Origin of the sequence: Microbacterium sp. ZW T5_56 (genome assembly GCF_044987425.1) — a bacterium.
Classification (GTDB): domain Bacteria; phylum Actinomycetota; class Actinomycetes; order Actinomycetales; family Microbacteriaceae; genus Microbacterium.
In genome coordinates, this window is record NZ_JBJDRI010000013.1 from 54,460 (window position 1) to 96,938 (window position 42,479).

At 67.0% G+C, this 42,479-nt stretch carries 39 protein-coding genes (1 of these 39 running past the window's edge); 12 read left to right on the top strand and 27 right to left on the bottom strand.

Annotated features, from left to right (window positions below; translation table 11 throughout):
- The 4 genes in view from ACI3KU_RS08240 to pgl are tightly spaced (at most 19 nt apart) and all read left to right on the top strand, a layout consistent with a single transcriptional unit that may run on beyond the window.
- A protein-coding gene (locus tag ACI3KU_RS08240; protein WP_404921827.1) for a glucose-6-phosphate isomerase crosses the window boundary here: on the top strand, positions 1–1,058 show its 3' portion. Its footprint begins 571 nt before the window's first position; the window shows 1,058 of its 1,629 coding nt (coding positions 572–1,629); its start codon lies off the left edge, out of view; it ends in the stop codon at positions 1,056–1,058.
- 19 nt (positions 1,059–1,077) lie between these two features.
- Positions 1,078–2,625, top strand: a complete 1,548-nt coding sequence (zwf, locus tag ACI3KU_RS08245) for a glucose-6-phosphate dehydrogenase (protein ID WP_404921828.1) — start codon at positions 1,078–1,080, stop codon at positions 2,623–2,625.
- Positions 2,622–3,563: a glucose-6-phosphate dehydrogenase assembly protein OpcA gene (locus ACI3KU_RS08250; RefSeq protein ID WP_404921829.1), complete on the top strand. Its 942-nt coding sequence runs from the start codon at positions 2,622–2,624 to the stop codon at positions 3,561–3,563. The genes zwf and ACI3KU_RS08250 overlap by 4 nt, the downstream gene beginning before the upstream one ends.
- A 4-nt stretch (positions 3,564–3,567) precedes the next feature.
- Positions 3,568–4,335 carry a 6-phosphogluconolactonase gene (pgl, locus tag ACI3KU_RS08255; RefSeq protein WP_404921830.1) on the top strand — a complete coding sequence of 256 codons (768 nt, stop codon included), beginning with the start codon at positions 3,568–3,570 and terminating at the stop codon, positions 4,333–4,335.
- 128 nt (positions 4,336–4,463) lie between these two features.
- Here the strand turns inward: pgl and ACI3KU_RS08260 are convergent, their stop codons facing one another.
- From ACI3KU_RS08260 to ACI3KU_RS08335, 16 genes are all read right to left on the bottom strand, one after another.
- Positions 4,464–4,817: an RNA polymerase-binding protein RbpA gene (locus tag ACI3KU_RS08260; RefSeq protein ID WP_404921831.1), complete on the bottom strand. Its 354-nt coding sequence runs from the start codon at positions 4,815–4,817 to the stop codon at positions 4,464–4,466.
- Positions 4,817–5,062: a preprotein translocase subunit SecG gene (gene secG / locus ACI3KU_RS08265; RefSeq protein ID WP_404921832.1), complete on the bottom strand. Its 246-nt coding sequence runs from the start codon at positions 5,060–5,062 to the stop codon at positions 4,817–4,819. The genes ACI3KU_RS08260 and secG overlap by 1 nt, the downstream gene beginning before the upstream one ends.
- Before the next feature lie 89 nt (positions 5,063–5,151).
- A complete protein-coding gene (gene tpiA, locus ACI3KU_RS08270) occupies positions 5,152–5,943 on the bottom strand; it encodes a triose-phosphate isomerase (protein WP_404921833.1) in 792 nt (263 codons plus the stop codon).
- On the bottom strand, positions 5,934–7,148 hold the full coding sequence (locus ACI3KU_RS08275; protein ID WP_404921834.1) for a phosphoglycerate kinase: 1,215 nt from the start codon (positions 7,146–7,148) through the stop codon (positions 5,934–5,936). The genes tpiA and ACI3KU_RS08275 overlap by 10 nt, the downstream gene beginning before the upstream one ends.
- A gap of 3 nt (positions 7,149–7,151) precedes the next feature.
- The gene (gene gap, locus ACI3KU_RS08280; protein WP_404921835.1) at positions 7,152–8,159 is read right to left on the bottom strand and encodes a type I glyceraldehyde-3-phosphate dehydrogenase; all 1,008 of its coding nucleotides are present in this window, start codon (positions 8,157–8,159) and stop codon (positions 7,152–7,154) included.
- A gap of 102 nt (positions 8,160–8,261) precedes the next feature.
- Positions 8,262–8,888, bottom strand: coding sequence for a superoxide dismutase (locus ACI3KU_RS08285; RefSeq protein ID WP_404921836.1), 627 nt, complete (start codon positions 8,886–8,888; stop codon positions 8,262–8,264).
- Positions 8,889–9,080: 192 nt separating this feature from the next.
- Positions 9,081–10,058: a DNA-binding protein WhiA gene (gene whiA, locus ACI3KU_RS08290; RefSeq protein ID WP_404921837.1), complete on the bottom strand. Its 978-nt coding sequence runs from the start codon at positions 10,056–10,058 to the stop codon at positions 9,081–9,083.
- A gap of 77 nt (positions 10,059–10,135) precedes the next feature.
- Positions 10,136–11,068: an RNase adapter RapZ gene (gene rapZ / locus ACI3KU_RS08295; RefSeq protein ID WP_404921838.1), complete on the bottom strand. Its 933-nt coding sequence runs from the start codon at positions 11,066–11,068 to the stop codon at positions 10,136–10,138.
- 25 nt (positions 11,069–11,093) lie between these two features.
- A complete protein-coding gene (uvrC, locus tag ACI3KU_RS08300) occupies positions 11,094–13,094 on the bottom strand; it encodes an excinuclease ABC subunit UvrC (protein ID WP_404921839.1) in 2,001 nt (666 codons plus the stop codon).
- Positions 13,094–15,979: an excinuclease ABC subunit UvrA gene (gene uvrA, locus ACI3KU_RS08305; RefSeq protein ID WP_404921840.1), complete on the bottom strand. Its 2,886-nt coding sequence runs from the start codon at positions 15,977–15,979 to the stop codon at positions 13,094–13,096. The genes uvrC and uvrA overlap by 1 nt, the downstream gene beginning before the upstream one ends.
- A gap of 9 nt (positions 15,980–15,988) precedes the next feature.
- The gene (locus ACI3KU_RS08310) at positions 15,989–16,513 is read right to left on the bottom strand and encodes a hypothetical protein (RefSeq protein ID WP_404921841.1); all 525 of its coding nucleotides are present in this window, start codon (positions 16,511–16,513) and stop codon (positions 15,989–15,991) included.
- Positions 16,514–16,521: 8 nt separating this feature from the next.
- On the bottom strand, positions 16,522–17,799 hold the full coding sequence (locus ACI3KU_RS08315; protein ID WP_404921842.1) for a DUF58 domain-containing protein: 1,278 nt from the start codon (positions 17,797–17,799) through the stop codon (positions 16,522–16,524).
- Positions 17,796–18,770: an AAA family ATPase gene (locus ACI3KU_RS08320; RefSeq protein WP_404921843.1), complete on the bottom strand. Its 975-nt coding sequence runs from the start codon at positions 18,768–18,770 to the stop codon at positions 17,796–17,798. The genes ACI3KU_RS08315 and ACI3KU_RS08320 overlap by 4 nt, the downstream gene beginning before the upstream one ends.
- A complete protein-coding gene (locus ACI3KU_RS08325) occupies positions 18,767–19,246 on the bottom strand; it encodes a hypothetical protein (RefSeq protein ID WP_404921844.1) in 480 nt (159 codons plus the stop codon). The genes ACI3KU_RS08320 and ACI3KU_RS08325 overlap by 4 nt, the downstream gene beginning before the upstream one ends.
- The gene (locus ACI3KU_RS08330; protein WP_404921845.1) at positions 19,243–19,965 is read right to left on the bottom strand and encodes a DUF4129 domain-containing protein; all 723 of its coding nucleotides are present in this window, start codon (positions 19,963–19,965) and stop codon (positions 19,243–19,245) included. Before ACI3KU_RS08330 ends, ACI3KU_RS08325 begins: the two co-directional genes overlap by 4 nt.
- A gap of 43 nt (positions 19,966–20,008) precedes the next feature.
- Positions 20,009–20,452 (bottom strand): MarR family winged helix-turn-helix transcriptional regulator, encoded by a 444-nt coding sequence (locus tag ACI3KU_RS08335; RefSeq protein WP_404921846.1) that lies wholly within the window; start codon positions 20,450–20,452, stop codon positions 20,009–20,011.
- A gap of 41 nt (positions 20,453–20,493) precedes the next feature.
- On the opposite strand from ACI3KU_RS08335, the gene ACI3KU_RS08340 reads away from it, so the two are divergent.
- Positions 20,494–20,718, top strand: coding sequence for a hypothetical protein (locus tag ACI3KU_RS08340; protein WP_404921847.1), 225 nt, complete (start codon positions 20,494–20,496; stop codon positions 20,716–20,718).
- A gap of 218 nt (positions 20,719–20,936) precedes the next feature.
- Here ACI3KU_RS08340 and uvrB read toward each other — a convergent pair whose 3' ends face one another.
- From uvrB to ACI3KU_RS08355, 3 genes are all read right to left on the bottom strand, one after another.
- Positions 20,937–22,994, bottom strand: coding sequence for an excinuclease ABC subunit UvrB (gene uvrB / locus ACI3KU_RS08345; RefSeq protein WP_404921848.1), 2,058 nt, complete (start codon positions 22,992–22,994; stop codon positions 20,937–20,939).
- Between the two features lie 65 nt (positions 22,995–23,059).
- Positions 23,060–24,430, bottom strand: coding sequence for a DUF1501 domain-containing protein (locus ACI3KU_RS08350; RefSeq protein WP_404921849.1), 1,371 nt, complete (start codon positions 24,428–24,430; stop codon positions 23,060–23,062).
- Positions 24,431–24,437: 7 nt separating this feature from the next.
- On the bottom strand, positions 24,438–26,492 hold the full coding sequence (locus ACI3KU_RS08355; protein WP_404921850.1) for a DUF1800 family protein: 2,055 nt from the start codon (positions 26,490–26,492) through the stop codon (positions 24,438–24,440).
- Positions 26,493–26,644: 152 nt separating this feature from the next.
- Here ACI3KU_RS08355 and ACI3KU_RS08360 point away from each other — a divergent pair, with 152 nt between their 5' ends.
- Positions 26,645–27,247, top strand: coding sequence for a DUF4126 domain-containing protein (locus tag ACI3KU_RS08360; protein WP_404921851.1), 603 nt, complete (start codon positions 26,645–26,647; stop codon positions 27,245–27,247).
- Here the strand turns inward: ACI3KU_RS08360 and coaE are convergent.
- The 3 genes from coaE to ACI3KU_RS08375 form a co-directional block, all read right to left on the bottom strand.
- Complete coding sequence (gene coaE / locus ACI3KU_RS08365; protein WP_404921852.1) at positions 27,235–27,834, bottom strand: dephospho-CoA kinase; 600 nt, start codon at positions 27,832–27,834, stop codon at positions 27,235–27,237. The genes ACI3KU_RS08360 and coaE overlap by 13 nt on opposite strands.
- Before the next feature lie 85 nt (positions 27,835–27,919).
- Complete coding sequence (gene rpsA, locus ACI3KU_RS08370; protein ID WP_404921853.1) at positions 27,920–29,368, bottom strand: 30S ribosomal protein S1; 1,449 nt, start codon at positions 29,366–29,368, stop codon at positions 27,920–27,922.
- Between the two features lie 180 nt (positions 29,369–29,548).
- A complete protein-coding gene (locus ACI3KU_RS08375; protein ID WP_404921854.1) occupies positions 29,549–29,914 on the bottom strand; it encodes a TraR/DksA family transcriptional regulator in 366 nt (121 codons plus the stop codon).
- 82 nt (positions 29,915–29,996) lie between these two features.
- Between ACI3KU_RS08375 and ACI3KU_RS08380 the strand changes: the two genes are divergently transcribed.
- Positions 29,997–30,902, top strand: a complete 906-nt coding sequence (locus ACI3KU_RS08380; RefSeq protein ID WP_404921867.1) for a 5'-3' exonuclease H3TH domain-containing protein — start codon at positions 29,997–29,999, stop codon at positions 30,900–30,902.
- On the opposite strand, the gene ACI3KU_RS08385 is transcribed toward ACI3KU_RS08380, so the two are convergent.
- Genes ACI3KU_RS08385 through trpD form a run of 3 tightly spaced genes read right to left on the bottom strand, consistent with a single transcriptional unit; the run spans position 30,903 to position 34,236 of the window.
- A complete protein-coding gene (locus ACI3KU_RS08385; RefSeq protein WP_404921855.1) occupies positions 30,903–32,135 on the bottom strand; it encodes a CynX/NimT family MFS transporter in 1,233 nt (410 codons plus the stop codon). It lies immediately after the preceding gene.
- 30 nt (positions 32,136–32,165) lie between these two features.
- Complete coding sequence (locus tag ACI3KU_RS08390) at positions 32,166–33,152, bottom strand: PHP domain-containing protein (protein WP_404921856.1); 987 nt, start codon at positions 33,150–33,152, stop codon at positions 32,166–32,168.
- A 19-nt stretch (positions 33,153–33,171) separates the two neighbouring features.
- On the bottom strand, positions 33,172–34,236 hold the full coding sequence (trpD, locus tag ACI3KU_RS08395) for an anthranilate phosphoribosyltransferase (RefSeq protein ID WP_404921857.1): 1,065 nt from the start codon (positions 34,234–34,236) through the stop codon (positions 33,172–33,174).
- A gap of 187 nt (positions 34,237–34,423) precedes the next feature.
- Between trpD and ACI3KU_RS08400 the strand changes: the two genes are divergently transcribed.
- From ACI3KU_RS08400 to ACI3KU_RS08415, 4 genes are read left to right on the top strand one after another with little or no spacing between them, the layout of a single operon-like run.
- Positions 34,424–35,062: a heme-copper oxidase subunit III gene (locus ACI3KU_RS08400; protein WP_404921858.1), complete on the top strand. Its 639-nt coding sequence runs from the start codon at positions 34,424–34,426 to the stop codon at positions 35,060–35,062.
- A gap of 20 nt (positions 35,063–35,082) precedes the next feature.
- Complete coding sequence (locus tag ACI3KU_RS08405; RefSeq protein WP_404921859.1) at positions 35,083–35,883, top strand: c-type cytochrome; 801 nt, start codon at positions 35,083–35,085, stop codon at positions 35,881–35,883.
- A gap of 36 nt (positions 35,884–35,919) precedes the next feature.
- The gene (locus ACI3KU_RS08410; RefSeq protein WP_404921860.1) at positions 35,920–36,990 is read left to right on the top strand and encodes a Rieske 2Fe-2S domain-containing protein; all 1,071 of its coding nucleotides are present in this window, start codon (positions 35,920–35,922) and stop codon (positions 36,988–36,990) included.
- Positions 36,987–38,678 (top strand): cytochrome bc complex cytochrome b subunit, encoded by a 1,692-nt coding sequence (locus tag ACI3KU_RS08415; RefSeq protein WP_404921861.1) that lies wholly within the window; start codon positions 36,987–36,989, stop codon positions 38,676–38,678. The genes ACI3KU_RS08410 and ACI3KU_RS08415 overlap by 4 nt, the downstream gene beginning before the upstream one ends.
- A gap of 322 nt (positions 38,679–39,000) precedes the next feature.
- On the opposite strand, the gene ACI3KU_RS08420 is transcribed toward ACI3KU_RS08415, so the two are convergent.
- Positions 39,001–40,080 (bottom strand): hypothetical protein, encoded by a 1,080-nt coding sequence (locus ACI3KU_RS08420; protein ID WP_404921862.1) that lies wholly within the window; start codon positions 40,078–40,080, stop codon positions 39,001–39,003.
- 54 nt (positions 40,081–40,134) lie between these two features.
- Between ACI3KU_RS08420 and ACI3KU_RS08425 the strand changes: the two genes are divergently transcribed.
- Positions 40,135–41,058, top strand: coding sequence for a 3-methyladenine DNA glycosylase (locus ACI3KU_RS08425; RefSeq protein WP_404921863.1), 924 nt, complete (start codon positions 40,135–40,137; stop codon positions 41,056–41,058).
- A 3-nt stretch (positions 41,059–41,061) separates the two neighbouring features.
- Here the strand turns inward: ACI3KU_RS08425 and ACI3KU_RS08430 are convergent.
- Positions 41,062–42,479 (bottom strand): alginate lyase family protein (locus ACI3KU_RS08430; RefSeq protein ID WP_404921864.1); only part of this gene is annotated, 1,418 nt, incomplete at its 5' end.

The following is a 42,479-nucleotide window of genomic DNA, read 5'->3' on the forward strand; positions in this document are numbered from 1 at the left end:
CGCAGCCCACCGTTGGCGGACGTTTCTCCGCGCTCACCGCGTTCGGGCTCGTCCCGTCCGCCCTCGCCGGCGCGGACATCGAAGCCGTGCTCGCCGAGGCCGACGCCGTGCTCGCAGACGTTGCGATCGACAGCCCCGACAATCCCGCCCTGATCCTCGGGGCGGCGATCGCCGGAGCCACCGCCGATGCTGTTCGCAAGGACAAGCTGGGCCTGATCGTCGAACCGGATGCGGGTCTCGACGGCATCGCCGACTGGATCGAGCAGCTGGTCGCGGAGTCCACCGGCAAGGACGGCACGGGAATCCTCCCGGTCGTGCTCACCGAGGTCTCGCTCGAGGCGGAAGAGCCGCAGGACGACCTGCAGCGTGTCCGGTTCGTGCAGGATGTCGATGACGTCGGCATCTTCGAAGACCACTACGACGAGATCCTGATCAGCGCGAGCCTCGGCTCCGCCTTCCTGGTGTGGGAGTACGCCGTGGCGATCGCCGGTCGGATCCTGGGCATCAATCCCTTCGATCAGCCCGACGTCGAGGCGGCGAAGGCCGCCGCACGCGACCTTCTCACCGAGCAGCCTCAGCTCGATGCGCCCGCTTTCATCGAGGGCGGCATCGAGGTGCGCTCCACGGATGCCGCGCTCGTCGCCTCGGGTTCTGTCCGCGGTGCGCTCAACGCGCTGTTCTCCGGAGCGGCGGATGACGGATACGTCGCCATCCACGCGTATGTGAATCGCGACGCGCTCCCCCAGCTGGCCGGGCTCCGCGAGCTCGCTGCCGCCGCATCTGGGCGGCCGGTCACCTTCGGGTGGGGACCGCGCTTTCTGCACTCGACGGGTCAGTACCACAAGGGCGGACCCGCGAACGGCGTGTTCCTTCAGATTCTGGAGAGCACCGATGTCGACCTGGAGATCCCCGGTCGCCCCTACACCTTCGGGCAGTTGATCAACGCTCAGGCTGCGGGCGATGCCCGCGTCCTCGCCGCGCTCGGCCGTCCCGTCGTCACCCTCACCCTCACCGATCCCCAGAACGATGTCGTCGACCTGTTCGACGATGCCGACTGACACAGGAGTTCTTCCCCCGATGACCGCATCGATCTCGCGCGGGCACAATCCGCTGCGCGACCCCGATGACCGGCGCCTCAACCGAATCGCGGGGCCCAGTGCCCTCGTGATCTTCGGCGTGACCGGCGACCTGTCCCGCAAGAAGCTCATGCCCGCCGTCTACGACCTCGCCAACCGCGGTCTGCTGCCACCCGGATTCGCGCTGGTCGGCTTCGCCCGCCGCGAGTGGGAGGACCAGGACTTCGCACAGGTGGTGCGAGACGCGGTGAAGGCCGGCGCCCGCACCGAGTTCCGTGAGGACACCTGGAATCAGCTGTCGCAGGGTATCCGCTTCGTGCAGGGCACGTTCGATGACCCCGATGCCTTCGCTCGCCTGAAGGCGACCGTCGACGCGCTGGACGTCGAGCGCGGCACGATGGGCAACCACGCGTTCTACCTGTCGATCCCGCCCAAGGACTTCCCCGTCGTCACCACGCAGCTGCGTGAGTCCGGGCTGGTCGACGGCACGCAGGACCCCGACCACTGGCGTCGTGTGGTGATCGAGAAGCCGTTCGGAGACGACCTCTCCTCCGCTCGCGCGCTGAACGAGGCCCTGGAGTCCGCCTTCCCGGCCGACTCGATCTTCCGCATCGACCACTACCTCGGCAAGGAGACGGTGCAGAACATCCTCGCGCTGCGCTTCGCGAACGAGCTGTACGAGCCGATCTGGAACCGCAATTACGTCGACCACGTGCAGATCACGATGGCCGAGGACATCGGCGTCGGCGGCCGCGCCGGCTACTACGACGGAATCGGCGCCGCGCGCGACGTCATCCAGAACCACCTGCTGCAGCTGCTCGCGCTCACCGCGATGGAGGAGCCGATCAGCCTGGAGGCCGAGCACCTGCGCGCCGAGAAGGAGAAGGTGCTCGCCGCGGTCGTGCTGCCCGAGGACCTCGGACAGGCCACCGCGCGCGGTCAGTACGCCGGCGGTTGGCAGGGCGGCGAGGAGGTGCGCGGCTTCCTCGACGAAGACGGCATGGATCCGCAGTCCACGACCGAGACCTTCGCCGCCATCAAGCTGGAGATCAACACCCGCCGCTGGGCTGGTGTTCCGTTCTACCTGCGCACTGGGAAGCGCCTCGGCCGCCGCGTGACCGAGATCGCCGTCGTGTTCAAGCGCACCCCCGAGCACCTGTTCTCTCGCGCGCAGAGCGCCGAGCTGGGTCAGAACGCTCTGGTCTTCCGCATCCAGCCCGATGAGGGTGTCACCATCCGCTTCGGCTCGAAGATTCCGGGTGCGGGCACCAATGTACGCGATGTGACCATGGACTTCGGCTACGGTCATGCCTTCACCGAGGCGAGCCCTGAGGCGTATGAGCGTCTCATTCTGGATGTTCTCCTCGGCGATCCGCCGCTGTTCCCGCGGCACGAGGAGGTCGAGCTCTCCTGGAAGATCCTCGACCCGATCGAGGAGTTCTGGGCTGCCGCGAGTGGCCCGCTCGAACAGTACGACCCCGGATCTTGGGGTCCCGCATCGGCCGACGCTCTGTTGGCTCGTGACGGACGTGTCTGGAGGCGCCCGTGATCGTCGATCTGCCCGAAACCACTGTCTCTGCGGTGGCCAAGACCCTCGTGAAGGTGCGCGAAGAAGGCGGTGCCGTCGCTCTCGGTCGCGTGCTGACGCTCATCATCGCGACTCGCGCCGAAGTCATGGAGGAGGCCATCGATGCCGCGAACGACGCTTCGCGCGAGCACCCCATGCGTGTGATCGTGGTCACCACCGCTCCGGATGCCGACCCGCGCCTGGACGCGCAGATCCGTGTCGGAGGTGACGCCGGAGCCAGCGAGGTCATCGTGCTCGCCGCCTCGGGTGCCGCTGCCTCCAACGAGGAGAGCCTCGTCACCGGTCTGCTGCTGCCGGACGCTCCGGTCGTCGTCTGGTGGCCCGACAACCCGCCGACGGCTCCCGCCGAGTCGCCGCTGGGCCGCATCGCTCAGCGCCGCATCACCGACGCATCCACCCTCCCCCAGGACGTGGACCGTGTCGCGCTGTTGGGTCCGTCGTACTCCCCCGGAGACACGGACCTCGCCTGGACTCGCCTCACGCACTGGCGCGAGCAGCTCGCCGCGGTGCTGGATCAGCCGCCGTACGAGTCGATCACCGCCGTCGAGGTGCAGGGCGCGGATGACTCGCCGTCCACCGGGCTGCTGGCGGCCTGGCTGAAGCTGAAGCTCGACTGCGACGTGACCTGGCACTACCAGCCGCGCGACAGCTGGGGCGAGGGCATCAAGTCCGTCCGTCTGACTCGCGCGTCCGGCGACATCGTCCTGGAGCGACCGGAGCCGGGAATCGCCGTGCTGACTCAACCGGGTCAGCCCGACCACGAGCTGCTGCTTCCTCGCCGCACGGTGCGCGAGTGCCTCGCCGAGGAGCTGCGTCGGCTGGATGCGGACGTCTTGTATGGTCGAGTGATCAGCGACGGTTGGGCCCAGCTGGGTCCCGCCGCCACCGCGCAGAGGTAGGCATATGTCCGAGAAGAGAGTCGTCGTCGCTCCCGATCCGTCGACACTCGCGACCAGCGTCGCGAGCCGGTTCCTCGGCAAGATCGTTCTCGGTCTCGCCGAGGACCGCGAGGTCCACGTATCGCTCACCGGCGGAACCATGGGGATCGCGGTGCTGGCGGCCGCCGCGGAGCAGCCCGCCATCGCCATGATCGACTGGGATCGCGTTCACCTGTGGTGGAGCGACGAGCGGTTCGTGGCCCGCACCAATGGCGACCGCAACGCCGTCCAGGCGCGCGCGGCCCTCATCGACGCGTTGCCCATTCCCGCGGCGAACGTGCATGAGATGCCGTCCACCGATGACGGTCTGGACCTGGACGCTGCGGCCGAGTGGTACGCGCAGGAGCTCGCGCGCTTCGGCACCGACGAGCACCCCTGGCCGACATTTGACGTGACTCTTCTCGGCGTGGGCCCGGACGGGCATATCGCCTCTCTTTTCCCGGACCGCGATGAGGTTCGTGTGACCGATCGCACGGTGCTTGCCGTCCGCGATTCGCCCAAGCCGCCGCCGGAGCGCATCACGCTCACGCGACCGGTGATCAACTCCTCCACCCGAGTGTGGATGGTGATCTCCGGGGCCGAGAAGGCCGGCGCGCTCGGACTGATCCTCGCCGGAGCAAGTTACGCCAGCGTGCCTGCCGCGGGAGCGAAGGGCACCCACCGGACGATCATCATCACCGATGAGTCCGCCGCCGGCGAGGTTCCGCCGGAGCTCATCGATCCAGAGTTCTGAGCCGCAGCTACGAGGCCCCGCCGATGTTTCGACTCGGCGGGGCCTCGGCGTTTCTGGACGGACGACGAAGGGCGGACAACGACGAAGGGGCGGTCACCATTCGGTGACCGCCCCTTCGGATGAAGCTGTTACTGTCCGCGACGCTCGCGCAGTGCGGCGAGGGCGTCGTCGAGAAGGGAGACCGCTTCCTCTTCGGTACGGCGCTCCTTCACGTAGGCCAGGTGCGTCTTGTACGGCTCCGGCTTCGCGATCATCGGAGGGTTCTCCTTGTCGCGACCAGCGGGCAGCCCGGAATGCGGGCTGTCGATCGTCTCCGGGATCTCCTCGTCGGGCACGCCCGCCGCGAAGTAGCGGACCGTCTCGTTGCCCAGAGCGTCCCAGTACGAGACAGCGACACGATCGGCGTGGAACCCGTGGTCCTGCTCCCCCATGGGGCCTGCGCCGACACGGCTGCCCCGAATGGCGTTGCCTCCGGTAGCCATCAGAGACCGAACTTCGTCAGCAGGCCGAGCGCGACGATCACACCGAACCAGATCAGCGCGAGGATGATCGTGAGACGGTTCAGGTTACGCTCCGCGTACCCGGACGAGCCCATCGCAGACGTTGTGCCGCCGCCGAACATGTCGGACAGACCGCCACCGCGACCCTTATGCAGCAGGATCAGAAGGGTGAGCGCGAGACTGGTGATGCCGAGCACCACCTGCAGCACGAACTGGAGAATTTCCACTTTGGTTGCAGCCTTTCGAGCGCGGCACGAATCACCGCATGAACGTTCAGTATACGGGGCCGAGCGGAGCGGGCGCGAAGCCCGCGCCGTCAGACGCCGACGTGCTTCTGGTAGCGCGCGATCGCGGCGAACTCGTCCACCACGAGGCTCGCGCCGCCCACCAGTGCGCCGTCGACGTCGGGCTCACGCATGAAGGAGGCGATGTTAGCCGCCTTCACCGAACCGCCGTAGAGCACGCGAGTCCGCGCCGCAGCATCCGCACCGAGCTTCTCCGCGATGACGCCACGCAGCGCGGCACAGACATCCTGTGCCTGCTGCGGGGTGGCAGCCTGGCCCGAGCCGATGGCCCACACCGGCTCGTAGGCGACGACGATATCGGCCTTCTTGTCGAGGCCCTCGAGCACGGCCGCGAGCTGCGCCACCGGCACAGCGGACGCGCCGTGCTTCTCGAGGTCCTCTGCCGTCTCTCCGACGCAGATGACCGGCACGATGTCGTGCTTCAGGGCCGCGCGCGTCTTGGCCGCAACGACCTCGTCGCTCTCGTTGTGGTACTCACGACGCTCGGAGTGTCCGATGATCACGTAGCCGCACTGCAGCTTCGCGAGGAACGCTCCGGAGACCTCGCCGGTGTAGGCACCCGAGTCTTGGGCCGAAATGTCCTGTGCACCGAGCGCGAAGGGGATCTTGTCGGCGTCGATGAGAGTCTGCACACTGCGGATGTCGGTGAAGGGCGGGAAGACCGCCACCTCGACCGAGCCCTCTTCGAACTTCGCGTCCTTCAGAGTCCAGTGCAGCTTCTGCACGAACGCCACCGCCTGGAGGTGATCCAGGTTCATCTTCCAGTTGCCCGCGATGAGCGGGGTACGAGCGTTCACGCCCATCCGAGGACCTCCAGTCCGGGAAGCTTCTTGCCTTCGAGGAACTCCAGGCTGGCGCCGCCACCCGTGGAGATGTGACCGAACTGGTCGTCGGAGAAACCGAGCTGGCGCACGGCAGCAGCGGAGTCGCCACCACCCACCACGCTCAGACCCTCGACAACGGTCAGTGCTTCGGCGACGGCGCGGGTGCCGTTCGCGAACGCCGGGAACTCGAACACGCCCATCGGGCCGTTCCAGAACACCGTGCGCGAACCGCGGACGGCAGCGGCGAAGGCCACAGCTGTGTCGGGTCCGATGTCGAGGCCGATGCCGGCAGCACCGAAGCTCGTCGACTCAATGGCATCTGCCGCAGCGATCTCATGTGCCGCGTCCGCGGCGAACTTCTCTGCGACCACCACGTCGGTGGGAAGGACGAGCTCGACGCCCAGCTCTTTCGCCTTCGCGATGTAGCCGCGCACCGTGTCCAGCTGGTCCTGCTCCAGAAGACTGGCGCCGACCTCGTGGCCTTCGGCCTTGAGGAAGGTGAACAGCATGCCGCCGCCGATCAGCAGACGGTCGACCCGCGGAAGAAGGTGATCGATGACGCCGAGCTTGTCGCTCACTTTCGAACCGCCGAGCACGACCGTGTACGGACGCTCGGGGTTCTCGGTCAGACGATCGAGAACCTCCAGCTCCTTCTCGATCAGCAGACCGGCCGCCGACGGCAGGAGGTTGGCGAGCTCGTAGACGCTCGCCTGCTTGCGGTGCACGACGCCGAAGCCGTCGGACACCATCACGTCCGCGAGGGACGCGAGGTGGCCCGCGAACTCCTCTCGCTCACTGGCATCCTTGCTGGTCTCCCCCGGGTTGAACCGGAGGTTCTCGATCACCGCGATGTCGCCGTCGGCCAGGCTCGCCACGGCATCGGCGGCGGACTCGCCCACCGTGTCGCGGGCGAACGCCACCGGCTTGCCCAGCAGCTCCGAGAGCCGCTGCGCCACGGGTGCGAGGCTGTAGCGCTCATCGGGCGCGCCCTCAGGGCGTCCCAGGTGGGAGCAGACGACAACGCGCGCTCCCTGGTTGATGAGAGCGTTCAGCGTGGGCAGGGATGCACGCACGCGACCGTCATCGGTGATCACACCGTCCTTCAGCGGGACGTTGAGGTCGCAGCGGATGATGACGCGCTTGCCGGCGAGGTCGCCGAGCGAGGAGAGGGTTCGCAGGCCCATGGATTACATGCTCTCCGCGACGTACTCGGTCAGGTCGACGAGACGGTTGGAGTAGCCCCACTCGTTGTCGTACCAGCTGGACAGCTTCACCTGGTTGCCGATCACGCGGATCAGGCCGGCGTCGAAGATCGACGAGTGCGGGTCGGTGACGATGTCGCTGGAGACGATCTCGTCCTCGGTGTACTTGAGGATGCCCTTGAGCGGACCCTCCTCGGCGGCCTTTTTGTACGCGGCCTTGATCTCTTCGACCGTGACCTCACGCGAGGCCTCGATGGTGAGGTCGGTGATCGAGCCGGTGGGGATCGGAACGCGCAGCGCGAAGCCGTCGAGCTTGCCCTTCAGCTCCGGCATGACCAGGCCGATGGCCTTGGCGGCACCGGTGGAGGTCGGAACGATGTTGACGGCGGCGGCACGCGCGCGACGCAGGTCGCTGTGCGGGCCATCCTGGAGGTTCTGGTCGGCGGTGTAGGCGTGGATCGTGGTCATCAGACCACGCTCGATGCCGAACTCGTCGTTGAACACCTTGGCCAGCGGCGCGAGGCAGTTCGTGGTGCAGGACGCGTTGGAGATGATGACGTCGTTGGCGGCGTCGTAGGTGTGCTCGTTGACGCCCATGACGATGGTGCGGTCCTCGCCCGAAGCGGGAGCGGAGATGAGGACCTTCTTGGCGCCGGCAGCGATGTGCTTGCGAGCGTCTTCCGCCTTGGTGAAGCGGCCGGTCGACTCGATGACGATGTCGACACCCAGCTCGCCCCAGGGGAGATTCGCGGGGTCGCGCTCCTCGAAGACGAGGATCTTGCGGTCACCGACGGTGATCGAGGTCTCGTCGTAGGTCACGTCCTGGTCGAGTCGGCCCGTGATCGAGTCGTACTTGAGGAGGTGAGCGAGGGTCTTGTTGTCGGTGAGGTCGTTCACTGCAACGATCTCGAGGTCAGCGCCCTGCGCGAGAGCCGCGCGGAGGTAGTTGCGCCCGATACGGCCGAAGCCGTTGATACCGATCTTGACAGACACGTAGGTCTCCCTGAGAGATGAATGCGCTCGCGCGCGTTGATGGATTCAGATCGGGGACATCGGCGTCCCGGCGGGGTCGCCCCCGTCGGGACGCCGCGCCGCTTACGACAGTACCAGCAGGCCGTTCGTCTGCGTGCGCGCGACCTCGAAGCGCTGCTGGACGTTCTCCCAGTTGGCGATGTTCCAGAACGCCTTCACGTAGTCGGCCCGGACGTTCTTGTAGTCCAGGTAGTACGCGTGCTCCCAGACGTCCAGCAGCAGCAGCGGCACGGAGCCGGCCGCGAACTGCGACTGCTGGTCGAAGAACTGCTGGATGATCAGGTTCTGACCGATCGAGTCCCAGAACAGACCGGCCCAGCCGGAGCCCTGCACGCCGAGCGCTGCCGCCGTGAAGTGGGCCTGGAAGGCGTCGAACGAGCCGAAGTGGTCCGCGATCGCAGCCTCGAGGTCACCCACCGGCTTGTCGCCGCCGTTCGGGGAGAGGTTGGTCCAGAAGATGGAGTGGTTGGTGTGACCGCCGAGATTGAACGCGAGGTCCTTCTCGAGCTTGTTGATGTTCGCGAAGTCGCCCTTCTCGCGAGCGGCCGCCAGCTGCTCGAGCGCGGTGTTCGCGCCCGTCACGTACGCCTGGTGGTGCTTGGAGTGGTGCAGCTCCATGATCGCCCCGCTGATGCTGGGCTCGAGAGCCGAGTAGTCGTAGGTCAGCTCGGGCAGCGTGTACGTCGCCATTCTTCACTTCTTCCTGTCTGCACCGCGAGGGCGCTTTTTCGCCCCGGGAGACCGGAAGGGCCGGGGCCGGACTCTTTCATCCTAGTGAAGGGTCACCGACACGGGGGCCGCCCGGAGCGCGGATTACGCCGGGAAACGACGAACCCCGCCGGCGCTGCACACAGCATCGGCGGGGTTCGTGAAGAACGGGTCTCAGTCGACGGCGCCCGTCGGCACGGCAGCCTCGGTCCCGGGCACGCCGTCCTGCTCCGCGCGCTTGTCGGCCATGGCGAGGAGACGGCGAATGCGGCCCGCAACCGCGTCCTTGGTGAGCGGGGGGTCGGCACGGTGGCCCAGCTCATCGAGGCTGGCGTCCCGGTGCGCGAGACGCAGCTCACCGGCCTGCTTGAGGTGGTCCGGCACCTCCTCGCCGAGGATCTCCAGTGCCCGCTCGATGCGGGCACAGGCGGCGACGGCCGCCTGTGCGGAGCGGCGCAGGTTCGCGTCGTCGAAGTTGACGAGGCGGTTCACCCCGGCGCGTACCTCGCGGCGCTGACGCATCTCGTCCCACGCGGCGGCAGTACGTTCGGCACCCATGATCGCCAGGATCGCGCGGATGGCCTCGCCGTCGCGGACGACGACGCGGGGAACCCCGCGAACCTCGCGCGCCTTCGTGGCGACGCCCAGTCGTCCGGCGGCACCGACGAGGGCCATCGCGGCCTCGCCCGATGGGCAGCTGATCTCCACCGCGGCAGAGCGACCGGGCTCGGTGAGCGTACCGGCCGCGAGGAACGCACCACGCCAGATGGCGGCGAGATCGGCGCGCGAGCCCGTGGTGAGTCGGTTCGGCAGCCCACGCACCGGCCGGCGGCGCTGGTCGAGCAGACCGGTCTGGCGCGCGAGTGTCTCACCGCCCTCGATGACGCGCACGGCGAAGTGATTGCCCGTGCGGGCACTCGACGACTGGATATGGGCGACGTCCGGACGGACGCCGTAGAGCTCGACCAGGTCGCGGGTCACGCGACGGGCGAGCACTTCGGCATCGACTTCGGCTTCAACGGCTACTCGACCGGCGATCGAGTGCAGTCCGCCTGCGAAGCGCAGAATGGCAGTCAGTTCGGCTGCCCGGACGGTCGGCCGCGGATCGCGAATGGCGACAAGCTCGCCCTTGACGTCGGCGGTCAATGACACGATGTGATCCTCACATTCGACCGTTTCCGGTCAAGAAATCATGGTTCAGGGTTGCGCGGTGGCGCAGAGGATCAAGCTTACTCGCGACCCCGGTCCCGATGCTTGAGGCGCACGGCCAGCCCGGGGTGCGAGGAGAGTCGCCGGGCGAGTTCGATCGCCGTGGCGACCGAACGATGCTTGCCTCCGGTGCACCCGATCGCGATGGTCGAATGCGACTTGTTCTCTCGCTGGTAGCCCTCCAGCGCGATCGACACGGCCTTCTCGTAGGCCTCGATGAACTCCTGTGCTCCGGGCTGGCCCAGGACGTACTCCGACACCGCGGCGTCCTCACCCGTGAGCGGACGCAGCTCATCGATCCAGAATGGGTTGGGCAGGAACCGCATGTCCGCGACGAAGTCCGTGTCTGTGGGCACGCCGTACTTGAACCCGAAACTCATCACGGTGAGCGTGTGCCGCGCACTGCCCTCTTCACTGAACAGGTCGGAGACCTGCGTGGCGAGCTGATGGACGTTGAACGCCGAGGTGTCGATGACGATGTCCGAGGCTTCGCGGACGGGCTGCAGCCGCTCCCGCTCCAGCCGGATTCCGTCCAGGAGGGTGCCATCTCCCTGCAGCGGGTGGGGCCTGCGCACCGACTCGAAGCGGCGCACGAGCACCTCATCGGACGCATCAAGGAACACCAGGCGCACGTCGCTGCGATTGCGAAGCTCGCGCATGACTTCCGGGAGCTGGCGGAACAGATCCCGGCCCCGCACATCCGTGATGGCAGCGACGCGGGGCAGTCCCGAGTTGCCGATCAGCGAAAGATCGAGGAGCGGCTTGAGCATCTGCGGCGGGAGGTTGTCGACCACGTACCAGTCGAGATCTTCCAGCGCGTTTCCCACGGTGGAGCGGCCGGCACCCGACATCCCTGTGACGATCAGCACCTCGCTCTGGACACCCGACTCCTCATCGGAGTCCGCGGCACCGGGGAGGCCAGCGCTCTCGTGTTCGGCCTGGGGATCAGCCACGGGTTCTCCTTCGCTCACCACCATGCTACCGATCCGTGGCCGACTCCTCAGCGGACACGGGTCCAGAAGCTGCGACGTCCGTGGGCGTGGCTTCCGTGGGCGTGGCTTCCGTGGGCGTGGCTTCCGTGGGCTCGTCCGTCGGTGCATCGAGTGCGAGGTGCGAATGGATCGTACGGGCGAGCACGGGACCGATGCCGCTCACCTCGGCGATCTCGTCCGGCGTCGCAGCACGCAGCCGGGACACCGAACCGAAATGCTTGAGCAGCACCTTGATACGCGCCTCCCCCAGCCCCGGGATCTCGCTCAACACCGTGCCGATTCCGCGCTTGCGCTTGCGGCGCTGATGAGTGATGGCGAACCGGTGGGCCTCATCGCGCAGACGCTGAACGAGATACAGCGCCTCGCTCGTTCGAGGCAGAATCACCGGGAAGTCATCGTCGGGCAGCCAGATCTCCTCCAACCGCTTCGCGATGCCGCACAGGGCGATATCGGTGCGGCCGGAATCACGCAGGGCGCGAGCAGCCGCTGCCACCTGGGGCTGGCCGCCGTCCACGATCAGCAGCTGCGGCGGGTAGGAGAAGCGGCGACGCCTGCGCGGCGCCTCCTCACCCTCCTGCGTCGCGGGCTCGGCCTCGACCGGTTCGTCCAGGCGGGCGAGACGACGCGTGAGCGTCTGATACATCGAGTCGGTGTCGTCCGTGGTCTCGGTGATCGAGAACGTGCGGTACTGATCTTTGCGCGGCAGGCCGTCTTCGAACACGACCATCGATGCGACGACGTTGGTTCCCGAGAGGTGCGAGATATCGAAGCACTCGATGCGCAGCGGTGCCTCGGCCATGCCGAGTGCCTCCTGCAGATCGGTGAGCGCCTGGGTCCGCGCGACATAGTCGCTCGTCCGCCGGGTCTTGTGCAGGATGAGCGCCTGCTGAGCGTTCGTCGTGGCTGTGCGCAGCAGGTCCGCCATTCGTCCGCGCTGCGCGAGCTTCAGGGAGACTCGCTTCCCGCGTCGTTCCTCAAGCCACAGCTCAAGCTGCTCGGCGTCATCAGGCAACTCGGGCACGAGCACCTTGCGAGGGATATCGGCGGCCGCCGCATCACCGTAGACGCGCTGCAGGAGCTGATCCACCAGCTCCGCGCCGGAGATGTCGATCTCTTTCTCGATGGTGGTGGCGCGCACACCGCGAACACGACCACCGCGCACAATGAAGTGCTGCACTGCCGCCGACAGCTCGTCTTCCGCGATCCCGAACAGGTCCGCGTCCTCGTTCTCAGCCAGCACCAGAGCGCTGCGGCTGAGCACCGCGTCGACCGACGCAATGCGGTCGCGATACACCGCGGCAGACTCGTAGTCCATGGCAACCGCCGACGCCATCATCTTCGCTTCGAGGTCACGACGCACGCGCTGGTCGCCGCCATTCATGAAGGCGATGAACTCGTCCACAACCGCGCGGTGCTCTTCCACGGTGACCTTCATCGAGCACGGTCCACCGCACTTGCCGATCTGGCCGGGGAAACAGGGACGACCTGTCTGCATGGCCTTGCGATAGCTGGCGTCGCTGCAGGTGCGGATCGGGAAGATCCGGATCATCTGATCGATTGTGTCGTGCACGGCCCACACCTTCGGGTATGGACCGAAGTACCGCGCTCCGGGGATCCGATGATTGCGCGTCACGATGACCCGCGGTGCCTCATCGGCCAGCGTGATCGCGAGGAACGGGTACGATTTGTCGTCCTTGTATCGGACGTTGAACGGCGGGTCGAACTCCTTGATCCACATGTACTCCAGTTGGAGTGCATCGACGTCGGAATCGACCACGGTCCACTCCACGCTGGACGCGGTCGTCACCATGCGGCGGGTGCGCTCGTGCAGGGTGCGCAGCGGCGCGAAGTAGTTCGACAACCGCTGCCGCAGGCTCTTCGCCTTTCCCACGTAGAGAACGCGACCGGAGGAATCCCGGAATCGATAGACCCCGGGGTTCGTGGGGATCTCCCCCGCCTTCGGCCGGTACGGCAGTTCGTCGGCCATCAGCGCCCCGCGCGCTCTCCGTCGCGCTTGAGCACCTCGGCGAGGAACGCGCCGGTGTGGCTGCCTTCCGCCTTGGCGACCTGCTCCGGCGTGCCGGTGGTGATGATCTCGCCACCGCCGGAACCACCCTCGGGGCCCAGGTCGATGATCCAGTCGGCGGACTTGATCACGTCGAGATTGTGCTCGATGACGATGACGGTGTTGCCCTTGTCCACGAGCCCGTTGAGCACCTCGAGGAGCTTGCGGACGTCCTCGAAGTGCAGTCCGGTGGTGGGCTCATCCAGCACGTAGATGCTGCGACCGTTGCTGCGACGCTGGAGTTCGGTGGCCAGCTTCACGCGCTGCGCCTCCCCGCCCGAGAGCGTCGTCGCCGACTGACCGAGGCGGACATAGCCGAGACCGACGTCGACCAGGGTCCGCAGGTAGCGGTGGATGGCCTGGATCGGCTCGAAGAACTCGGCCGCCTCGGCGATCGGCATCTCCAGCACCTCGGCGATGTTCTTGCCCTTGTAGTGCACGGCCAGCGTGTCGCGGTTGTAGCGCTTGCCACCGCACACCTCGCACGCGACGTACACGTCGGGGAGGAAGTTCATCTCGATCTTGATGGTGCCGTCACCGGAGCACGCCTCGCACCGACCGCCCTTAACGTTAAAGGAGAACCGGCCGGGCTGATAACCGCGGACCTTCGCCTCAGTGGTCTCGGCGAACAGGGTGCGGATGCGATCGAAAACGCCCGTGTACGTGGCCGGGTTCGACCGCGGTGTACGACCGATCGGCGCCTGATCGACGTGCACCACCTTGTCCAGGTTGTCCAGCCCTGTCACTCGCGTGTGCTTACCCGGAACGGTGCGCGCACCGTTCAGACGCGAGGCCAGCACGCGGTACAGGATGTCGTTCACCAGTGAGGACTTGCCCGACCCGCTCACGCCGGTGACCGCCGTGAGAACTCCCAGCGGGAACGTCGCCGTGACGTTCTTGAGGTTGTTCTCCCGCGCGCCGACGACGCTGATCTGGCGCTTCTTGTCGAGCTTGCGGCGCTTTTTGGGGGTCTGGATGCTGCGTCGTCCGGAGAGGTAGTCGCCGGTCATCGACGCTTCCTCGGCCAGGAGCTCGGCGTAGGGACCGGAGTGCACCACCGCGCCACCGTTGACCCCGGCACCCGGGCCGATGTCGACGATCCAGTCGGAGGCTTCGATGGTCTCCTCATCGTGCTCCACCACGATGAGGGTGTTGCCCAGGTCGCGCAGCTTCGCGAGGGTGTCGATGAGGCGGCGGTTGTCACGCTGGTGAAGCCCGATGGACGGCTCGTCGAGCACATACAGCACGCCGGTGAGACCAGAGCCGATCTGCGTGGCCAGACGGATGCGCTGCGCCTCGCCGCCGGAGAGAGAGCCCGCCGCACGCGCCAGGTTGAGGTAGTTCAGACCCACCTCGATCAGGAACTCCAGCCGCACCCGGATCTCGCGGAGCACCTGAGCGGCGATCTTCGCCTCGCGCTCGGTGAGCTGAACGGTCTGGAAGTACTCGTAGGCGTCGGCCAGGCTCAGCCAGGTGATGTCGGCGATCGAGCGGCCCGCCACCAGCACGGAGAGCACCTCGGGCTTGAGGCGTGCGCCGTTGCAGACGGGGCACGGCACCTCGCGCAGATACTCCTGCCACCGCTGACGCGCGCTGTCGGAGTCGGCGGTGGCGAACTGGCGCTCGATGTAGGGCACCACGCCCTCAAAGCCGGACGAGTACTTCATCTCGCGGCCGTAGCGATTCTTCCATCGCACGGTCACCTTGTAGTTGTCACCGCGCAGCACCGCCTCCTGGACGTCCTCATCAAGGTCCTTCCAGGGCGTGTCCAGCGAGAAGTCGAGGTCGGCAGAGAGGCCCTCGAGAAGTCGCTCGTAGTACTGGTAGAGACCCTTGCCCTGAGTCGTCCACGGGATGATGACACCCTCGCGGATGGAGAGGTCTTCGTCACCGAGCATGAGATCCGTGTCCACGGACATGCGAGTGCCGAGACCCGAGCAGGACGGGCACGCGCCGAACGGCGCGTTGAAGGAGAATGTGCGCGGCTCAATCTCGGTGAGCTGAACCGCGTGGCCGTTGGGGCACGCCAGCTTCTCCGAGAACGAGGTCCACGCGGCGTCGCCCTCCTCATCGACGAAGTTGATCGCCACGATGCCGTCGGTGAGGCCCAGGGCCGTCTCCACGGAATCCGTCACGCGACCGAGGATGTCCGGACTCGCCACCAGACGGTCGACCACCACGGCGATGTCGTGCTTGTACGACTTCTTCAGCGTCGGCGGCTCGGCGAGTTGGACCATCTCACCGTCGACGATCGCGCGCGAGAAGCCCTTCGCGCCGAGCTCGCGGAAGAGATCGACGAACTCGCCCTTCTTCTGGCTCACCACTGGCGCGACCACCTGGAAGCGCGTGCGCTCGGGCAGCTCCATCAGACGATCCGCGATCTGCTGCACGGTTTGACGCTCGATCACGGCACCGCATTCGGGGCAGTGCGCGATTCCGACGCGCGCCCAGAGCAGGCGCATGTAGTCGTAGATCTCCGTGATGGTGCCCACCGTTGAGCGCGGGTTGCGGTTGGTGGACTTCTGATCGATCGAAACCGCCGGGCTCAGGCCCTCGATGAAGTCGACATCCGGTCGGTCCACCTGACCCAGGAACTGGCGCGCGTAGGCGCTCAGCGATTCGACATAGCGGCGCTGGCCTTCGGCGAAGATCGTATCGAACGCGAGGCTCGACTTGCCGGAGCCGGAGAGGCCGGTGAAGACGACCAGCGAATCGCGGGGGATATCAAGATCGACGTTGCGAAGATTGTGGACACGAGCACCGCGAACGGTGAGTTTTCCCGGGGCGGAGACAGGAACGATAGGCACCGGACAAGTCTAGGCGGGGCCTCGGACATTGGATCCGGACGGCCTCATCAGGCGGTACACCAGTGCCGCGAGTGCGGCGGCGCCAAGCACGGAGACAACGGCCGCGAGGGGCACGGCGCCCGTGGTGCGGATGACCGGTACGAGTCCGATGAACAGGGCGACCGGCTGGGTCACGATCTGGATCAACAGGATGCGTCGCAGGGTGGGGCGGAGGGCACGCACCGTGATCCGCGCACGCCAGGGGGTGACGAGAACCAGTGACCCGAACCCGTGCGTGATGGAGATCACAACGATGAGCACGGCGGTGCGCACGGAATCCGCCGCGACCAGCAGGTTGCTCGCAATCAGAAAGCCGAGGGCGATCCACGTGCCCAATGACCGCGGCAGGACGGCCCCGGCCACCGCCGTCGCCGCCACGAGCCACCCCAGCACCGGCTCTGCCGACATCCACCAGGCTGCGGCGCACAGGATGAGCAGGAGAGCGGCACGCAGCGCCACGACGGGCACTGCGGGACCGACCTGGACTCGATGCAACCGCCGCCTCATGTCATCGCCCGATCGCGTCGAGCCGCTGCGAGGTCGGTCGCGAAGTCGTCGCCGGCCCACGTCAGGACGGTGATCCCCGCACGAGCGAAGTCGGCGAACGTATTCTCGCGGTCGAGGAACAGCGTCCGAGCCGCCAGCTGCTGTGCCCAGGACAACCGGGATAGGTCGGGCTGCGGCAGAATGTCGACGGCGAATACGCGATGGCCGCCGGCACGCCACTGGGCCGCGAGCGTCGGTGCCGATCCGTCGAAGAACGTGGACAGCACGTACACGGTGGCACCGGGTGGAGTGAGTGGTGAGCGTCGATACCGCTCCCCCGCCGGACGTTGTCGGGCTGCGCTGATCGCGGTGAGCACGCGCGCCCGCTGCCGGGCGCCCGAACCGGTTCGCACCAGGCGGCCTGCCGCCGCCAGTTCCTGGTACTGCACCCGATCTCCGCGATCCAGTGCCGACTCGAAGATGGCCCGTGCGGCTTCACGGCCCAGGTCCAGGGAGGTCGGACCGCTCTGCTCCTCGTCGCCGCTCCCCCAGGTGGCCACCACCTGCCCCAGATCGTCGGCGATGTCCAACACGACGAGGATCGTGGCCTCGCTCATGGCCTGCGTACGCCGCACATACAGCTCGCCCGGTCGGCGCGCCAAGCGGGCTGTCGCACGCCAGTCGACACGCCGCAGCTCATCACCCGGCGCGAACGGGTGGATATCGCGGAAGTCGCCTCCGCTGCCGGGACGACGACCCGCATGCGCCCCGTGCAGGCCACCGAGGCGCGACCCCAGGGCGAGCTCGCCGATCTGTCGCCGACGCGGAGCGGCGTTCCATTCGAGTGTGTGCGCTGCCGTGGTGTCGGACACGAGGGCGCCGTCGGCACCGAGCGCCCGTACCCGCGCGTCCAGGAGCCTCGCCGGGCCGGAGTGCAGCAGAGTGCTGCGGGCCCGCACCTCCTGGTCCGGCGTGAGAACAACCTCACTGACGTGGCGACGGCCCTGCAGCACCCAGAGGTCCACCAGCTCCGCGTCAGTGTGCCCGCGGACGCGTGAGTGCGGCTCACCTTCGCGCGTCGCTTCCTCGTCCACCAGTGCCTCGACTCGCGCATCGCTTGATCTCTGGCGCTGGCGCAGCGCCAAGACCAACCACAACGCGAAGGGCAACCCGAGGATCACGATATCCGGACGGGCGAGCACGGCGCCGACCGCAACGAGCACGACGGTGCCGATTGCCGCGATTCCCAGTGCAGCACTCGGGTGCCATGCCGCGTGCCGCGGGAGTCGGCTCATCGCGCCGCGCCCACGGTCGGCGGCACGGGAACCTGTGCCACAACCGACTGCACGATCCGCTCCGGCGAGACCCCCTGCGCCCAGGCCTGTGGTGAGAGCGAAAGACGGTGTGCCAGCACGGGAACCGCGATGCGCTTGACGTCGTCGGGACGAACATACTCTCGCCCTGCGAGGGCTGCCAGCGCTCGCGCCAGCAGCAGCAGTGCCTGCGAACCGCGCGGCGAGGCGCCCACGGCCACGTGCTGTGCGGATCGCGTCGTGCGCGCGATATCGACGCAGTAGCGCGCAACGTCCTCATCGATGTGAATGGCCTCGACCACGCGCTGGAGCGCGCGCAGCTCCTCGGCTGTCGTCACCGACTCGACCGTGGGCGACTCCTGCCCGCGGCGCACGCGACGCAGCAGAATCTCCGTCTCGCCCTCCGGACTCGGGTAGCCCGCGCCGAGGCGCACCATGAATCGATCGAGCTGGGCTTCGGGCAGTGCGTACGTGCCCTCGAACTCGATCGGATTGGAGGTCGCGAACACGTGGAAGGGCTCTGTCAGCGGGTAGCGTGTGCCTTCCACTGTGACCTGGCGCTCCGCCATCGCCTCCAGCATCGCCGACTGGGTCTTGGGTGTGGTGCGGTTGATCTCGTCGGCGAGCAGCAGTCCGGCAAAGATCGGCCCCGGTCGGAATCGGAACTCTCCGGTGTCCGGGGCGTACACGAATGATCCCGTCACGTCGCCGGGCAGCATGTCGGGCGTGCACTGCAGACGTCGGAAGTCGAGACCGAGCGCCGCTGCGAGCGATCGGGCGGCCACGGTCTTGCCGAGGCCGGGAACGTCTTGGAAGAGCACGTGACCGCCCGCGAGCACCGCGCCGAGCGCGATCTCGAGGCTGTCCTGCATCCCGACCACGACTCGATGCACCTGGTCGAGAATCCGCGCACCGGCATCGGCGACATCGGCAACCGTCAACTGTTCCGTCATCTGTTCTCCTGTGTCTCGGGGGAAAGTCGTTCCGCCGCGACGACCGCTGCCTCCAGCGCCTTGGCCGTGGGGTGCGGCGCAAGCAGGCCCGCGCGCACGTGTGCGCCCAGGAGGCCGTCGATTGCTGCCGCGTCATCCGGATCGTCGAGCTCCAGTCCGTGCGCGCGCAGTCGGCGGCGCAGCACATCCGTTACGCGCAGCACCGCGGTGCGTCCGGGATAACCGGAGGTCGGGCTGATCGTCCAGGCCAAGCGCGCGACATCCGAGACTCCGACCCGATCGTCGTCGGGAGGCTGCGGAGGCCACACCGGGAGCTCGTCCGTCTGCAGCACGCGCGCGGCCGCGACCACCACGCTCACAGCCAGACCCCACGCCAGCGCGAACAAGGTCTCGACGCCGAAGATCGTGCACGCGATGAACACCGCCCCGCCGGCGAGCAGAGCGCCGACGATCGACCCGAGGAGTGGGCGCGTCACGACCACACCGTCTCGATACGCCGCAGAGCGGCCCGGGCGAGCCGAAGCTCGGCGTCGTCGACGCTGCGCCCACCGAAGCGCACGTCCTCGTACAGGCGCAGCAGTGTGCCGACATCCGCTGTGGCACGCTGATCCCGGGCGATGATGCGCACGACGAATTCTCCGGCTGTCTCGGTCGGTTCGCGGCGCAGACCAGCGTCGGCCGCCGACTCCTCCAAGCCGACCCACGCCGCGACGATGGCATCGGCGGGCTCGCGATCGGCATCCATCTCGGCAAGCGCAGCAGCGATACCGCGACGGATCACCTGCGCGTCGGGCTCAGGTGCGGCAACGCCCGCGATGCCCTCCGTCAGGCTGACCCCGGCGCGTGCGTGCACGCGGCGCTCGCGCAGCCACCGAATCAGGTGACGTGTCACCCAGATGCCAAGCAAGACGAGTACGGCTGCGAGGAGCAGCGCCAACACCACCTGAATCGCCGAAGATGCGGCGGGATCGACGGGCGGCGGAGTCGGCATTTCGCCGGGAGCTGCCGACGCGGCCGGTGGTGGGGTGATCGGAGGCGGGGAGACTGCTCCGAAGTCCGGCGGATCCACGCGCGGGACACCCTGCACCGTGCTGACCAGTGCGACGAAGACGATGATCGCCGTCACGGTCACAACACCCGGCAGGCCCAGCAGCCGAGAGCGCGCAGGATCCTGTGTCTCCCGGGGACTGCGCATGCGCCCACCCTACCCGTGCGCGCCGACACGGACCGGGGTCCGCTCAGAGAACGCGATCATGGCCACCCGCGAACGGGCGGAGCGCCTCTCGCAGTTCCCTCACCTCGTCGACGTTCATGTGCACGGCGCTCATCACGGCGGGCGGGACGTCCAACGCTCGCTCTCGCAGAGCCTGCCCCTCTGAGGTGACGATGATCTCCAGACGTCGCTCGTCTGTGGCGCTTCGCTGACGCAGGACCAGTCCCTGAGCTTCGAGACGCTTCACCAGTGGTGAGACAGTCGCCGATTCCAGGGCCAGCGAGTCGGCCAGCTCGCCCAGCGTCCGCGGCGACTGCTCCCACAGGGACAGCATGACCAGGTACTGAGGATGGGTCAGGCCGAGCGGCTCCAGAATCGGACGATAGAGAGCGACCACGTTGCGCGCCGCCGTCACGAGCGCGAAGCAGAGCTGCGCATCGAGCTTCAGATACTCGTCCTTTTCAGCCATGTTTCGATCATACGTGGACCAATAGTTAGTACACTAAGTATATGAGCGACAAACAGCGTCTGCGTGACCGTATCCGCGAGGCCGGGGGTCTCTATGCCTGGTTCAACTCTTCGCTGATTCGGATCGCCGGGCCGGCGACGGTCGGGCCGTACGAGAGCGAGCCGCCGGCCCCGCGCCAGAGCGCACCCTGCCCGCTGTGCGGCCACCCGATGTCGGAGCACACCTTCGACCGCTCCGGCCCGAAGCCTCTGATGCACTGCCCCTGATGCACTGCCCCTGATGCACTGCTCCTGATGCACTGCCCCTGATGCACTGCCCGCGAGGTGCGGGGGCCACGCGGCGCTGGTGCTCCGTGTTCTCACCGTGCCTGCGCAGCACCGGCAGCGCCGCCCACCCATGCCCCGCACGACGCTATGCGGCACGTACTTCTGGCGATGCGTGGACTCGTCACGCCGTCCCATCGGACGGCACCCTGCCGGTCTCCCTACGCGTGACCGGCACGCTCGATGGCGCGCAGCTCCTTCTTCAGCTCCTGCACCTCATCACGCAGTCGCGCCGCAAGCTCGAACTTGAGCTCGGACGCGGCCGTGAGCATCTGGTCGCTGAGATCCGCAATAGTCTGCTCCAGCTGCTCGGCACCCTCGGCCCCGATACCCACACGCTTGGACTTCGCCCCGCCTCCGCGCTTTTTCGCGCGCTCCAGGAGTGCCTTGGTGTCGGCACCCTCACGGGCGAGAACCTCGGTGATGTCCGCTATGCGCTTGCGGAGCGGTTGCGGGTCGATGCCATGTTCCAGGTTGTAGGCCCGCTGTTTCTCCCGACGACGGCTGGTCTCATCGATGGCGGTCTTCATGGAGTCGGTCATCACGTCCGCGTACATGTGTACCTCACCGGACACGTTTCGCGCAGCACGACCGATCGTCTGGATGAGAGACGTGCCACTGCGGAGGAATCCCTCCTTGTCGGCGTCGAGGATGGCCACCAGCGACACCTCGGGCAGGTCGAGGCCCTCACGAAGCAGGTTGATGCCGACGAGAACGTCGTAGATACCGGCTCGAAGCTCGGTCAGCAGCTCGACCCGGCGCAACGTGTCGACGTCCGAGTGCAGATAGCGAACCTTCACGCCGTGCTCGCCGAGGAAGTCTGTGAGCTCCTCCGCCATCTTCTTCGTGAGGGTGGTGACGAGAACACGCTCGTCTCGCTCTACCCGCATCCGGATCTGCTCGAGGAGGTCGTCGATCTGTCCCTTGGAAGGCTTGACCACGATCTCCGGGTCGATCAGCCCCGTGGGGCGGATGATCTGCTCCACGATGCCGTCGGCGATGCCCATCTCGTAGCGGCCGGGGGTGGCGGACAAGTAGACCGTCTGTCCGATGCGATTCTTGAACTCGTCCCAGCGCAGAGGGCGGTTGTCCATCGCTGACGGGAGTCGGAATCCGTGCTCCACCAGCGTGCGCTTGCGGGAGGCATCACCCTCGTACATCGCGCCGATCTGCGGGACCGTCGCGTGCGACTCGTCGATGACCAGCAGGAAGTCGTCGGGGAAGAAGTCCAGCAGCGTGTGCGGCGGCTCCCCCGCCTCACGACCGTCCATGTGACGGGAGTAGTTCTCAATGCCCGAACAGAAGCCCAGTTGCTGCAGCATCTCCAGGTCGAACGTGGTGCGCATGCGCAGGCGCTGGGCCTCCAGCAGCTTGCCCTGGCCCTCGAGCTCAGCCAGGCGCTCCGCCAGCTCCTCTTCGATGGATCCGATCGCTCGCTGAACGACATCGGTGGCCGCGACGTAGTGCGAAGCCGGGAAGATCGGCACCGAATCGAGCTTGTCGACCACGTCGCCTGTGAGCGGGTGGAGCCGGTAGAGCGCTTCGATCTCATCGCCGAACATCTCGATGCGAATCGCGAACTCCTCGTACACCGGGATGATCTCGATCGTGTCGCCACGCACACGGAAATTGCCCCGAGAGAAGTCGACGTCGTTGCGGTTGTACTGCATCGCGATGAACTGGCGGATGAGGGCGTCGCGGTCGTACCGCTCCCCCACCTGCAGCGCGACCATCGCCCGCAGGTACTCCTCCGGCGCACCGAGGCCGTAGATGCACGACACCGTGGAGACCACGACGACGTCTCGTCGGCTCAGCAGAGAGTTGGTGGTGGAGTGGCGGAGCCGCTCCACCTCGGCGTTGATGGACGAGTCCTTCTCGATGAAGGTGTCCGTCTGCGGCACGTAAGCCTCGGGCTGGTAGTAGTCGTAGTACGAGACGAAGTACTCGACGGCGTTGTGCGGCATGAGGTCGCGAAACTCGTTGGCGAGCTGCGCAGCCAGCGTCTTGTTGTGGGCGAGTACCAGCGTGGGGCGCTGGACCTGCTCGATGAGCCAGGCCGTGGTGGCTGACTTTCCGGTACCCGTGGCACCCAGAAGCACGACGTCGGTCTCGCCGGCATTGATACGCGCCGCCAGGTCGGCGATGGCCGCGGGCTGGTCGCCCGATGGCATGTACTCGCTGACGACCTCGAACGGACGAACGGCACGCGTTGGTTGCATGAATCCAGCCTAGAACGGGCCACCGACATTGAGCTCGTCGTCCGCTCTCGGCGCATGATCGGGGCTCATACCGGCGCGAGGAAGCCCATCGACGTGGGCCGCCAGCCGTCGAAGACGGCCGACGCCTGCGCGCTGCTCAGCCCGACGGTGCCCTGCACGACCTCGCTCAAGAAGTCACGGAAGTCGTTGGTTCCTGGCAGGTCCCCGGTCTCGAGCATCGTGCTGTCCAGCCCTCGCCAGTCGCCGTACACGCCGCCGCGGACACCGGCGCCGAGGGCGATCGCCAAGCCGCCATGCCCGTGGTCGACGCCGCCGCTCGCGTTCTGGTTCACCCGACGCCCGAACTCACTCATCAGGATGACGGTGGTGGCGTCCGCCTTCTCACCCAGGTCGGTGAAGAAGGCGGCGAGACCGTCGCCGAGCGCCGCCAGCATGTCCCGCATGTCTCCGCTGCCCTCGTCACCGACACCCGTATGCATGTCCCAGCCCCCGAGGTCCACCGTGGCGACCCGAACGCCCATGTCGTCACGGATCAGCGTCGAGAGCATCCGCAGCTGCTGGCCGAACTCGCCGGCCGGATAGATGTCTGGCCGGGCGTCCTGCGACGCGGCGATTGTCGCCGCCTGTGCGTCGACATCCAGCGCGATCCGCGCATGCACGGCGATCGGGTGATCCAGACCGGTGTACAGCGTGGAGAGCGCCTCGCGAGTCGCACCGCCCCACTCACTCGGCGAGCGGAACGTCAGATCGGACGGCTGTTCAGCGACCAGGGAGTGGCTCACGCCGGCCAGGGAGCGCGTGAGGTTGGAGGTCATCGACATCGATCGGAAGGTCGTCCCCTCGCCGCTCGCCTCCAGGACGCGGTCGAGCCAACCGCGGGACGACGCCCCGCCGGATCCACCCCGCTCGAGGCAGTCCTGCGCTTGGAAGTGACTTCGCGTGAGCTGGGGTGTCGCGATGTCAGGTACCGCGGCGACGCGACCGCGATCGATCATCGGCTTGAGAGCGCCGAGCGCCGGATGCAACCCGAACCGCTCGTCCATCCGCATGAGGTTGCCAGGCCGAACCGCGATGTCGGGACGCCACGCGACCAGCTGCGGATCGTCCGCGGGCACCAGGACGGACAGCCCGTCCATCCCGCCGCGGAGGAACACCACCACCAGCGTGCGTCGAGTTCCGCCCGCCTCGGCGTCGTCCGCTGCTTGGGCATAGGACACCCGCGTGGTCACGAGCTGGGCACCGAGTGCGGCGACACCGAGCCCGAGGCCGCCGGCGAGCAACTGACGGCGAGTGAAGCCGCGTCGCCACTGCTCGGGACGCTCGTCGGCATCAGCTCGAACGGCATCGCCCATCAGGCGGATCATCGCCTCATCGTCGTTGGGCCCGAGGTTGCGCCAATCCGGGCAGTCCGGATGCGGAATGAAGTCGTTGCTCATCGGAGTCCTATCGCAGGAGGTAGCGGGGCGAGTCGAAGAAGAGGGCGGCGACGCTCGCCCTCTGATTGGCGTGACGAGGCTCGACGGTGGCGTCGGCAGAGACGCCGAGGAAGGCCGTGACAGCCCCACGGTCGCGGTCATCTGCCGCGGCGCCAAGCACCACCTGGCTGACCTGATCGGCCCAGCCACCGGCGGTCTGCCCCGCCTCGGGCGTGATTCGCGCCAGGAAACCCTCGGACGGTTCGAAGGTGAGTCGGTCGCCGTTGACGAGTTCTCGATGGTGATCCCACCGCCCGGCGATCTGCCCGGCACCCAGCCAAGCCTCCGCGACATCCGGGTAGCCGTTGGGCGGCCCCCAGCGCAGCGGCGCGTCGCCGAGGTTGTCGACGGTCCAGAACATGCGCCGCACCTCGTCGATGTTGGTGCGGTCAATCGTCATCTCGATGCAGCGGATGACCCCACTGAGATCGTCCGTGGGGCGTCGCAGCTTCGTCGACTGAGAGCTCCAGAACTCCTCGCTGCAGATCAGCGCCACCATCACGGCCCGGATGTCCGTGTCCGTCGACAGATACACATCGGCGAGAGCCGCGACCAGATCGGCGGATGGCCGGTCAGACACGAATCGAACCGCAAGCTTGCGCGCGATCGTCTCGGCGGTGCGCGGATGACGCGCCAGATGCGCGATGTATCGATCACCGAGCTCCAGCCCGGCCGCTGCATCTGTGTTGGGGTCGGTGAATCCCAACACACTCACCGGTCCCAGCGCGTGATGTTCGGGCTCCCAGCTGAAGGCCTGTTCCGAGATGCGACGACCAGACATGATCATCGACGAGCTGCGCACCTCGGCCTCTGTGTACGCTCCATAACCGACCGTGTGCAGTTCCAGGAGCTCGCGGCCATAGTTCTCGTTCACGTCCGCAGCGGACGAACGACGATTGTCGAGCACGACCATCATCGCCGGGTGGCGGGCGGCAGCATGCAGCATGTCGGCGTATCTGCCCAGCGCATGCGCGCGGATCACCGTGCGGTGATAGTCGGCGACGCTCCAGGTCATGCTGTCGCCGTACATCGGCGGCACGTTGAGGGTGTTGGCGAACACGTCGGCGACCTGCTCGAAGATCTGGCGTGACCCGAACAGACGCCGTGCCAGCGTGGACTGCTCGGTCTCGCTCGCAGCCGTGGGGTCGACGTCGTCGGCCAGTGCAGCCCGCGCCTCATCGATACTGTAGTAGGACGCCGGGTACCACGAGCGCAGCACCGGTTCGATGGCATCCTTCGCCGTCGGGTCGAGCTGCTGCGCGACCCACGCTCGCAGTCCGGCGCTCTCGATCTCCCTCAGCGCGCTTTCGCCCACGGCGATCCCCACCCGCCGGAGCAGGTGACGGCGAGCCTCGGCGGTATCCGCAACAGGAATCGGGAGGGAGTCGGTCGGGCGCTGCGGGGACGTGGGCTCTGCGGGTTCGGACGGCTCGGATGGCTGCGCCGGTTCGGTCGGATCCGGGCTCACGGGTTCGGAGGGCTTCTCCGGTGCGTCGGGATCCGAGGGCTGGTCTGGAACGACAGGATCGGGCTCGCGGGGCAGCGGCGGATCCACGGGCTGTGGGACTGGCGGCTCCGGCTCTGCCTGCGTGAGCGAGTCATCGCGATCCTTCGGCGCGTCGGGACCGACACTCTCGTCCGGGCCGGGCGTCGGCTGCGGCACGGCCGGGGGTTCTGGTGTGTGGGATGGCTGGGGCTGCGTGGGCGGCACCGGTGCAGACGTGGTGGGTCGAGGTGCGGGGCCGGATCCGCCTCCGAGTGTTGCGGACGCGCTCGGCGACGGTGCGGCCGCGGGGCCACCGGCGCGTGGGGCGATCACGGCGGCGACCGCGGCTAGGGCGGCGGTGCCCGCGGCAGCCACGCCGAGACGCATGACGGTTCGACGCCGAGGCGTCGGCACCTCTTCTTGCGGGACTGCCGAGTCTTGCGAGACTTCGGGCTCCTCGGAGCTCGCGTTCGTCCGGCGAGCGGCACGACGGGTGGCGGGGACGATGTCGCGCGGAACGTCCGCTTCGGGGTGCATTGTGGCGTACCTCTGCAAGCTGAATGGGATTCAACGAGGGGACGCAGGGAGGTATCACGAGGCTAGCGAAGCCCGATGAGGCAGCCGCGACCAATGGGATGAGGCTTCTCTCACACTCATGAGAGCACCCTCACGCTGAGTAGGCTGGCCGAGTGATCGAGACACTCGTGGGTTCCTCGCTTGCCGCCGCGGCCGGATTGAACGCATGGATTCCGCTGCTCATTCTGGGCTTGTTGTCTCGCTTCACCGACCTCGTACCGCTGCCCGGCACGTGGCAATGGCTCTCGTCCGACCTCGCCCTGTGGATCATCGGCGGGCTGCTGATCGTCGAAGTGGTCGCCGACAAGGTCCCCGCGCTGGACACCGTGAACGACATCATCCACACGGCCATCCGTCCGGCCGCTGGAGGAATCGCTTTCGGTGCGGGCGCGAGTGCCGAAGCCCTCACGCTCGATGACGCCGCCTCCTGGAGCACGATCGACTGGGGTCCCGTCATCACCGGCATCGTGATCGCACTGCTCGTGCACGGGATCAAGGCGACGGCACGGCCGGTAGCCAATCTCGCCACTGCAGGGGTCGCGGCGCCCGTGCTGAGCACGATCGAGGACGGCGTGTCCGTGGTCGTGTCGGTGCTCGCGATCCTGCTCCCGGTCCTCGCGATCGTCCTTGTCATCGCGCTCGTGATCGGCGGTGTGATGCTGATTCGGCGCGGTCGGCGGCGACGACGCGAACTGCGTGCAGCTCAGACCGGCTGAGTGAGACGAGCCCAGAGCTCGTCGGTCTGCTCTCGGGTGTGCTCCAGCGTCCCACTGGTGTCGATGACCACATCGGCGAGGGCCCGACGCTCGTCGTCACTGGCCTGAGATCCGATGCGGCGCTCCGCGTCGTCGTGCGACAGGCCACGGAGTGTCACGAGGCGCTCGGCCCTGATCTCTGCAGGAGCGTCAGCGACCACGACGAGGTCCCACTCCCCCGTGCCTCGCGCCTCGGCAAGAAGCGGAACGTCGTAGACGATGACGGCTGACGGATCCGTTTCCCGAGCTTCCGCGAACCGCCGCTGCGACTCTTGCTTCACCGCGGGATGGACGATGGCGTTGAGCTGGGCGAGGCGATCGGGGCGGCCGAACACGGCCTGTCCGAGTCGCGCACGGTCGAGCACACGGTCGACCACCATGTCGGCACCGAAGACAGCGGCGATCTCTTCAAGGAGTGGCTGATGCGGTGCCTGCAGCTCATGCACGATCGCATCGGCGTCGATGACGATCGCTCCATGTGATGCGAGACGCGCCGCGACGGTGGACTTTCCGGAGGCGATACCGCCGGTGAGTGCGATCAGGGGCATGTGCCCATCCTGCCACCGGTCGCGCGCACAAACGGCAACGGGGCCGGGACCCGAAGGTCCCGACCCCGTTGCGTGATGGGCTGGATCAGGCGTTGCCCGAGAGCTTCTCGCGCAGAGCCGCGAGAGCCTCGTCGTCGGCCAGCGTGCCGGACGAGCTGGAGTCGCTCGTGAAGGACGAGGACGCGTCGAACGAGTCGTTCTGCGCCTCGGCCTCGGCGGCCTTGATGACCTGAGCCTTGTGCTGCTCCCAGCGAGCCTGGGCAGCGGCGTACTCCTGCTCCCACTTCTCGCGCTGGGTGTCGAAGCCTTCCTTCCAGGCACCGGTCTCGGCGTCGAAGCCCTCCGGGTACTGGTACTCGCCGTTCTCGTCGTACTCCGCGACCATGCCGTAGAGGGCCGGGTCGAACTCGGTGCCGTACGGGTCGACAGACTCGTTGGCCTGCTTCAGCGACAGCGAGATGCGACGACGGTCCAGGTCGATGTCGATGACCTTGACGAAGACCTCTTCGCCGACCGACACAACCTGCTCCGCGAGCTCCACGTGCTTGCCCGAAAGCTCGGAGATGTGCACGAGGCCCTCGATGCCGTCTGCGACGCGTACGAACGCACCGAACGGAACGAGCTTGGTGACCTTACCCGGGGTGACCTGGCCGATGGCATGGGTCCGGGCGAAGACCTGCCACGGGTCCTCCTGCGTCGCCTTCAGCGACAGGGAGACGCGCTCACGGTCAAGGTCGACCTCGAGGATCTCAACGGTGACCTCCTGGCCAACCTCGACGACCTCAGAAGCGTGCTCGATGTGCTTCCACGAGAGCTCGGAGACGTGGACGAGACCGTCAACGCCACCCAGGTCGACGAACGCACCAAAGTTGACGATCGAGGACACGACACCCTTGCGAACCTGACCCTTGTGCAGGTTGTTGAGGAAGTGCGTGCGGGTCTCGGACTGCGTCTGCTCGAGCAGAGCGCGGCGCGAGAGCACGACGTTGTTGCGGTTCTTGTCCAGCTCGAGGATCTTCGCCTCGATCTCCTGGCCCAGGTACGGGGTCAGGTCGCGGACGCGACGCAGCTCGATGAGAGACGCCGGGAGGAAGCCGCGCAGGCCGATGTCGACGATGAGGCCGCCCTTGACGACCTCGATGACCGAACCGGTAACGACGCCGTCGTTCTCCTTGATCTTCTCCACGTCGCCCCACGCGCGCTCGTACTGCGCACGCTTCTTCGACAGGATGAGGCGGCCTTCCTTGTCCTCCTTCTGGAGAACGAGGGCTTCGACCTGGTCGCCGACGCTGACGACCTCGTTGGGGTCGACGTCGTGCTTGATGGAAAGCTCACGCGAGGGGATGACACCCTCGGTCTTGTAGCCGACGTCGAGCAGGACCTCGTCGCGGTCGATCTTGACGATCGTGCCCTCGATGATGTCGCCGTCGTTGAAGAACTTGAGCGTCTTCTCGACCGCGGCCAGGAAGTCCTCCGCAGATCCGATGTCGTTGATCGCGACCTGCTTGGTGGCCGGGGCGCTTGCGTTAGTCATGTAGTGGGTTGTCCTTGTGTGGATGTTTCTCGGGCCACGCGACATCGACGACGTGCGAGCACGTCTCAGCCGCGAGGCGATTGGATGGTTGTGTTGCTGATCACGGCGCGGCGGAAGCGCCACAAATCCGTGACAGTCAACACTATCAGAATCATGCCGCTGGCGTGCCCCGGTGATCGCTCAGCGCGAACCTCTTTTCTCCGCGCAAGGCACGCATCTCAGGGCGAATGGCAGCGCCTCGAGTCGAGCGAGCGGAATCTGCTCACCGCAGTCGGCGCAGACACCGTACCGACCGTCTGAGACCCGCGCTTCGGCGGCAGCAATCTCACGCAGCTCCTGCTCCGCGGCCGCACGCCGGGCGTCCAATCGCGACCACTCCTCCGAGAGCGGCACCCCCTCCGGGTCGTGCTCGTCGTCGCCTCCCGCGCTGTCGCGCATCGCGCCGACATGCGCCAACTGATCGGCCGCCGCCGTCGCGCGGGCCTGCGCCGCCGCACGACGTGCCGCAAGCACCGTCACAGCGCGACTGAGGTCGCGATTCACCATGCCGGTACCGTACTCCCGTCGCCGGGCGCGCGGTCGTGCGCGCGGGATCGGGACAGGGCAAGATGGGCACGTGACCCGCACGATGCTTCTCGACACCGCCTCGCTCTACTTCCGCGCGTTCTACGGTGTTCCCGACACCGTGCGTGCTCCCGACGGCTCCCCCGCGAACGCCGTGCGCGGGCTGTTGGACATCATCACGAAGCTGGTGAGCACCTACCGTCCGGATGAGATCGTCGCGTGCTGGGATGACGACTGGCGCCCGCAGTGGCGCGTCGACCTGATCCCGACCTACAAGGCGCATCGTGTCGTCGCAGAGCGCGCCGGCGAGCCGGACGTCGAGGAGACACCCGACGAGCTCACGGCGCAGATTCCGGCGATCCGAGCGATGCTGAACTCCCTCGGCATTCCGATCGTCGGGGCGGCGGGGTACGAGGCGGATGACATCATCGGAACCCTGGCGACACGGACCGCGAACCCGGTCGACATCGTCACCGGCGACCGCGACCTCTTCCAGCTCGTGGACGACTCCCGCGGTGCTCGTGTCATCTACACGGCGCGCGGAATGAGCAACCTCGAGGTGGTGACGGATGAGACCATCATCGCCAAGTACGGAATCCGCCCCGACCAGTACGCGGACTTCGCAACGATGCGGGGCGATGCATCCGACGGGCTTCCCGGTGTCGCCGGAGTCGGTGAGAAGACAGCTGCCACGCTCCTCCAGCAGCACGAGACTCTCGCCGGGATCATCACGGCGGCGGAAAGCGGAACCGGCATGAGCGCCGGAGTGCAGAAGAAGCTCCTCGCGGCCGCGGTGTACCTGGAGGTTGCTCCCACGGTGGTCGCCGTGGCTCGCGGCGTGGACATCGAGGTCACTCCGGGCGTCATCGCACCGCTCAGCGCGGATCAGGCGGTCACCGCGCGCACACTCGCCGAGCGCCATGGCTACGCCTCCGCACTGGAGCGCTATCAGGCCGCGGTCGCGGCCTGATCAGCCGCGACGCACGGCCAGTGCCGCACCGATGAGCATGAACGCATACGTCACCGTGACGCCCACGAGCGTCCACAGCGGCAACGTCCACCCACCCGAGAGGTCGTGGAGCAGGCCCGTCACCGGCGCTCCGAATGAACTGATCACGTAACCCACGCCCTGGACCAGCGCGCTCATGCCGGCCGCCTCAGCGTCGGAACGAGAGATCTGCACCATCATCGCGAAGATCGCGACGAACCCGCCCGCTTGAGCGACCGCTCCGACGCACATCCAGAGGAGCATCAACTGGGGCGCGATCGCCAGGCCCAGGGTGGTCGTGACCCAGGTCGCCCCGACGACGATCACCGGAACGAGCGGAGGGGTGTAGCGCGCGAGCACCGGAACCAGGAAGGCGCCGAGGATCGCCACGCCCTGGAACACCGATGACATCGCCCCGGCAGCGTTGGGGTCCAAGCCGAGACGATCGGCGCCGATCGTCGGAAGCCACGTGGTCAGCGCGTAGTACGCGGCCGACTGACAGCCGAACGCCAGCATGAGGAGCACGGTGATCGGTCGGAGGATTCTCTTCTTCGATCCCGCGCCGACCACCGGAGTGGGCCCGGTGATCGTGGCGACGGCATCGCGCTCCGGAAGGGTGTCGATGGCGACAGGCGCTACCGCGCGACGTCGCGCCATGTGGGTGCTCCACAGCAGGATCCCGATCACCGTGAGCCCGCTCCAGGCCATCAGCGCCCACTGCCAGCCGATCGCCGATGCCAGCGGAGCCGTCGCGAGTGAGGTGATCAGGGAGCCGACGTTGAGCATCGCCGTGTACGCGGCGGTCATCGTCGCCACCCGGGTCGGCGGCGCCTCACGACGGATGATGACGGGCGCGACGACATTGCCGATCGTGATCGAGCCGCCGATGATGATCATCCCGACCAGCATCCAGCCGAACCCGGGCAGGCCCCGCACGAAGGTGCCGACAAGCACACCTACGAGGGTGCTCATCAGGGCGAACTCGGCACCGCGGCGCCGGATCACCAGCGCGGCGACCGGCGTCATCAGCGCGAACATCAGCACGGGAGCCGTGGTGAGCAGGCCCGCCGTGCCCGTGTCGATCCCGAGGTCGGCGGTGATGCGCGACATCACGGGCGTCGGCGCCACGATCGGTGACCGCATCGAGAGTGCAGCCACCATGACGCCCGCCAGGGCCAGCCAGGGAAGCGATCGGCGCACGGCTGAAGAAGACATCACTTCAGTCTAGGCGCGGGCTGCTCCCCCTCACGCTCGAGCCAGCCAGGCCTCCAGGCGCGCGATCGGCCACGTCGTCACGATGCGCTGAGCCGGCACGCCACACGCCTCTGCACGCGCCGCACCGTGATCCAGGAGGGAGAGCTGACCCGGTGCGTGCGCATCGGAGTCGATGGCGAAGAGACACCCCTCCTCCAGCGCGACGCCGATGAGATCATCGGGCGGATCGGCGCGCTCCGGGCGGGAGTTGATCTCCACCGCGACCCCCTGCTCCGCACACGCCGCGAACACGGCACGCGCATCCAGCTCGGACGGCGGTCGCGTCCCGCGCTCCCCCGTCACGAGGCGACCGGTGACATGACCCAGCACGTGCATCCGACCGGAGTTGACAGCGCGCACCATCCGCCGCGTCATGTCCTCGCGCGAGCTGCGCAGCTTCGAGTGCACGGACCCCACCACCACATCCAGGCGCGCCAGCATCTCGTCGGTCTGGTCCAGCTCGCCGTTCTCCAGAATGTCGACCTCGATACCGCGCAGAACCCGAATCGGCGCCTGAATCTGGTCGAGCGCATCGAGCTGGCTTGCCAGCCGCTCGGCCGTCAGCCCACGGGCCACACGCAGCCGGGGCGAGTGATCGGTGATCGCCTGATACTCGTGGCCGAGAGCCACGGCTGCATCGATCATCGCCTGGATGCCGGCGGTGCCATCCGACCAATCGGTGTGCGCGTGCAGATCCCCGCGCAGAGCGGGTCGCAGCGTGCTCTCGGTCACGGCGTATCGTGCACGGAGCTCGGCCAAGTAGTCAGGCACCTGTCCGTCGAGCGCCTGAAGGATGACCGCGCGGCTGGTGTCGCCGACACCCGCGATGTGCGCGGAACGCAGTCGGTCCGACAATTCGCCCGTCGTCAGCCCGTCGATCGCCGCCGCGGCCGAGCGAAACGCCTTCGAGCGATACTTCGATGCCCGCTCCCGCTCCAGCAGGGTGGCGATCTCGGTTAGAGCGTCGACGGGCTCCATAGCAGTTTCCCTGCACCGCTCACGCGGTGGCGAGTTCTCTCGTCGCATCGATCCAGGAGGCGAGCTGCGCCTCGGCGGCACCGCTGTCGATCGCCTCACGGGCGACGACGGCAGCTTCGGCAAGCCGCTCCACCATCGGCCGCTGCGCCTGTGTCGCATCCTGTGAGAGACGGTGGGCGACCATACCGGCTGCGGCGTTCAGCACCACGATGTCGCGCACGGGGCCGGTGTCGCCCGCGAGCACGGAGCGAACGACGGCCGCATTGTGCTTCGGGTCGCCACCGCGGAGATCCTCCAACCGGGCGAAAGGGATACCCAGATCGCGCGGATCGATGTCGTGCTCGTGGATGTCTCCGCGGGTCACCTCCCAGACGCGGCTGTGGCCGGTCGTGGTCATCTCGTCCAGACCGTCATCACCGCGGAACACGAGGGCGGTCGCACCGCGCGTACGGAACACCCCGGTGATCAGTGGAACGCGATCCAGCTGGGCCACGCCGACGGCATTCGCTTCGGCGCGCGCCGGGTTGCAGAGCGGACCCAGGATGTTGAACACCGTTGGCACGCCCAGCTGGCTGCGCGTGGCGCCGGCATGACGGAACCCGGGGTGGAACGCTGCAGCCCACGCGAAAGTCAGACCGGTGCGCGCGAGAACCTCCGCGACGCCCTCGGGCGAGAGCGAGAGGTCAACACCCAGCGCTGTCACCACATCGGAGGCCCCGGACGACGAACTCGCCGCCTTGTTGCCGTGCTTGACCACCGGAACACCCGCAGCGGCACACACGATGGACGCCATGGTCGATACATTGACCGTGCTGTGGCGGTCACCGCCCGTGCCTACGATGTCCAGCACGTCGACCGGAACCGGCAGCGGAAGCGCGGCTTCCAAGATCGCATCGCGGAAGCCCACGATCTCGTCAACGGTCTCGCCCTTTGCCCGCAGGGCGACCAGGAAACCAGCCAGCTGAGCATCGCTCACATCGCCCGCCATCACCTGCCGCATGGCCCAGGTCGACTCCCACACGCTGAGGTCACGACGCTCCAGGAGAGCTGTCAGCAGATCGGGCCAGGTGAGCGCTTCGGTCATGTGCCGATCCTACAAGCGAGCGACACGCCGACAGTGCGTCGGCAACTTGGCCGCCTCCGATGAACGTGTACGGCTGGTCCGTCCCTGATGCACTGCTGGTTCCCAGGGTGCGCGCACGCCCGCCTGAGTGTCGACCCGCAGACCGAAAGGCGTCAACTGCGAAAACCCTGACAGAAAATCAGCAATAATGGGACTTGTGACGAGCACAGTGACGCATGCCCCCGTGGCGCGAACCATCAAGCGACCCGACCCCGTCTCCGTTGGCACCATCGTGTGGCTCGGATCTGAGGTCATGTTCTTCGCAGGCCTTTTCGCGATCTACTTCACCCTGAGGAGCACCTCAGGCGACCTCTGGGGTAGCCGCACCGAGATGCTGAACGTGCCTTACGCGTTCGTGAACACCGCCATCCTGGTGCTCTCTTCGGTCACCTGCCAGATGGGCGTGTTCGCTGCCGAGCGCATGCAGCCGTACTCCACCAAGAAGCGCGGCCTGCTCGGCTGGGGCATGGTCGAGTGGTTCTGGCTGACCTTCGCTCTGGGCGCGGTCTTCGTGACCGGCCAGGTGTGGGAGTACGCCACCCTGGTCACGGAGGGCATGCCTATCCAGGCCGACTCGTACGCGTCTGCCTTCTACCTCACCACCGGCTTCCACGCCCTCCACGTCACGGGTGGCCTGATCGCGTTCCTTCTCGTCATCGGACGCGCGTACGCCGTGAAGAACTTCCGCCACAAGGAGGCGACCACCGCCATCGTCGTCTCGTACTACTGGCACTTCGTCGATGTCGTGTGGATCGCACTCTTCATCGTCATCTACTTCCTCAAGTAAGAACCGGAGCTGATACCGACATGGCACGAGAGAAGAAGACTCGCGCGAAGGGTCGTCGTTCCCGCCTCGCCGCGGTGGCGATGATTGGCCTCGGCCTCATCGTCACGGGCGGCGTCTACGCCGGAGCATCCGCGGCTGTCGCCGCGACGACCGACACCAGCGCAGCAAGCACGCTGACCATCGAGGACGGCCAGAAGCTGTTCCAGGCCAACTGCGCCACCTGCCACGGCATGAACCTCGAGGGCAGCGAAACCGGACCCGCGCTCGTCGGCGTCGGCGAGCTGTCGGTTGAGTTCCAGGTGTCCACCGGTCGCATGCCCCTGCAGTTCCAGGGACCGCAGGCTCCGCAGAAGCCGGTTCAGTTCACCGAAGATCAGATCAAGGCGATGGCCTCCTGGGTGCAGTCCGTCGCTCCCGGTGCCACCTACCCGGCCGACCACGTTCTGGACGGCGACGGCGACGTCGCACGCGGTGCGGAGCTCTTCCGCATCAACTGCGCCATGTGCCACAACGTCGCTGCCGCAGGTGGAGCGCTCACGGAGGGCAAGTTCGCCCCGCCGCTGACGTCCACCAGCGCTCTGCACATCTACGCAGCCATGGTCACCGGTCCGCAGAACATGCCGGTGTTCAACAACATGACGCTGACGGACGAGGACAAGCGCGACATCATCTCCTCGCTGCTCTACACGCAGCAGGAGGTCTCCCCGGGAGGCGCGACGCTCGGTTCGCTTGGCCCCGTCTCCGAGGGTCTGTTCATCTGGATCTTCGGTATCGGCGCGCTCGTCGCCATCACCGTGTGGATCACGGCGAAGTCCAACTGACCCGGTCCGCAGAAGAAGTCACGTACGAGGAGCACAATGGCACACGAGGACGACTCGAAGGCGCTGGACCACCAGCCCTCAGCGGGTCTCGCCGTCGAGGTCTCTGACCCAGCCCGCAACCCCGGGCTCCCCCCGCACCGGGCGCGGATGACGGACAAGGACCCGAAGGCCGAGAAGGCCGCGGAGCGCACGGTCTACACCCTGTACTACCTTTCGCTCGCCGGCAGCATCTGGGCGGTCGCCGCCTACATGCTGTTCCCGATCGAGAGCGGGCGCCTCATCGATGTGCGCCACAACAACCTCTACATCGGTCTCGGCATCGCTCTGGCGCTGCTCGCGATCGGCATCGGCGCCATCCACTGGTCGAAGGCGCTCATGTCCGACCGCGAGTTCATCGAGGACCGGCACAGCACCCGCGGCAAGGACAGCACCCGCGAGGCTGCCGTTCAGGTGTTCGCGGCTGCCAACGAGGAGAGCGGCTTCGGCCGTCGCACGATGATCCGCAACTCGCTCATCGCAGCGGTCGCGGCCTCCATCATCCCCGGCATCACGCTCTTCCGCGGGCTTGCTCCGCACTCCAGCGAGGACGACCCGATCAAGGGCGACCCGGTGAAGCTGCTGCAGCACACCATGTGGAAGGAAGGCGAGTACCTCGCCAGCGACCCCGAGGGAATCCGCATCCGTGCGGCAGACCTCACCCTGGGGTCGGCCGTGCACGTCATTCCGGAGTCTCTGGCAACTCTCTCGCACCACGACGGCTACCTCGAGGAGAAGGCGAAGGCCATCGTCCTGCTGGTCCGTCTGCACCCCGAGCAGTTGATCGAGAGCGAAGAGCGCAAGGACTGGTCGTACAAGGGAATCGTGGCCTACTCCAAGGTCTGCACCCACGTCGGCTGCCCAGTGGCGCTGTACGAGCAGCAGACCCACCACCTGCTGTGCCCGTGCCACCAGTCGCAGTTCGACATCACCGAGCACGCCAAGGTCATCTTCGGACCGGCGGCTCGTCCGCTGCCGCAGCTGCCCATCACTGTTGACGACGAGGGATACCTGATCGCGCGCCGCGACTTCACGGAGCCCGTCGGCCCGAGCTTCTGGGAGCGTCATTGAGCACCGCAACCGCGCCTTCTGAGCAGAAGGCCAACGAAAGCAAGCCGCTCGGCGGCAAGTTCGTCGGCGGCGTCGCGAACTACCTGGACGAGCGCACCAGTCTCTCGGGCTTCGTCAAGGAGCTCGGCCGCAAGATCTTCCCGGACCACTGGTCGTTCATGCTGGGTGAGATCGCACTGTGGAGCTTCGTGGTGGTGTTCCTCTCCGGGACCTTCCTGACGTTCTTCTTCCAGGCCTCCATGGTCGAGACGCACTACTCGGGTGCTTACCTCCCGATGAACGGCGTCGAGATGTCGGCGGCCATGGACTCCACGCTGCGTCTGTCGTTCGACATCCGTGGCGGTCTGCTGGTCCGCCAGATCCACCACTGGGCGGCTCTCGTCTTCGTGGCCGGTATCGGTGTGCACATGCTCCGCGTGTTCTTCACCGGCGCGTTCCGCAAGCCGCGTGAGCTCAACTGGGTGATCGGCTTCGTGCTGTTCATCCTGGCCATGGCAGAGGGCTTCACCGGATACTCGCTGCCGGACGACCTGCTCTCCGGCAACGGTCTGCGCATCATCGACGGCATGGTCAAGGGCATCCCGCTGATCGGCACCTGGACCTCGTTCCTCCTCTTCGGCGGCGAGTTCCCGGGTGACCAGATCGTCGGCCGCCTGTACACGCTGCACATCCTTCTGCTGCCGATGCTCGTCATCGCCATGGTGGGTCTGCACCTCGTGCTGATGATCATCAACAAGCACACGCAGTTCGCCGGCCCCGGTCGCACGAACAACAACGTCGTGGGCTTCCCGATGATGCCGGTCTACATGTCGAAGATGGGTGGCTTCTTCTTCATCGTCTTCGGTGTGATCGTGCTGGTCGCGTCGCTCTTCCAGATCAACCCGATCTGGAACTACGGACCGTATGACCCGTCCCCCGTCTCCGCAGGTACCCAGCCCGACTGGTACATCGGCTTCGCAGACGGCATGCTGCGTCTCATCCCGCCGCACCTCGAGACCGTGATCGGCAACTACTCGCTGACCTGGTACATCCTCATCCCGCTCGTGGTGCTCGGTGGCTTCATCGTGCTGGTGGCGCTGTACCCGTTCATCGAGGCCTGGGTCACGGGTGACAAGCGCGAGCACCACATCGCTCAGCGCCCGCGTCACGCTCCGACCCGTACGGCGATCGGCGCCGCCGGTGTCACGTTCTACGCGGTCATGTGGGCGGCGGCTTCGTCCGACCTCATCGCGACGCACTTCCACCTGACGATGGAAGGCGTGATCCACGTCCTCCAGGCCCTGCTCATCCTGGGCCCGGTCCTGGCGTACTTCCTCACGAAGCGCATCGCGATCGCCCTGCAGAAGAAGGATCGCGAGATCGCGCTGCACGGTTACGAGTCCGGTCGCATCGTGCGTCTGCCCGGTGGCGAGTTCATCGAGGTGCACAAGCCCGTCGACGCCTACGAGCGCGTGAAGCTCGTAGACTACGAGACCTATGCTCCTCTGGTGGTGCGTCCCAACGCTCAGGGTCGCATCCCGTGGACGCAGAACCTCCGCGCTTCGCTGTCGCGCTGGTTCTTCGAGGACCGCCTCGCTCCGGTCACGCAGACCGAGATCGAATCCGCTGAGGCTCACGCTGCACATGGCGTCGAAGGATCGCACGGCGACGATCACGCCGCCATCGAGTCCGGCGAAGACCACAAGTAAGCACAACGGTGAAGGGCCCCGACTTCGGTCGGGGCCCTTCACCGTTTCCGCCTTCTCCGTTTCCGCCTTCGGCGCCGTTTCGTGTCGGGACACGGGGCGGCGTCGGAGCGGTGCTGATCAGTTACGTGCCATGCAGCGCACGACGCATACGCCAGCTCCACGGCGCAGCGCACCCGAGCCGGAACACGCGGTCCACGCTCTCACCGGAGCGGATGCGCTGGGCCCCCGGTGGGAGATGAAAAGCACCGCCCGCAGACCTCTGCGGGCGGTGCTTTTCATCTCTCACCGGCGTGGCTGGGTTCGACGACCCGGCCACCCACGGTCAGCTGAGGTCGAAGGACACCAGACCGGGATTGTGAGCCGTGGCCACCTGAAGCGTGCGCACCAGTTCGCCCCACTGCGGCATGGGCTGCGCGTCAGGTTTGCCCACAGCAGCACCGTAGGAGTACTTTTTCCGCACGCCCGTCGGCCCCACCAGCTGCAGACGCCGCTGCTGGTAGGTCTCTGGCGTGAGCCAGATACGGCTGATGCCGGAGTAGGGGTAGACGGTGCCGTCGATGGTGATGCCGGCGGCACCGATCTCCGTCACCGTCGGGTACTTGCGCGACTCGGTGACAGTACCCAGCCAGATCAGCACGCAGACGACGGCCACGAACCAGGCGATGAACGACGCCATCAGCAGCGTGAACTCATCGAGCGACTGCACTCCCAAGTACGTCAGAGCGGCGGCGATCACCGCGACGATCGCAGCGATGATCAGTGCGACACGGCCGCGCTTGCGCATCGGCGCGAGGTTGGCGGTGAATGTACGCGGCAGCCCCGGGGCGGGAGCGAACTGCCGCGTCATGGGTGCACCCGTGGGGTCGACGACGGGCTGGCCCGCCAACGCCCGCGACTGCGCTTCAGCCTGCGCCATCGCGGCACGGCTCTCCGCGGTGAGCAGGGCGTACATCTCGTTGAACGCATTGCGACTCATCGCGTTGAACGAGACCTTCGTCTCGCCCCCGGGATAGTGCGCGATCAGCATGCGCTCGGTGTTCGTGGGAATCCCATTGGTGCTGTGTTTGACGATGTGCGTCGAGAATCCGGTGACCGAGCGGTCCCAGGTGTGCAGCACCTTTCCTGGTCGGCGTACTTCGACTGTCGTCGGAGTGACCACAACCCGTACGTTTGTCCACACCAGCGCCGAGCTCAACATAAGGAACGCCACCGCCGCCACCAGCACACCGGCCACCGTGAACCGCAGCGCATGCGTCATCGTGTTCGGGAGGAACTTCGGGACGAACAAGAACGCGAGAACCGCGAGGATAGCGATCACAAAGATCGCGGAGATGATCTTTCGCGTCTGGGACTGTCGGAACACGCGTTCCGTCGGAGCCCCACCGGTCGGGTATGAATGCATGAGTAGATGCTACTGACACACGCGCGTCGCCCGGAATTGCGCGAGAATTGATCCATGTGGTCTTCCCCTCACCGTGCGGTGCTCTCCCGCGCAGACTGGCAGGAGCTGCAGGAACGCCACGTCGTCCGAGCGGACGAGCTCACCGCGGAGCATCGTGCGCGCGCCACGCGACGCGAGAAGCACCCGGTCTGGGATTTCCTCTTCACGTACTACTCGTACAAGCCTGCAGTGATCCGGCGATGGCATCCGGGGGCCGCTGTGGTCCTGGCGGACGCGGCCGATGCCCCGCAGACGACCTGGCGCTGGTACGAGCTTTTGCCTGGGACCGGCGATGTCCGCGTGGATGTCGACGCGTTCTGGCACGACCGTGGCGACGGCACCGAGCATGTGCTCGCCCTCCTATCGGCGACATCAACCCGTCCGGCGCGATTCGGGTGCTTCGGGATGCACGAGTGGGCGATGGTGTACCGCCAGCCGGACCATCGCCACCCGGTGCCGCTGCGGCTGGGTCAGGCGGGAACCGACGATGTGGTGGAAGCCCACGATCTGCGTTGCACACACTTCGATGCGTTCCGCTTCTTCACGCCGGCGGCTGAACCTCGCAACGAGCAACCCCTGACACGCGCCTCGCAGCCTCTACTGGAGCAGCCGGGCTGCCTGCACGCAGGAATGGACCTCTACAAGTGGGCGCTGAAGCTCGGTCCGCTCGTCCCCGGTTCGGTCCTGCTCGACAGCTTCGAGCTGGCGCGCGACATCCGCGAACTCGACATGCGCGCCTCCCCCTACGACCTGAGCGATTGGGGCTTCTCCCCCATCCCGGTCGAAACGGCCGAGGGAAAGGCCGAGTACGTCCGCCGACAACGAGTCTTCGCCGAGCGCGGGCAGCGACTGCGCGATGATCTGATCGACGCGGTGACACGCGCTCGTCCGGTGACAGAGCGCGTGCCGGTGCCGGAGCCCGTGCCGGTTAGCGGTTAGCGGTTAGCGCGATCTTCGGGTCGCCATGGCACCGTCGTACGACGTCAGCGCCTCCCACGCGCTCACATTGCGGACGGGGCTCGTCGCAGTGCGATGTGCAGCGATGAACGTTCTGAGCGGGTCGGGATCGCTCGACGCCGGATAGCCGGGAATGGCGACCGGAGCCATCGCGACACCGCGGCGAACGACATACGCCTGATAGACGGTCGTTGCGGCGAGCTCCGTGAGCCCGAGGGCACCTGCCGGCTCTGTGGTTCCCGCGCAAAAGCCGGTCGGCCACCCATGACTCGCGTAGCTCTGCGCGACCTGGACGGTGTAGAGCACGCCCGTGATGATGCGCTCCTGCTCCTCTCCGTAGAGATCGGTTCCCTGAATGGACGCCGTCTCCGCCCCGTTGATGATCGCGGCCAGGCCCATCGATGCGTGCCCGAAGTCCCGACAGGACTCCTGATTCTGCCCGTTCTGGACAGACATCTGCGGATCAGACTTCGGACGCGTCTGGCATGCTGCGGGCTTGTCGGCGAGCCACCGGCAGCTGAGCATCGGCAGGGGTTCGAACCGCCCCTCCCCGCCCACGGGAGTGATGGGCAGCGGGCCGTCGGAGGCGAGATGGATGTACGCGCGAGTCGCCTCGCGCCACATGCTCACCGCTTCGTCGTACAGTGCTCGATCGTCGAGGAACACGGCGGCGTTCATCAGCCCGTCTGCTGCGGACAGCTTCCAGTTCCCGTTGTTGCGCCCGTAGTCGAACGTCGTGAGCGTCGGGATCACACTGGTGCGAAGCATCGCCTTGAACCCCTCGACGTCGAAACTCGGCTGTCCCTTCGCCGGGGTGTAGGTGTAGCGGATCAGCTCGGCGCCGCGGATCATCTGCTCGGCCATCCACGCGGTGACCAGCGGGCCGTTAGACCCCTCGCTGCCGCGATAGTGCGCTGCGTACCCGTTGAGGATCGCAATCGCCCGCTGCGCGTACGCGCTCTTGCCCGTGTACGAGTACATCAGCGACTGGCCGTACACAGCACGGGCGTCCGCCTGCTGTTGCGAGCAACCCAGATCGGGGTTGTTGAACGACCCGCAGAAGGACACGCACCCGGCAGGGTTCGCGGTGCTGCACGAGGGCCCGCCCGGGCCAGCAGACCCGGTGGGCGCGAACGGTGTGAAGTCCGGGGCACCGCGGGTGAGATAGGGCGACGACCGGAGGTCATCGAACAGCGCGGTCCAGGGCGCGTCCTTCGCGCGGAGGTGTGACCGGGTGGCGGCGAGATCGGCGAGGGTGACGAAGACGCCCGGGTGAACGAACCCTGCCGCCGACGTGACCGGCTGAAGGCGGTCGAGCGTAGCGGTGTGGCTCGGCGGAACGGCGGGCGACGGCGAGGGGGTGCTCGGGGACACGGCGGGCGACGGCGCGGGAGCGCTGGGTG

Excerpts from the sequence above, each read along its gene's own strand:
- coaE (WP_404921852.1), bottom strand. The coding sequence starts at position 27,834 with ATGCCCCTGATCGCACTCACCGGCGGTATCGCCTCCGGAAAGTCCACC.
- ACI3KU_RS08355 (WP_404921850.1), bottom strand. The coding sequence starts at position 26,492 with ATGCACCCCGAAGCGGACGTTCCGCGCGACATCGTCCCCGCCACCCGT.
- tpiA (WP_404921833.1), bottom strand. The coding sequence starts at position 5,943 with ATGGGCGTGAACGCTCGTACCCCGCTCATCGCGGGCAACTGGAAGATG.
- ACI3KU_RS08425 (WP_404921863.1), top strand. The coding sequence starts at position 40,135 with ATGTGGTCTTCCCCTCACCGTGCGGTGCTCTCCCGCGCAGACTGGCAG.
- ACI3KU_RS08405 (WP_404921859.1), top strand. The coding sequence starts at position 35,083 with ATGGCACGAGAGAAGAAGACTCGCGCGAAGGGTCGTCGTTCCCGCCTC.
- uvrB (WP_404921848.1), bottom strand. The coding sequence starts at position 22,994 with ATGCAACCAACGCGTGCCGTTCGTCCGTTCGAGGTCGTCAGCGAGTAC.
- ACI3KU_RS08375 (WP_404921854.1), bottom strand. The coding sequence starts at position 29,914 with ATGGTGAATCGCGACCTCAGTCGCGCTGTGACGGTGCTTGCGGCACGT.
- ACI3KU_RS08400 (WP_404921858.1), top strand. The coding sequence starts at position 34,424 with ATGGGACTTGTGACGAGCACAGTGACGCATGCCCCCGTGGCGCGAACC.
- zwf (WP_404921828.1), top strand. The coding sequence starts at position 1,078 with ATGACCGCATCGATCTCGCGCGGGCACAATCCGCTGCGCGACCCCGAT.
- pgl (WP_404921830.1), top strand. The coding sequence starts at position 3,568 with ATGTCCGAGAAGAGAGTCGTCGTCGCTCCCGATCCGTCGACACTCGCG.
- ACI3KU_RS08385 (WP_404921855.1), bottom strand. The coding sequence starts at position 32,135 with ATGTCTTCTTCAGCCGTGCGCCGATCGCTTCCCTGGCTGGCCCTGGCG.
- ACI3KU_RS08320 (WP_404921843.1), bottom strand. The coding sequence starts at position 18,770 with ATGACGGAACAGTTGACGGTTGCCGATGTCGCCGATGCCGGTGCGCGG.
- ACI3KU_RS08275 (WP_404921834.1), bottom strand. The coding sequence starts at position 7,148 with ATGGGCCTGCGAACCCTCTCCTCGCTCGGCGACCTCGCCGGCAAGCGC.
- rpsA (WP_404921853.1), bottom strand. The coding sequence starts at position 29,368 with ATGACTAACGCAAGCGCCCCGGCCACCAAGCAGGTCGCGATCAACGAC.
- ACI3KU_RS08390 (WP_404921856.1), bottom strand. The coding sequence starts at position 33,152 with ATGGAGCCCGTCGACGCTCTAACCGAGATCGCCACCCTGCTGGAGCGG.
- ACI3KU_RS08350 (WP_404921849.1), bottom strand. The coding sequence starts at position 24,430 with ATGAGCAACGACTTCATTCCGCATCCGGACTGCCCGGATTGGCGCAAC.
- ACI3KU_RS08410 (WP_404921860.1), top strand. The coding sequence starts at position 35,920 with ATGGCACACGAGGACGACTCGAAGGCGCTGGACCACCAGCCCTCAGCG.
- ACI3KU_RS08335 (WP_404921846.1), bottom strand. The coding sequence starts at position 20,452 with ATGGCTGAAAAGGACGAGTATCTGAAGCTCGATGCGCAGCTCTGCTTC.
- trpD (WP_404921857.1), bottom strand. The coding sequence starts at position 34,236 with ATGACCGAAGCGCTCACCTGGCCCGATCTGCTGACAGCTCTCCTGGAG.
- ACI3KU_RS08260 (WP_404921831.1), bottom strand. The coding sequence starts at position 4,817 with ATGGCTACCGGAGGCAACGCCATTCGGGGCAGCCGTGTCGGCGCAGGC.
- uvrC (WP_404921839.1), bottom strand. The coding sequence starts at position 13,094 with ATGGCCGACGAACTGCCGTACCGGCCGAAGGCGGGGGAGATCCCCACG.
- ACI3KU_RS08340 (WP_404921847.1), top strand. The coding sequence starts at position 20,494 with ATGAGCGACAAACAGCGTCTGCGTGACCGTATCCGCGAGGCCGGGGGT.
- ACI3KU_RS08330 (WP_404921845.1), bottom strand. The coding sequence starts at position 19,965 with ATGCGCAGTCCCCGGGAGACACAGGATCCTGCGCGCTCTCGGCTGCTG.
- ACI3KU_RS08380 (WP_404921867.1), top strand. The coding sequence starts at position 29,997 with ATGCTTCTCGACACCGCCTCGCTCTACTTCCGCGCGTTCTACGGTGTT.
- ACI3KU_RS08315 (WP_404921842.1), bottom strand. The coding sequence starts at position 17,799 with ATGAGCCGACTCCCGCGGCACGCGGCATGGCACCCGAGTGCTGCACTG.
- ACI3KU_RS08420 (WP_404921862.1), bottom strand. The coding sequence starts at position 40,080 with ATGCATTCATACCCGACCGGTGGGGCTCCGACGGAACGCGTGTTCCGA.
- ACI3KU_RS08285 (WP_404921836.1), bottom strand. The coding sequence starts at position 8,888 with ATGGCGACGTACACGCTGCCCGAGCTGACCTACGACTACTCGGCTCTC.